The organism is Serratia sp. HMSC15F11, from assembly GCF_001808215.1.
Lineage (GTDB): Bacteria > Pseudomonadota > Gammaproteobacteria > Enterobacterales > Enterobacteriaceae > Serratia > Serratia nevei.
On the sequence record NZ_KV792444.1, the window covers coordinates 82680 to 127957 of the forward strand.

Here is a 45278-nt window from a genome sequence, read left to right on the forward strand (position 1 = left end):
TCAAAGGGAGTGCCATCTTCATCCAGCATGGTGAGCAGCACCTGCGCAATATATTGCGGATCCGCCGCCGACGGCGTCAGCGTGCCCGGCACCGGCACGCACACGTGATCCGGCTCGCCCAGCTCCTGCCCCAGCCCGGCCTCTTCGACGACGTTGCCGAGAATATCCATCGCAAATACCGACGCCGGGAAGTAACAGCCCTTCTCCAGCTTGCTCAGGCCGCCGACCGGGATACGCTTGCCGCGGAAGCTGCCGTTCAGATCGGTCAACAGTACGTCGACATGTTGGGTTAACGGATAACGTTCCAGGTACTTCTTCACTTCACGCTGGAACGCGCTACTTCGTCTCTCTTCACTGTGCTGAACAAAGTTTTCCACTTCTACGATGTTGGTCTGCATGGTTCACCCGCCGTTTGTGTTTTGCTGTCGTCGATGTTTATTGACCGTATTGTTCAATATAATGCCCACAAATGAAACGTAGATGAAACAAATTTGTTTTGCAAGTGTTACTTTTGGTTTGAATATTGCCCAATCGACTGCTAGATTTATAGAATATTGAACGAAATCGGTGGTAGAGAAGCTTATCGTTCATAATTTCGAACGTACCAAGGGGATAACATGGACAATATATTTAACAGACCAGTCATCGGCGTCGTCATGTGCAGGTATAGGTTAAACGGGCACCTCACACAGACCTTGCAAGAAAAGTACCTGAATGCCGTTATCACCGCCGGCGGCTTGCCGATCGCCCTGCCGCACGCGCTGGCAGAGCCGGAAATGCTGGCGGAACTGCTGCCGCGCCTCGACGGCATTTTGCTGCCGGGCAGCCCCAGTAATGTGCAGCCGCACCTTTATGGTGAAAACGGCGATGAGCCTGACGCCGATCCTGGCCGAGACGCGTTGAGCCTGGCGCTGATCCGCCAGGCGTTCGACAGGCGCATTCCCCTTTTCGCCATTTGCCGCGGCATGCAGGAGATGGTGGTCGCCACCCAAGGCACCCTGCATCGCCGCCTGTACGAACTGCCCGAGCTGCAGGAACACCGTGAAGATCACGACCTGCCGCTGGAACAGCAATACGCCCCCGCCCACGAAGTCATCGTTCAGGAAGGAGGGCTGCTTTCGCAACTGATACCGGATTGCAACAGATTCTGGGTGAACTCGCTGCACGGCCAGGGTGCCAAAACCCTGGGCGCGAGCGTTCGCATCGAGGCGCACGCCGCCGACGGGCTGGTGGAGGCGATCAGCGTGCGCGATCAGCCTTTCGCGCTCGGCGTGCAGTGGCACCCGGAGTGGAACAGCGACGAGTACGCCCTGTCGCGCCTGTTGTTTGATGGTTTCATCACCGCCTGTCGGAACTATCAAAAGGAAAAACGCCCATGAGCGACGTCAGCTTGGCACCGGGAAAACGTCTGTCGCAGATCCGTCAACAATTAGGGTTGTCGCAGCGCCGGGTCGCCGAACTGTCTGGGTTAACCCACAGCGCCATCAGCACTATCGAGCAGGACAAGGTCAGCCCGGCCATCAGCACGCTGCAAAAGCTGCTGAGGGTATACGGTCTGTCGCTGTCGGCGTTTTTCGCCGAGCCGGAAAAACCGACGGAGCCGCAGATCGTGATTGGCAGTGACGATCTGATCGAAATCGGCAGCCAGGGCGTTTCGATGAAGCTTATCCACAACGGCGACCCGAACCGCACGCTGGCGATGATGATCGAGACCTACGAACCGGGCACCACCACCGGCGAGCGCATCAAACACCAAGGGGAAGAGATCGGCACGCTGCTGGAGGGCGAAGTGGTGCTGCAGGTCAACGGCCAGAGCTATCACCTGTTGGCCGGGCAAAGCTACGCCATCAATACCGGCATCCCCCACAGTTTCAGCAACACGTCGGCGCGCATTTGCCGGATTATCAGCGCCCATACGCCGACGACATTCTGATCAACGGAGCCAGGCATGAACTTTCACCATTTGCAGTATTGGCAACAACGGGCGCAGGCCCTGAAGATTGAGCACCAGCTGTTTATCGACGGCCGCTACCAGCCGGCCGCCGCGGGGAAAAGTTTCGCCGTGGAAGATCCCGCCGGGCGCCGTGAGCTGGCGCAGATCGCGCGGGGTGAAGCCGCCGACATCGATCGGGCGGTCAGCGCGGCGCGCGCCGCCTTTGAGCGTGGCGACTGGGCGCAGGCCGCCCCGGCGCAGCGCAAGGCCACGCTGCTGCGCTTCGCCGAGCTGATGGAGCAGCATCACGAAGAGCTGGCGCTGCTGGAAACGCTGGACACCGGCAAACCGATTCGCCACAGCCTGCGCGACGACGTGCCGGGCGCCATTCGCTGCATCCGCTGGTACGCCGAAGCGATCGATAAGGTGTACGGCGAAATCGCCCCCACCGGTCGCGATGCACTGGCGCTGATCGAGCGCGAGCCGATCGGCGTGGTCGGCGCCATCGTGCCCTGGAACTTCCCGCTGCTGCTGGCCTGCTGGAAACTCGGTCCGGCGCTGGCCGCCGGCAACAGCGTGGTGCTCAAACCCTCCGAAAAATCGCCGCTGAGCGCCATCCTGCTCGGCAAACTGGCGCAGCAGGCCGGGCTGCCGGACGGCGTGCTGAACGTGGTGCCCGGCTATGGCCACGATGCCGGCAAGGCGCTGGCGCTGCACCGCGACGTCGATGCCCTCACCTTCACCGGATCCACGCTGGTGGCGAAGCAGCTGATGATTTACGCCGGCGAATCGAACATGAAACGCGTCTGGCTGGAGGCCGGCGGCAAGAGCGCCAATATCGTCTTCGCCGATTGCCCGGATCTGGATCAGGCCGCCCGCAGCGCCGCCGCCGGCATCTTCTATAATCAGGGGCAGGTGTGCATCGCCGGCACTCGCCTGCTGGTCGAAGCGAGCATTGAGCAAGCGTTCCTGCAGGCGCTGCGCAAACACGCGGCGGCCTTCGTTCCCGGCGATCCGCTCGATCCCGCCACGGTGATGGGCACGCTGATCGACAGCGGCCACTGCGAAAAAGTGGCCGGCTATATCGATCGGGGGCTGAGCCAGGGCGCCGCGCTGTTCCTTGACGGGCGCGACCATCCGCAGGGCGACCACGCAGGCTACCTGGGGCCGACCATCCTCACCCAGGTGAACAACGCCATGAGCGTGGCGCGCGATGAAATCTTCGGCCCGGTGCTGGCGGTGACCACCTTCGACGACGAGCAACAGGCGCTGCAGCTGGCCAACGACAGCGACTACGGCCTCGGTGCCGCGGTCTGGACCCGCGATCTGGCCCGTGCGCACCGCATGGCGCGCCAACTGAAGGCCGGCACGGTGTTCGTCAACAACTACAACGACGGCGACATGACCGTACCCTTCGGCGGCTACAAGCAGAGCGGCAACGGTCGCGACAAATCGCTGCACGCGCTGGACAAGTTCACCGAATTGAAAACCACCTGGATCTCGCTGGAATAAGGGCTTATCTCATGACTGAACACGTAAAAAGCTACTATGCGGCCACGGCCAACGCACATCAGCCCTATCCGCAACTGAATGAATCTATCGAGTGCGACGTCTGCGTGATCGGCGGCGGCTATACCGGCCTCTCCTCCGCGCTGTTTCTGGTGGAAGCCGGCTATAACGTGGTGGTGCTGGAAGCGGCGCGCATCGGTTTCGGCGCCAGCGGCCGCAACGGCGGCCAGTTGGTCAACTCTTACAGCCGCGACATCGATGTGATTGAAGAGCGCTACGGCGCGGAAAGCGCCCGCCTGCTCGGCAGCATGATGTTTGAAGGCGCGGAGATCATCCGCAGCCGCATCAGCCGCTACGCCATCGACTGCGACTACCGCCCCGGCGGCATCTTCGCCGCGCTGAACAACAAGCAGTTCCATGCGCTGATCGAGCAAAAGCGCAACTGGGAACGCTACGGCAATACCCAGCTCGAGCTGCTCGATGCGGATCGGGTACGCCAGGAAGTTGCCAGCGATCGCTACGTCGGCGCGCTGCTCGATCACAGCGGCGGCCACATCCATCCGCTCAACCTGGCGCTGGGCGAGGCCGAGGCGATTCGCCTGCAGGGCGGGCGCATCTTCGAACAATCGGCGGTGACGAACATCCGCCACGGTGAACCGGCGCTCATCAGCACCGCCAACGGCCAGGTGAAGGCGCGTTTCGTCATCGTCGCCGGCAACGCCTATCTGGGCGACAAGCTGGAGCCGCGGCTGGCCAAGCGCAGCATGCCGTGCGGCACTCAGGTGGTGACCACCGAGCCGCTGGCGCCGGAGATCGCACAGGCGCTGATCCCGCAGAACTACTGCGTGGAAGACTGTAACTACCTGCTGGATTACTACCGCATCACCGCCGATCATCGCCTGCTGTACGGCGGCGGCGTGGTGTACGGCGCGCGCGATCCGGACGACATCGACAACCTGATACGGCCAAAATTGCTGAAGACCTTCCCGCAGCTGAAAGGGGTGCGTATCGATTATCGCTGGACCGGCAACTTCCTGCTGACGCTGTCGCGCATGCCGCAGTTCGGCCGGCTGGAGAATAACGTGTACTACATGCAGGGCTACAGCGGCCACGGCGTGACCTGCACCCATCTGGCAGGCAAGCTGATCGCCGAGTTGATGCGCGGCGACGCCGAACGCTTCGACGCCTTCGCCAAGCTGCCGCACCTGCCGTTCTTCGGCGGGCGCAATCTGCAGATCCCGTTCACCGCCATCGGCGCGGCCTACTACACGCTGCGCGACCGCATCGGCGTCTAAAACAGCAGGCCCGGTCATCCTGACCGGGCCTGTGCGTTAACGCTTAAACGATCTTCGGCTGGCCGTCCGAGGCGGTCGCCCCGCCATCGACCGGGATGTTGGCGCCATTGATAAAGCTGGCGTCGTCGCTGGCCAGGAACGCCATCACCGCCGCCACTTCTTCCGGCTCCGCCGCGCGGCCCAGCGCGATGCGCTCATTGAACTTGTCGCGGATCTCCTGCGGCCAACCATTGGTCATATTGGTTTTCACCAGGCTCGGGCAGACCGAGTTGATGCGCACGCCGTCACCGCCGTGGTCCAGCGCCATGGCGCGCGTCAGGTTGACCACCGCGCCTTTCGCCGCGCAGTAGTAGGCCGCGCCCCAGTCGCCGCCCAGGCCGGACACCGACGCGGTATTGACGATGCAGCCCTTGGTCTTCAGCAGGTGAGGCAAGGCGAATTTGGAGCAGAACACCACGCCGTCGATATCGACCCCGGCGATGCGGCGCCAGTCGTCGACGCTGGTTTCCAGCACGCTGCCGGCCACGTGTACGCCGGCGTTGTTCAGCAGGACGTCGATGCGGCCCAGTTTTTCCGCCACCTCGTTCATCATTTTTTCAACCGCGACGTGATCGGACACGTCGATATGTACCGCCATCGCCCGGCCCTTCGGCAGCGAAGCGGCAACCTTATCTACCGCCTCTTTGGCCCAGTCGGCCAGCACCACGATGGCGCCCTCGGCGGAGAACCGCCGCGCCGCCGCTTCCCCCATGCCGTTGCCCGCACCGGTGATAACCACGACTTTATTGTCAAAACGCATGAGACCTCCTCCATGTGAACGTATTTATATAAGTCATACAAATCTCATTACCCCGAGGATAAGACGCCCCTCCCCTGAGAGCCAGTCAAAACGTGCGGTTTATTAACCAAAAGGAGGTATGTCAGTGATTTCAATGCGCTGGATTAACCTTTATCGGATTTTGGCCAACATATTGATGGATAAAATAAAATTACGGTGAGTCACTATTTGTCTGGCGGATTGTCAGCGTGCGAGACTATTGCGGGTGTGCGGTTATGGCCACTCAGAGATAAAAGATGTGAATGAAAAACGGCAGCCGCCCGCAGGCGGCCGCGACTATTTCTTCTCGATGGGGACGACCAGCAGATCGACATTCAGTTCGTTGATCGCCTGGCGTGCCGAAGAAACCAGCCGGCTCCAGACATCGTGATGGTGGCCGAAGATCACCAGGTCGAACCCTTTCTCCTTCGCCACCCGATTCAGTTCCTCCGTCAACGCGCCGCGGCTGACGATCACCTCTTCGACCGGATAGGACGACTGCCCTTTGATCGCATTGAGCATATTCTTCACCCGCTCCGAAAAGGTGCGATCGGTGTAGTTGTAATCGCCCACGCCCAGATCGACGTAATAACCGGCGCGGTGAATATCGATATAGATCAGGGAAAGTTTGGCCTTGAGCGCGGCGGCCAGTCTGGCGCCTTTGCCCAGCAGGAACTCGGCGTCTTCGCTGAGATCCGTGGCGACAACGATATGCCGATAAGCCATGATGGCGGCCCTCCTCGTCAACTCCGTAAACAGGATGGCGCTCCTTGCCGCATGTTTCTCATGCATCTTAAGTTTAGCCCAGCGCGGGGTCGCTCGCCTGCCACACCGTCGTTCCATCTGTGGAACAATGCATCCCGCCTGCACGGTCTACCGGATTTTTCTCCCCTCCCTACACTGTAGGCAAGTGCTGAGTTTCAGCCTTATCAATCAAAGAAGATACCCACTGACCTTACGACGAGAAAAGGAAAACACCATGAGCACTCCAGCCAACTTCAACGGCCAGCGTCCTGTTATTGATGCCAATGACGCGGTCATGCTCCTGATCGACCACCAGAGCGGCCTGTTCCAAACCGTCGCCGACATGCCGATGACCGAACTGCGCGCCCGCGCCGCCGCCCTGGCCAGCATCGCCACCCTCAGCAAACTGCCGGTGATCACCACCGCCTCGGTGCCGCAGGGCCCAAACGGCCCGCTGATCCCGGAAATTCACCAAAATGCGCCGCACGCGCAATACGTCGCCCGCAAAGGGGAAATCAACGCCTGGGACAACCCGGACTTCGTAGCGGCGGTCAAAGCCACCGGCCGCAAAACCTTGATCATCGCCGGCACCATCACCAGCGTCTGCATGGCCTTCCCGTCCATCAGCGCGGTGGCCGAAGGCTATAAAGTGTTCGCGGTGATCGACGCCTCCGGCACCTACTCGAAAATGGCGCAGGAAATCACCCTGGCGCGCGTGGTACAGGCCGGCGTGGTGCCGATCGACACCGCCGGCGTGGCCTCCGAGCTGCAGGGCAGCTGGAACCGCGCCGACGCTCAGCAGTGGGCCGAGGTCTACACCAAAATCTTCCCGGCCTATCAGCTGCTGATCGAGAGCTACCTCAAGGCGCAGGACGTGGTGAAAAACAACGAACGGCTGGACTCGCAGCGTTAAGATCGCGGGCACAAAAAACCCCGGCCAAGGCCGGGGCTATTAATCGCGGGCCGGTGACTTTCCCGGCTGTCATGTTATGGCGTAAGCGTCCATCCAACACTCCAACATTACGCAGCCTAAGCGCGACTTTTTCACAACAGAAAAATAGACTGAAACGCGGCGTTATTAATTCTGCGACAATCTGTTTTTCTGTTGCCAATAATAATTAATTATTGGAACGTCATCGAGGAATCGAACCCCAGTCCGCCAACGAATAATTTCGCTGCCGCTCTTCCTGCTGAGCTAATGACGTATTGGTAAAAACTCCGGGCGAACCCGGAGTTTATTCAGGCTGAGGACGTTATTTCTTAACTGCTCCGGCTTAAACCCTCATCGCTGTCGTAAGAAATCGTACCTCGGCCGAAAATTATAACGCGACCACGTTGCCGGCAGAAGGGCCCTTCATGCCATTCTCGATGGTGAACTCAACCTGTTGGCCTTCGTCCAGCGTTTTGAAATCGTTGCTCTGGATAGCAGAGAAATGTACGAACACGTCTTTGCTGCCGTCTGCCGGGGTGATAAAGCCGAAGCCTTTACCTGCATCGAACCATTTTACCAAACCTGTCATTTTAGTAGACATAGAGATATTTCCTTTATATTTTTGCGACGCCATATGGCGATAGAGGTCTGTTTTTATTGGAAACTTATGGGGCACTAGAGAAGAAAATTCGCGGGAAAAGAGGTATCTGAGGGATATCGCTAATACTGAGAACTGCTTTACTAAAACTGCTTTCATAAGGTCTGTACTACAAACCGATGACGCTATTTACACACGGCTGAGTTATTTAAGCAAGATATATTTTAAATTATATTCATCTGCCTCATAAATTTATTACCGCAAAGCACCGCCTGCATCTGCCGCTAACGGCCTATGAAAAAATTTTTTCGCACTGCTGGATCATACCGGCGATTCATTATAGAACTAGGTTCCCCCTTCTTACAGGCCGTTAACCGATGATCGATATGCAAGCCGTGCTCGCCGTTTTCACCGTCTATATCGTCGGCGTGGTGATCCCCGGCCCCAATTTTGTCGCCGTCGCCCACAAAGCCGTTTCCGCGCGCCGCAGCGAGGCTTTCGCTCTGGTGGCGGGCATTGTCTTGGTCAACCTGTTCTGGGCGAGCAGCGCCCTGCTCGGCGTCGGTATAATTTTCGCCTTGTTCCCCTGGTTGGCGCTAGCGGTAAAAGTGGCCGGCGCCGGCTATTTACTGTGGTTCGGCTATCGGCTTATCGCCCAAGCGGCGCCTTCTTCCGGCCCCTCCACGGTGACCGGAAAAAGCGGTTTTCGCGTCGCCTTTCTGCAGGGCATCGCCACCAACATCGCCAACCCCAAATCTATCGCCTTTTACGCCGCGGTGTTTTCGTCGGCGGCGCCTGCCCATGTCTCCATGCCCACCTTCGCCGCCATGCTGCTGGAGGTCGCGGTAGTCGCTAGCCTGTGGTATGGCCTGGTGGCGCTGGTGCTATCGCACGCGCCGATCGCCAGCGCCTACCGACGCAGTAAAGCCTGGATCGATCGCGCCTGCGGCGTGCTGATCATCAGCCTGGGCATCAGGCAGCTCTTCAGCCGATGATTGCGATCCCCAACCGCTCCAGCAGTTGAGCGGCCTGGTGACTGTCCATTTTAACGCCCTGCAGATCGGTGGTGCGCAAATCCAACTCGCCCAGTTCCGCGTTGCTCAGATCGCACTGGGTGACATCGGCGGCGCGCCAGTCAAAACCGGAGAATTCGCCGCCGGACAGATCGGAGCCGCTGAAGCTGGCGCCGAGCACCTGCGCACCGTGCCAACGGTTTTCCCACAGCTCGCATTTCTCCAACACCACTTTGGCAAAATTGGCGTAGCTCAGGTTGCTCTTGGTGATATAGGCGCTGCAAAACCAGGTGCGGCTGGTGATCATATTCATAAAGCTGGCGCCGCGAAAATCTGCTCCCTGCGCGCGACATTCGCGGATCTCCACCCCCAATGCGTCAACGTGGCGGAAATCGGCCATCGATAAATCGCAGCTTCTAAAACTCGCGTCTTTCAGGATCGCGCGGCTGAAGTTACCGCCCTGTCGGCTCTCGCGATCGTAAAATTGACAGCCGATGAATTCGGTGCCGGTCAGATCTGCACCCGAAAAATCACACAGCATAAAGCTGCCGTTTTCAATTTTTTCGCCGGTAAAGCGGTTACGGTCAATCTTTTCACCCTTCAACATCAGACTCATCGCAGCGCACCTGTTTATTTATACAGTCAGTGCGGCATTTAATCCTATTCCGGCCGGGTTGGCAACCGTCGCCGATCGGCGGGCCTCCGCTCTAACGCCACCCTGACGATGCTGAACGTCCTGGTTCTCTCGGCCTGAGCGACGTCGGCAAACAAACGGGGGTAACGGGAGTTGACGACCCACACCTGGCCATCGCGCAGCGCGGCGCCGGTCGGCCCATCCAATTCCGGCGGCGTGTCGACCGCCGTGATATGCGCGCTGGCCCAGCCGTCGTTCGAGGAGAGCAGCATTACGTCGCCGGACATGCTCCCCTTTGCCCCCGGAAAAGACTGTACGATCACCAATTCATGGGCATTTTTGAGCCGCAGCCCGTCGGCCCTTTCAGCCGCTGCGGCAGCCTGATTTCACTTATCGCAGGCGCGTTATCCAACGTCACCTTCCACAACAGCCCTCGGGTGTAGTCCGCCGCAATCAGATAGCCATCCGGGTGAGACACGATGCCGTTGAGATAAGGCTGCGTGCCCTGCGCAGCGGCGGGAGCGTCGGCCGGCATCAAACGCGCTGAGCGCATCAGAATCGATACCTGGCGCGTTGCCCGGTCGATCTTGTAAATCTGCGGCTGGAAGCTGTCGGTCACGTAGATATTGCCCTGCGCGTCGAGCGCCAGATCGTTGGCCAGCGTCGGCCCACGGCTTAACGATGAGAGATCGTACGTCTGCTGCAGCTCGCCGGTATCGAGATTGAACTCCAGCACCTGCGCCACGCGATTGCGCGTACCGGGCGCAGAGCTGAGGGAGCCCCCACGTCTTCGTTGCACACCAGCACCCGATTACGCTCGGCGTCCACCAGCATGCCGGAGGTGGTGATAAGCCCCTTACCGGTGGAAAACCGCCGATAGCGGCCATTGGGATAAACCAGGCCAAGCTGCCCGCCGCGCAGGGTCGACACCAAAAACGCGCCGGCGCGCGCATTCCAGGCGACGCCCTCAGGGTAAGCGCCGGCGGCGCTGTAATAAGAAAGAAAAGAGGCTGAAGCGGAACATGAGCATGACCCTGATAAGGACTCGGATCGCTAGAGTAGGATCGCGTCGTTCACGGCACCAGCCGGGAAAAAGGCAATGCGCCACTAAAAAAATCGCAGTAATCGGCGCAAAAGAAAACCGCCCGGTGCGGGCGGTTGAGGTGACGGCGAACCATTACTTCAGGGCTTCCTGAATGGCGTCGGCCATCGGGCCGATGTGCTTCTCCGCCGCCTTCAGCTGGAAATCCACGCCATTGCCATCGTTGGTGTCTGACAGCGTAGCCTTGATAAGCTCCAGCGCCGCCTGCACCGCCACCAGCCGCTTGTGCTGTTCGTCCGTGACCGGTTCGGCGCCCATGTTTGCCGGATAGTAATGCTCTAACATCGCGATCTCCTTTTGATGACGTTAAACCTTAACCTACCAGAAAACCGCGCATTTATTAAGGAAACCGCGCCCGGCGCGGCCGAATGGCGATAAATTGCACTATACTGGGCAAACCCGCCCTCCTGCCACAGGATCACCGCCATGTCATTCCAGGGAAGCTGCCACTGCGGCGCCGTCACCTTCTCCGTGGACGCCGAACTGCCCACCGAGGCCCTCAGCTGCAACTGTTCGATCTGCCGCCGCAAAGGGCTGCTGCTGTCGTTCTTCCCCATCAGCGCCTTCACGCTCAACAGCGGCCAGGACCAGCTCAGCACCTACACCTTCAATCACCACAAGATCCGCCATCAGTTCTGCCGAGTCTGCGGTGCCCAGCCCTTCGCCTACGGCACTGCGCCGGACGGCGCCGCGATGTGCGCCGTCAACCTGCGCTGCGTGCCTGACATTGCGCTGGATGCGTTGCAGATCCACAGTTACGACGGCGCCAGCGTCTGAGATCCCGCGTTTTCAGCGGTAGACGGAGAATTTCTTGGTCAGCGGCTTAAGCTGTTCGGCGTCGCCATAGAGCGCCACCGCCACGAAATCCAGCTGTTCGTAAGGGGTGTTGGCGGTGTCGGCGATCTGCTGCTCGGCGGAGTGCGACAGCATGGTGGTGGTGAAGAAGTTGGACAACACGCCCTCTTCCTTGCACTTCAGAATCAGGTTGCTGAGCTGGCTGCTGTTCTTGGCCTGCAGGATCACAATCGGATAGTGGCTCATATTGGCGCTGACGCCGTCGAGGTTGCTCGGATAGTGGTGAAACTCGCGCTGCTCGATCAGATCGGTGATGCCCGCCGTCAGATGGCAGGAAGCGTTAAACAGCGTGGCCGGTTCGTGGTTGCGGTTAAGGATGATATAAAATTTTTTCTCGTTGTCGCTGTACATACTCTTCTCCTTGAATAGACAACCCTTTTTACCCAAGCCAAGGGCGGTTTTCAAGGCGAGATAAGGGCCGCGTCCGGCCCCGTGATAACGTTTCAGACTCAGATCCCGCCTTCGCCCGGGCCCTGCGGCTGCGCCACCTGATGCAGCACGGTGATGTTCTGCAGGACAGTACCGCCGTCGATCGGTTTCATCTGGCCGTCGCGATCTTTATAGTGCGTCGGTTTGGCGCCGTGGAAGAACAGCCCGGCGTTGACCTGCACGCCCAGATAGCCGGCGCTTGGCGGCAGGCGCTGCACGTCGGTCCAGGGGTTGGAAACCGGCACGAACTGGAATCCCTCGCCCGTCTTCGCATACAGCGGACGCAGCAGCGTGACAAAAGCCATCATCGGCGACAGCGCGTCTTTAAAGATCTGCACCGGCCGATCGATCGTCATCAGGAAACCCTGCGGCTGCTCCTCAACCGTGTCGAGGCTCAGGCTGCTGCTGATATCATCACCCCGGCCGCCGTAGCTCCACTCCATCACCGGCGCTCCGTTTTCATTCATCATCTCTGACATACACTGCTCCTTATAAATAAAATTGATCGGGCACGCTCGCTGCGTGCCGGAACAGTAAACCGCTGAACGGGCACCCGCGTCCAAGCAGGGCGGCACGCTGGCGAACCAAACAACAAAGGCGCGCAATCCATAAAGCTCGAAATGAATAATTTCTCCGCGTGATAGCGCAGCATTTGAACGACCTCAGCCGTTGCAAGAGCTCATAGTGATGGCGTTACCGCCACTGGAGAGTGTTATGACCGCGATTAAACCGGACGCCATCGACCGCGTTCTTCCCGCCGCCACACCCTGGTTAGCCGTCGTCAACGTGCTGTTCGCCGGCATCGCCGCGGCGCTGCACGTGGGCAAGGCCACCATTGCCTTGCCGGCGCTGCAGGCCGAGTTTGGCCGTTCGCTTGAGGCGCTGAGCTGGGTGATTTCGGCCTTTCCCTTCGTCGGGGTGTTCGGCGGCATCGCTGCCGGGCTGCTGGTGCGCCGCTGGGGCGATCGGCGCCTGCTGGCGCTCGGGCTGCTGATCGTCAGCGCCGCCAGCTTTACCGGCGCCACGCTACACGACTTCGGCGGGTTGATCGTCAGCCGCTTTGTCGAAGGCCTCGGCTTCGTGATCGTGGTGGTCTCCTCACCAGCAGTGCTGAACCGCCTCGTCGCCCCGGCGCAGCGCAGCCTGGTGTTCGGCATCTGGAGCACCTTCATGCCGGCGGGCATCGCCGTTTCGCTGTTTTTCGGCCCCCATCTCGCCGACTGGCAACAAAGTTGGCAGGCCGGTGCGGCGTTGACGCTGTTGGCCGCCCTGATGCTGCCGCTGACCACCTCCCGCCGTGCCGCCGAGGCGCACGTTCCGCCGTTACAGCTGCGGCAAGCGCTGGGTGCGATGCTGCGGGCGCGTCGGCCGCTGTTGCTGGCGCTGATGTTCACCACTTACAACCTGCAGTTTTTCTCGGTGATGACCTTCTTGCCGATCTTCCTGATGCAACGCATCGGCCTGTCGCTGGCGGCCGCCGGCGGCATCAGCGCGGCGGCGGTGGCGGCGAACATCATCGGTAACCTCGCCGCCGGGCTCTTGCTGTCGCGCGGTCTGCGGGCCGGTAGCCTGCTCGCGGCCACCAGCCTGATCATAGGCATCTTCGGCATCGGCATTTTCCTGCCGATGACGCCCAACGGCCTGCTGATCCCCTTGTGTTTCCTGTTCTGCGCCATCGCCGGCATGCTGCCCGCCACCATTCTGGCCGCCACGCCGGCGGCGACGCCGGAACCGACGCTGCTGCCGCTGAGCCTGGGGCTGGTGATGCAGGGGAACTATCTCGGCCAGGTGATCGGCCCGGTCGCGCTGAGCGCCATCGTGGCCGCGGCCGGTTGGGCGGCCCCGGCGTGGCTGGTGCTGGCGGCTGCGGTGTCAGGGGCGCTGTTGGCGCTGGCTTTTCTCAGCCGGCGGCATAATGCGGGGTAATAAGCAGAAAGGTCGTTCTGTTTGTTATAAGCGGTGCTGAATTTTCCCTGGTGCAGGTGCCTGCCTATCGCGAAGGGTAAGGCCAGTGATGATCAAGGCCCGATAATGACAAGGCGCCGGTGGCCGCGAAATACACCAGCAGGCCGGCAAAGGCGATCAGTAGCGTTTTCTCGATGACGCCGAGTCGTTTGCGTTCAGTCATTTGCATACTCCTTCGTGATATCGGGCGAACGGCCGCCCTCATCAACACCAGGAAAGCCTGGCGCAGGCGGCAAGCGCGGCTCACAAAATGAAACACAATCGATAAATTTTATTAATTATTTAGCCCTCTTTCTTTTCTCATGCCGCCGCCTGTTCACCGTGTGGCACCCGCCTTGCCCTTAATAACCCTATGGAATACGCCACTAAAAATCCCCTACCGGTTAAGCAAAGGTGATGATAGTGTTGTTTTCATTCAGTTCATCTATGCTGAAAATTCATCTTTTGAGGGACGACTATGATGTCTAAAGGCATTTCCAAAGGATTCTTTATCCTGATCCTGTTTATCGTCACCGCCGCCTTTCTCGACGTGCTGGGGCCTTACTACTCCTCGGTGCTGTGGGCGATTATTCTGGCGGTGATTTTCCATCCGGTGAAAAAGAAGCTGAAGCAGTACGTCGGCGAACGCAACGGCGTGGTGTCGCTGCTGACGTTGGCGCTGATCTGCCTGATCGTGTTCACGCCATTGGCGATCATCGCCTCGTCGCTGGCGATGGAATTCAACGTGATCTACACCAAGCTGCAGACCAACAACAGCCAATTGCCGACCATGCTGGCGGACTTTATGCGCCACCTGCCCGGCTGGGCGCAGCGCTTCCTGGCGGAGCATAACCTCAACAGCGCCGCCGAGATCCAAAAGCAGCTTTCCGAGGTGGCGCTCAAAGGTGGGCAATACCTGGCGGGCAGCGTGTTCCTGATCGGCAAGGGCACCTTCAACTTCGTCGTCGGTTTCGGCGTAATGCTCTACCTGCTGTTCTTCCTGCTGAAAGACGGCCCCTATCTGGTAAACCTGGCGCTCGAAGCGCTGCCGCTCTCCCAGCACGTGAAGCACCACCTGTTCGTGAAGTTCGCCGCCGTCTCCCGCGCCACCGTCAAGGGCACGGTGGTGGTCGCCGTAGTGCAAGGTGCGCTCGGCGGGCTGGCGTTTTACTTTACCGGCATCGACGGCAGCCTGCTGTGGGGCGCGCTGATGGCGTTCCTGTCGATCATTCCGGCCGTGGGCTCCGCCATCATCTGGGTGCCGGCGGTGATCTACTTCTTCGCCACCGGCATGCTGTGGAAAGCCATTTTCCTGGTGGTGTTCTTCGTGGTGGTGATCGGCCTGGTGGACAACATCCTGCGCCCGCTGCTGGTGGGCAAAGACACCAAAATGCCGGACTACCTGATCCTGATCTCCACCCTGGGCGGCATGGAGATCTACGGCATCAACGGCTTCGTCATCGGCCCCTTGATCGCCGCGCTGTTCATCGCCTGCTGGAACATCCTGTCCGGCCGCGACAGCGAGGAAAACATCGAAGAGATCGACGAAGAATTCATCGAAGAAGGCAAAAACCATCCCGACGCGGCGGAGTAACCCTCCCGCAGCGAATCACGCCGGGGCCCAGTTGGGCCCCTTTTTTTGTCTGTGGTATCCTTGCCGCGCTTACAAGGAAGAACGGGTTTCGTTATGCTTATTTTTTACGCCACGCTGGCTATCGCCTTCACTCTGCTGTGCCTGATGGCCTTTTTCTATTGCGCTTATCAGCTGTCGAAGCACGGCGACGTCAAATTTTTGGCCTCGCTTTCCGTGCTGCTCTTCGCGCTGCTGGCCTTCTATGCCGCTTATGGCTACGTCAGCACCTGGCTGCAACAGCAGGCGGTCGATGTCCGGCTTTATTAGCGCGCCGGGATAAAAAATACCTGCTCCGGATCGCCGTCATCGAGATTGTCAATCTGGCCGCTGGCAACAAACCCGGCGTTCAACAGCAGCCGCTGCATCGGCAGGTTGGAGCGATTGGTGGAGGTGAACAGCTTCGGGTGCCGACAGTGGGACTTCAACGCCGTAATCAGCACCAGCCCGACGCCCCGGCGACGATAGCGCTCGCCAACCATCAGCAGCTCGATAAAGCCGCAGCCGAAGAAGTGATAGTGCAGCACGCCGTAACCCATCACCACGCCCCGTTGTTCAGCAAGATAACAGATACCCTGCCCGCACCAGGTGCGGATCTGCGCCGCGCGCCGCGGATCGTATTCGGCGACGCTGTCGAGGGCGATCAGGGCTGCGGCATCGGTTTCAGTGGCAAGACGAACAGGCATGTATACCCCCTTATGTTTATGGGTAGCGGCGATACCGCATCAACGAAACGGCAACCGCGGCGGGATAGTTTTTACATCCCGGTCGAATTTTGTAATCCTATTATAGAGTTACCAAAACACACGCCAAGGAAGGAAAGCATTTCCCGATGAGAATACCGCAAATCTCCGCCGCCCTGCTGTTTACCCTGCTGCTGGCCGGCTGCCAGTTCCACAAAACCGTGTTCCCGCCGCCGTATATCGGCACCCCGCAAGAGATCGGCACCTACGAAGTGAAAGGGCTGACGTTCGTCACCACCGTCACCTTCAGCGGCCTGTTCGCCGAAGATCTGGTGCGCGAATACGCACAGAAACATCACTACCGCTATTACGTGGTAACGATGCGCAGCAACGGTTTTAAAGATCGAGCAGAGCGCGTGAGCGCGATGATGTATCGGTAGGAGCGCCGGCCCTGATTTGCAAACCTGCATCAGGGCTCTACTTCAAAACCCCATCTCGCTCGATGCCGCCGCAGGTAAGCTCTGTTCTTTTCAGACAACCCGCTAATGTTGGCGTCCAACGGGATCCTTAGCTCGCCTAACAAACCGCTCATCGTCCGTGAATACAACAAACGTCCGTCATCGGCAAAACTGATCATGCCGCGATCGAACAGCTTGTCCAGATTGGGGATTAACGGCAGACCATTGTGCGGATCCACTTTTTCTTCTGAGGTCGCAATCGACCAGGCAACGATGTGAGAGGCAATGAGAATGGACGGCTCCGCAATCCCCGTGACGGCGCACCGGTTTCCCCACCGCTTTAACATTTTATCGCGATAGGGGCCATGCCCAATCCGCGCCTGAATCACCGTTGCTTGCTCACCACCGATCTCTTTGGTGATTTCGACGGTATCCGCATGGAAATGGATCGAGAGATTTTCCGAGATAAAACAGGCGATCAACGCGGCTGCCGGTGCGGGGATCTCGCACATATAGTTTTCGGTGCATCCGCCTGTCTTATTAAAAACGCGCGGAAGGCAAGTCGGATTGTGCATGCGTATGAACGCCTGATTAAAAAGGGAAACATCAATGGGTAGTTCAAGGCACGTCAGTTTCAAATCGACTTTGGTACCCGCAATATGCCGCGGTCCCGCAGCCCGATACTCCGGCCGCGGTGCAGAGTAAGCATCGCGTACCGCTGTCGCCACGCCGATTATCCTCCTACCCTTGTGGCAAAAAATCAGGTCACCCTCTTTGACTTTTTTGACCGTTTCCCACCCGGCAGGTTTAAACATGTTCCCCGTTTTATTTATTCCATATTGCGGCGCCCACAGGAATTCACCCTTCAAAACTTCCGCGACGCTGCCACCGATGTTGACCCAGAAAAAACGCATTGCCACTCTTTTATAATCAGGAGTTTTAAGGGTTATCGTCACCATTCATCAATGGCTTTAGTGATTTTCACCCATTAACGCAGGGTGCAGGCAATAAAAAATCCCGGCCTTGACCGGGATAGCGTTGCTTATTCACTGAGGGCGAAATTCCAACGTGATAATTTGGAACGCATTTTGGACCTCTGGCGTTGGCGGCTTAGGCAGACGCGCATCGGCAACCGCCTGCATGGCGGCACGGCAAAGATCCGGATCGCCTCCTTCAGTTCGAACACCGACTGGCATGCCGTCCGGCGCCAGCGTGATACGCAATGTACAGCGTTGGCCTGAGTAAGTGGCGGCGTCTTTTAAATGGCGTTGAATCTCAGCTTGCACCTGAGTCATGTAATGTAATTTTTCTTTTCCCGGCGCAGGCGTCTTTGGGTCACCAAGGTTGGCGAAAAGATCATCGACCTCTTTATTCGCCGGATCGTTTTGGCTGGGGGCAGTGTGCTTGGCACACCCCGTTAACGTCAGCGCGGTCATCGCCGCCAATAGTATGGCGATGCCGGTTTTGTAGCCTGAATGCGTTATTATCATATCCCTGTCCTTATGGATGATTATCAGCCGAATCAACGTTGTATTCGAAAAAATCCCCGGCGCATACTTATACAGAATTAACGCCAAACCACCAGAGACATTGTTAGTATCAAGCATCGGCATGCGGAGTATCTTGGGCCGATGATGACATGAAGCCATAGCACCCTCACCGGGCAGTACGTCTGCGAACCCTGACCTATCGATAACTTTGTTATCCGAACGATCAATCACCCCATCAATAAATTAAGAAATTCTTAATTTTTATCGCATTAAAAGCGTTTCAACGCTAGCAATCTGGAGATTCTGCCTATACTTACTTTCCTGCTATTAAATTCATTTAAGTAACCAGGATGGTAAGTATGAAAAGTAAACGACTCTTTGCCGCGCTTCTTACTGCGACTACGGTGATGTTCATAGCGGGCTGCGCTTCCAATCAGGCGATCAAAACAACGGATGGCAAGACCATTGTCACCGACGGCAAGCCTCAGGTCGATAAAGATACCGGGTTAGTCTCCTATCGAAATGCAGAAACGGGCAAAACGGAACAAATCAATCGAGACCAAATTGCAAACATGAGTGAGTTGGATAACTAAAAGGAGCTACAAATGAAAAAAACGCTTGTTCTTCCCGCGATCGCCCTGGTTGCCATCGCCGCACTGTCAGGCTGCACACGCACCAGCTACGCCATCCATACCCACGACGGTCGAACGCTCATCAGTGACGGCAAGCCGAAAGAAACCGCTGCCGGGTTGATCGGTTATACCGACGCCAATGGCGTTAAACAGCAAATCAACAAGACGGAAGTCAAAGAGGTTTCAGAGATCCCGCATTAAGATTTCGATAACCTTAGCCAGCTAAAACCAAGGGAGCCAATGGCTCCCTTTCTACTCAAAAAACCGGCGCGCTTGCGTGAATTTAACGATAACACCGATAAACACCTGACATTTAGCGCCAACGTTCTCAGGTTTGCCATAGGGATCTCTCCTTTCCCTGCATCAAGCAGCTATAATCCAAAAAGTGGAGTTTTTTGATAACGATAAGGAGGGAGTATGTATAAAACAATCTTGGTTCCCGTGGATATTACCGAGCCGGAATTAACACAGCAGGTCATCCCGCATGTCAACGCGCTCGCCAGGCTCGAAGACTCCCACGTCCATTTCCTGGCGGTGATCCCGTCGCGCGCCACCTACGCGGCCTTCGGCTTTGCCGCCACCGCGGCGGTGGAAACCAAAGATGAAACCATTGCGCTAGCGACCGAGGGGCTGGCAAAAGCGGCAAAACAATTCAGCGTGCCTGAAGATAGAGTGACCACGCACGTTGCCGTCGGCGATCCTAAAGATCAGATCCTGGAACTTGCTGATGCGCTTAACGCGGAGATTATTGTGATGGGTTCCAACCGCCCTTCTGCGATCACTTACCTCCTCGGCTCCAATGCCACCGCCGTTGTCCGCCACGCCAATTGCCCGGTGCTGGTCGTGCGTGAATCGGCTAACGCCGCTCGCTGAGCCTGTCCGATACCTCACTCATATTTGAACAATAAAAAACGGGAGCCCTAAGGCTCCCGCTCTCATTCAAGCGCTGAACACACTTACATGTGCTTAACGATAGCGTCGCCAAACTCTGAACATTTCAGCAGCTTAGCGCCTTCCATCAGGCGTTCGAAGTCATAGGTCACGGTCTTGGCGGCGATGGCGCCTTCCATGCCTTTAACGATCAGATCAGCCGCTTCGAACCAGCCCATGTGGCGCAGCAGTATATTGCTGACAGCAAATTAACAAGTTGATTTTTAATACTAAAAACTGATTTCAGCGGGATAACTTACGTCATTTGACGCAATTTGTAAGCCATTGATTGAATGAAATGTTTGCTGGGTTTTGATAATGCCTTTTCCGGGTGCTGCCCCTGCCGATGTTCAACCTGAGTGAACACTACGAGGCCGGCGACGGGGCAGCAGATTTTAGATGGAGTCTACGTTTACATTTTCAAGAGCGGCGGTTTCCTCGACTGCTTCCGGTGCTTCTTCAACCTCGCTCACCGGCATTTCCAGGCGAAGATCGATCCAGCGTCCTTCCGGGATATCCATCGGTTCACCAGCCACTATCGCGGCTGTGTCGATGTCAAAGCGGCGCTTGCTGACCTTCACATAGATTGTGCCGTCCTTACCTGTACTGGCTGATACAAAGCAAAGGCGGTTGCCGTTCACGTCCTGCGGCACTTCGATGTTCCAGCCCTCTTCCGCAAAACCTAACGCGCCGGAGACTTTGTAAACGCCAACCGAAACTCGCTCACCAGATACCCCTTCTGCCTCAGCATTCACCGCAACGCAGCCAGACAACGTAAAACCGTCCAAGTAGTCATCAGGCATCTTTTCCGGTTCGCCGGAAAGTCTGATAATCGGCGAAGCTTTCTTGATAAAACCGTTTGAGTCTGTTGTCGTATTCTGATTAGTCCAGGCATCGATAAACAGCACGCGGGCATCAGATGCAGTCGCGGGAATATTCGCTGGCAACACCTGCACATTCGAAAATGAGACATCGCTGATATTGGCGTGTCGGCTTGGCAACAGGATTGCGCCGGTATCACTCGAATACTGGTCTACTCTGCAATAAAGCTCAACAGTAAGCCCATCAGCTAACGTGTTCAACTTCGCTTCTTTAACTGTTCGATTATTTGCACCAAAAAGCGTATGAATAACAGCATTACTAAGTCCATCTTTATTCGTGTTACCTGTTTTAATAGTGACAAACTGAACGCCTTGCTGTAGCGGATTTCCGTTAAATAACGAGCCACCTATAATGATAAATCCAATTGTTTTACCATTCGAGGTATCTGCAAATTTAACTGTGATTTTCATCCAGGCTCCATTACTAACATACCCGGAAGTAAATCTATCATAGCAACTGCCAAGTAAAATTCCTTGTGCTGCCTCTTGACTAGTTTTTGCCCCTGTTCCACCCTGCGAGATACTAAGCGCTGTTTTCAGGCCAGACAGTGATGTAATGTCTGAGTTAGCACCACTCTTTGCTGCATTCGCTAAAGTGGCCGCCGCATTATTTTCACTGATTTTTGCGGCCGCGGCTGATGCTGCTGATTTATCTGCTGATAATGCAGCGTCAGCGCGCAAACGATCGACGGTTTGCACAATCTCCGGGGTAATGTCACTTTCACCTGGACGGCGAAGGAAATCATTGAGCGTGCCGGGCAGGGAATCGGTATAGACCTCTATGGTACCTACCCGCTCCGGCTGAGAGCCGTAAACAGACACAATGACTTCGTATGCGCCCGGCTCCACGGATAGTGAGTATTTACCGCCGTCATCCGTCACCGATTGGGACTTTGCCAAATTCAACACCGTAGACGATGTTTTAATCGAGCGCATAGTGATGGTTACGCCAGAGCGGGGATCGCCATAAGGCCCCTTTAATACACCGCTGATTAATGTCATTTATTTTTCTCCTTATCTTTGATTGGCATTTCAAGACGAAAATCAATCCAGCGCCCAGCAGGTATATCCATCGGTTCACCGGCTATAACAGTCGCCGTTCCAAAATCCACTTTCCTTTTGCTCACCCTCACAATTATTTCCCCGTTGTCATTAACCTCAGTCGTCACAAAGCACAATCTATTACCGTTGCTATCTTGAGGTATTTCAAAATCCCACCCCTCTTTTGCAAGTCCAGCAGCACCAGAAATCACGTAAATGCCGGTATCTATTTTTTCTGCGCTAACCCCGGTAGCGTCTTGATTGACAGCGGCGAGTCCTGACAGCACAAAGCCATCAAGATAATTATCTGTCATATTTTCTGGGTTATCAGAAACACGCGCTATGGGCGATGCCTTCTTGATAAATCCGTTTGCGTCAGTGGTCGTGTTGGATGTAGTAATAACCTCGCAAATCTGACCATTATACTGAGGGTTAGTCGTTACCAGTCTCAAATACATTTTGGGTGCGCTGGCGAGAGTTGTTGGGATAATTATTTGATAACCCGTATTGACGTCAAATGGCACCTGCAATAACGAAGAGTTGTTATCAATGCCACCCAAAACAGCTTTGGCACTATAAAGACCGCTAGGTTTGACTCCATCAAGAGCCTCCTGAGTTGGAGTTTTTATCCCAACTCCGAATGCTCCTACCGTCGCCACCCGCCCTGGTGTTGCATCAGTAAGCCCCGATTGCAGTGTCGCACCCGCCGCCGAACCGAGTGATTTTTTATCTGCCTTATCATTGAGCGCCGTTTTATCTGCTTTATCAGACAATTTTTTTGTCACATCAGTAGCAAGATCATCTACAGCCTTCTTTTCTGCTTTTTGGTTCAGCGCCGCAGTGAAACTGTTCCAGGCCGGGCCGGTGTATGTGCTGCCGTCAGGGAGCGTTACCGTAATGTTTCCGGTGCCGCTGAATACCTGCTGCCAGTTGTTTTTATCGAGGTTCAGCCCGCGTAGGGCTTTGGCTGTCTCTGCGGCCAGCTGGGCGGTGATGGTGTTCATCGCGTCACGCGGTACGGCATACCACGCGGCTCCTGCCTGCGTTGGGCCGTCATAGGCTTTAATCAGCGTCGCCTGTGTGGCGCTATCAACGGTTTTCACCGGTAGCGTATAGGTGACGCCGCCGACGACGCTCACGATGAAATCACCGGCTTTCAGCTCGGTGTTGAATGCCGTCCCCGTACCTTTCACTACGACGGAATTGTTCGTTAGGGTTAGAGTGCCTGCGGGCATGATGATCTCCTAAATCGTTGCATAAAAAAACCGGCTCAGTGGCCGGTTGTTAGAAATAATGGTCAGCGTTAATAACCATGAGCGGAATCTGTGACGAGTACCATCGGGTTGATGTATTCCATTTTGTCTGAATTTTTGTTCCTGATTCAGCGCGCCAGAATTGGACAGAGCTACCATTAAACCGATAACCGCAGCTGTAATAGTTATAAACTCCGCCATTCATTTCTGAGTTACCACGCATAAACGCATTAACTGCAAGGGGGATCATCGGTCTAGTTACTCCTGTATCAACTAAATCCTCTGGATTCCTACCGACATTAACAGAGCGCCCATCCCAAACTAACGGTTCTGTATCACTTGTGAATGTATTATCTCCGGCAGCATTCTTAATCACCATCCCATAACCGATTGGCGTCGGCGGGTAATAGCCACTATTCATAATGACCACTTTCACATTAGCTGTGGTTAAAATAGGCTCACCTAAACGATTATCACGCGATACCGTTAATTCGTTATATTGCACAGCGTGATAAATAGAAACGCCGGGGTCATCGCACCGAACAAAGACAACCTTGGTCTTATCGTTTTGAACGACTGGCAATGTCCATTTGCCGTTAATCGTCACTTCCCCTTTCCATGCAACAAAACCCAGTCTGGACGAACTGTTAATGCTCATCCAGTCCACCGAGTTTTGAATCATTATTCCATAAGTTCCAGATGCGCTATCTGGCTGTTGAACCTGGTAAATGCTATATTCAATAAACAAAGATGCTCCATTCTTAAATGTCGCATCAACAATGATTTGATTTCCCTGAGTTCTCCATCCAGTTACCCCACCGTAAGATGGGGGATTCGTTTGACTACCGAATATTATCCCAGTTTGGCCGACCAAAAAAACAGGGTTACCAGCTTTGTAATCCGGTAGCACATAAACCTTTTGCCCATTACCATCAAACCAGGGTTGCTTATCGTTGGCTAATAGTGAAATGCTATTAACCGCCGCCAGCTCTTTGCCATTCATCCACAGGCCATACGCCACGTTACAACCTCCCCATTCTCACCCGAAGATTACCGCCAGCGTCATAAACATTAATCTGGTCGCCGCGTATCTCCATGCGCCCATTACCGTCGCCGCCGTTAATCTGGATTTGCCCGGCCCCTGCACCGCTTTTATCCATCCGCCACCCGCTGGTCGCGCTGAAGTTATCGGACTGAATAAACCCGCTGATTTTGGCGTTGGTGATTGCCGCATCCGCAATTTTCGCCGACGTGATAGAAGCGTTCTGAATAAACGCATCGCTGATAAATACCTGTCCGTTGACTACAGCGAACGGCGAATATTGCGTGTCGCCGCTGCCGCTCATCAACACGAACTGATTGGCGTTGAAACCGATACGGGTGATGACGGGTTTCCCGGTTTCCGCCAGCACGGCGATCGACATGCCCGCGTTGTAGAACACGCCGTTAACCCTCACACCCGCTTTCAGTGTGTGGATGGCCGTTGCGCCATCGGCATCAACTGTTGCCGTCAGCTTGTCCTCCAGTACCGCTGTCACATCGTCAATCTGCGCCTGCACCTGCGTAGACAGTTCGGCCAGGGCGCGATCGACTTCCGCTATCGTGGTTTTCACCACCAGAATATCAGCCCGCACCGTGCCATACTGCGCCCACTGGTGCTCAACCGTCGCGTTGTTAGCCAGCGCATTCTGGATAATGGCCTCAATGTTTGTGTCAATGTCGCCAGTGAGGCGGTCGCCGTCCTTGTCGGTCAGGAAGCCATCTCCGATGCTCTCCAGGTAGTCACCGGCGTTAGCGTTCGACTGCCCCTTAATCCAGCCAGTCCAGTCGCCCTGGTTGCCGGTTCGGTCTTGCAGACGAGCGCGGAACCAGAACTCCTGCCCCGCTTTCAACCCGGTCATGGTGTGCGTGTGCAGCGGGTACGGGATATCGGCCAGCAACATCGCGTTATTCCCGGCTGCGTTGTCCGCATAGTGGATTTCGGTTTTCAGCGTGTCTTCAGCCCCGTCTGGGAATCCCCAATCGAGCTGTATACCCCACAACAAAGGCGAAGCCTTGAAGCCGACCGGCACCGGCGGCTTGCCCTCCTTCCCTTTCAGGTAGGTTTCCATCGACGTCGCCCAGACGGACGATATATCGCTGGCGTTGATGGCCCGCACGCGCACCAGGTAGCGACCGGCATAAATTCCCGGCACTTCAAAGCCGAGCGCCGAGGTGCGCGGCACCGATACCCAGTTGCCGTTATCTTTGCGCCATTCCGCCTCATAGACGATGGCATTTTCAACCGCACCCCAGGCGGCGCGCAGGGTGGTAATCGCGATACCCTGGCTCACCGAGGAGTAGCTGGCGATGGTGATGTTTTTCGGCGGCGCCTGCACGCCGGGCGGAATGATGGAGATCGGCCGATCGTCGATACGCGCGCCGGTATCGATGCGGGCGTACTTGTTCGGGTCATGCTCGGTTGCGTTAATGGTAAATGTGTTGTCGCCATTGTCAGCGATACCCACCACACGGTAGAGCTGCACCGCCAGATCGTCAGCGTCGATAGACCAGGCAGACTCCGACACCGGTATTTCACTATAGGCAGTGGTCACAGTCACCACGCGCTCATTCACCGCCTGCACGGTGCGTGCCTGCGCTTTACCTGAAGGCAGGTTAACGATCAGGCGGTCGCCAGCTTTAGCGCCCGGCTTTCTATCCAGCGTCAGTTTGCGACCGTCCACGCTGCTGATGCGTCCACCGATCACCCGACCGGCGACCATCTGATCGGCCACGCCTACGATATGCCCCGGCATGGGGATCATGCCGTCCAGCCCCACGGAGAAGCTGACCGTGCGGTCTTTGCTGTTAGTCAGCAATGCCCAGCGGCCCCGGCGGTTTGCCTCGCTCTGGCGGGTACAACCGATCGCCGTCAGCTCGGTTTGGTTCACGTCGTACCGGCGCACCAGGTCGCTATCAAATACAGCCTCTATCGCATCGGCATAGTGGTTCGCCGGATCAGACCAACTGACCATTGCGGTGCTGTAGCGGGTGCGCTCGCTGGCAGACGAATAGGTAAACTTGCCGTCGATAACGTTGGCACGGGTATAGGTGAAGTCCATATCACGCGGCATATCTGCCAGGGCGACCATTTGGTTTTGTCCCCAATAGGTCATGCCACGGAAGATACCGGCCAGATCGCTCAGCACCGTCCAGGCATCCTCTCGGGATTGAATGTAAACGTTGCAGGTAAAGCGCGGTTCCATACCATCACCGCCGCGACCATCTGGCACCGGCTGATCGCAATACTGCGCGATGCGATACAGTTCAGACTCGGATACCTGGGTGGAGTCAATGCGATCGCCCAGGCCAAAGCGGTCGGCTAAAATAATGTCGTAGAACACCCAGGCCGGATTATCGCTGTAGGCCCACTTAAAGCCCCCCGTCCAAACGCCGGTATAGCTGCGTGTTTCCGGGTCATAATTGTCAGGCACGCGGATAACCCGTCCGCGTGGCGCACAGCTGATCTTCGGGATGTTCGGAAACTGTTTGGAGTCGAACTCCACATACAGCAGTGCCGTGTTCGGATAGCGCAACTTGGCGTCGATAATTTCCGTCAACGCCTCGATGTTCATACGATCGGCGATCCGTGCGCTGTTGGCGTTAGGCGTCAACCGACGAACGCGCACCTGCCAGCCCGTAGTGGCTTTCGGTAAGTTGATGCGGTGAGAACGCTCATACAGCGAGGTGGTTTTGTCGTCGATTGCTGCCGTTAACATTTCCTGATAGCTGCCGCCATCGGTGGCCACATCAATGGCGTATTCGATGCGGTAGCCGTTAACATCGCCGTTGTCTTCTTGCTTTTGCAACATCGGCCAGCCAAAGCGCAGACGCACAGCGGAAAGTTGCAGGTTCGATACAGACCGAACCCACGGCGTGCCACTTTTCAGCTCTGTGCCGACGGTGATCTCGTTTTCGACAGCAGGAATACCCTGAATATAATCCTGTGCCTGCGTACCAGGACGAAACTCCCAGCGGAATCCGGGGAAATTTTCAGAACCGTCGGCATTAAGTGCGGGGGTACCGTCAGCAAAAATGTTTGTGCCATCCAACCCACCGGCAAACTCGCCCTCACCCAGCGCAAATAACATCTTCGCTCTGGCGATCGATTGAATGCTGTCCGGCGATTCTACTGGCGTGTGGCCACCGCCGCCGCCACCTTTGCGGCCTTTTATCGTTACATTGTCCATATTGCACCAATGAAAAAAGCCGCGATAAGCGGCGTAGTGAATACACTGATCAAATATCAGGGTTTACGGATAAAATTAAGGCACTATCTTGTAATGGCTCAGCCCGTCCATGTAGAGGCATGGGCGTTTGAAATCAGAGGGATGGCTGATTAACTCTGGTAGTCGCTAAAGGAAAAGCATGGATATCCAAACAAATGCCACCAATGAAGGAAGAGTTATTGCCCTACAAGTTGCCTTAGCAGTCTTAGTTGACCTCTGGGGAAGAGACAACCCAGAAAACAAGGCTATACTGCTGAATCTTCTTGAAAGAACTGGCATTGACCCTATTAATTCTAACTCTTCTTCTGCTTTTCACGAGTTAATTGAAATGATTCGAGGGCTGGAAGAAATACGCGGATAGTTCCATTAGGGTTATAGAAATATAACCCTTCATTCGATTTTTTATATGCCATAACTCACTCCCGCCTCTCGGCTTACTGTTGATCTTCAGTGTAAATACCAGCAGAGATAATAGCTCCGCCTATCTCACGCGTACCGTACAGTACACCAACAGGATTACCCTGCGCCGTGGTGTTGACAGGCCCGCCAAAGGCATAGCTCGGCTTGTTGTCCTGGTCTTGGCGCATGCGCAATCCTCCCATTTGCGGGGATAGCATTTGAACAACACCACCAAGGGCCATTGCTGCACCTGCATAAGCCATAGAAGCCCACCCCCCCGTTGCCGAAAAAACACCAAGCCCAGCGGGTGAGAAGGCCATAGCCGCACCAATTAATGCCACCCCTAAAATAGTTTGGAATAGGCCAGCACGCTTGCTCCCAATCACAACGGGAACAAGGTGAATATCTTCCGTCCCTTTGGTGAGTTCAAGTTCATCCTGCCCGACATTGCGCTTACCAACGAAAACTGAAAATGTCAGGCCGCGCTTGTGCGCCTCAAGCATGTAACGCTCGAAACCGGGCAATAAATTTTTCATAGCATCAATCGCCTTTGGCACCGTTGGTGCCCGATATTTAAACTCTCGACCAAACACCTTTACCATAGGGCCATGAAATCTTATAGTTCTTACTTTACTCTCAATAAACATATAAATACACCTATGAAAGAGCCCACCAGTAGGTGGGCTTTGTTTGGTTTAATTTTAAGCTACGCTTTTATCCAATATTTAATTCTTTTTATGAACTGTTCATGAAGCGAGTTAGGAAGTAAATATTTAACGTAGTTAATATCTGGCTGAAACTCACCAAAAATATATGCAGGGTTAGTAGACTTTGCGTTCTTCTTGATACTTTCAGCCATTAGCTTTACTGCGTTATCATTTAGAATGTAGGCATCATTAAACTTTTCGAATAAAGTAGTATGTTCTATATCTTTAATTGAGAACTTTTTATTTTTAATTTTTTCAAGCTCGTCGCCAATATCACTCCCGCAGTGCTTACATTTTAATGCTTCTTGTTTAACCAATTCAGCACAATATGGGCACCTTGCAAAACCATCGGATAAAAGAGAGTCTTCAATAGCTTTCTGATCTTTTTTTATGCACAATGAGTGAATTAGCGCTACTATGAATAATAATGCCCCATACAGCCACCACTCACCAAAAGAACGCCCTTTGCTACTGGCTATAGCCGCTGGAATGCAACCAATTATTGCGAAACTAATTAATATTGCTATCAGATCCACATCACTACCTCCATATGTAATCACTAATAAGATAGTACCAGATAGCAAAGTTAATATCACATCAGCTCTATGTGACGCAGCACCTTCACAGTTCGCTCTTTCCAATAACCGCCGTAAGGCACACGCTGGCTAAGCATGCCGTACATGTGATGTAACAGCATGCCGTCTTCGAGCAGAATACCGGCATGGTTCGCCACCGGAGCGGAAACCTGCATAATCACCATGTCACCCGGCATCGGTGGGCCGTCGAACTCTCGAAAGCCGCAGTCGTGCCAGTTGTCCATGTAGAGATTTTCGCCCCGTTCCCACCACGGATAATCAACGCGGTAATCCTGGAGCACTATGCCGTGCTCCTGCCTGAAATAGCTCATGATCAGCCCCCAGCAGTCGGTATGTCCCAGCACGAACTGGCGACCTACCAGCGGCAATTCCCCGCGCGGCATGATCGTTCGCAAGTCACCCTCCGGCCAGCTGGCAATCGCCCAGGGCAACTCCATCGCGTCACATTGCGCCTTGTCCAGTTCGCTCGGCTGCGTGGTGGCATCCGGGTGACTGTGCACAATCATTGTGATCGTCCCCCACTCGGCAGCGGTCACATAATCCTCTGGCGACAGGTGAAACTGTTCGGTGGGATTATCCGCCAGGTTACGGCAGGGAAAGTAACGCTCAACGCGGGATTTCTGCGCCACGATGCCGCAACACTCGCGCGGATACTCAGCCTCGGCGTGCGCCATAATGGCCGCTATGGTTTTCTCTTTCATAACGCCACCTACTGCTTAATCAGGGCTGCACCAGGGAAGCCGCCGAACGGTAAAGGCTCAGTCTCACCAAAACGTTTTTGGCAATCACTCAGCAGCCCACCGCACCGATCTTTACTTGGGTCATCCACCGGATTTCCCTTGTCGTCAAAGTATCGCGTGCCTGCGTAATCGCAGCCCTTGCCGGTACGATACCATCCACGCGAACACCAGGTGCACAGACTGTGAATTTGGCGGGTCGGGATACGCAATCCCCGCAGGTCTGCCGGGCTGGATAGTTCGAACTCCACCGCCTCATCGATTTCCGTCGCTTTGCGATCGATGTAGAACACCTGTAGCTTTTCCTGCACCGGGTCGGCCGTTGGGTTCCCTTCAGGAAAATTGCGGGCATCGAGGTAATGCACAAGCGTATCGTGGATCAGAACCTTCGCCTGCGCCATATCTTCAAACTGAAGGCAAAGTGCAGTGATCAGGCCGTTGATATTGGCAACCGTCAATTTCGGCTCCGTGCTTTGGCTGTCGGAGGATATTTCCAGCCCTTCAACGGAAAACGGCCACGGCCCATACTCCTTGCCCTGCCACCAGATCGATTTTGCGGGTAGTTTCGTTTCGTCCCCGCCAGCAGCTGCCAGTTCTTCCTGTGTGTAGGGGAGTGTGTCGCTGTGAAAGCGCAGAATATCAGCACCGAACTTTGTCCCGTCCACTTCAACAAGACGAACGCGATTGCCCGGCTCAAACTTCTGCAGGTCTGTATTCAGCATGATTAATCTCGGTTAAACGTGAAAAGCTTCGATGAAGGTAGCGGTGACTGAATACCAATTTTTTTTCATGGTATTAGATTTATAACCTTCACAACGGTAAAGCCCAACAACACCAGATGGTGGGCGCCATTGAAATGATTTAACCCCCTGGTGAACATCAAGAAATCGAGTTACGTTTTCAATAAACTCCCGTGGCCCCGTAAAATTGAGTTCCCATGACCGGATCACAGGGTTAATACCATCGCCGGCCACCTGTGTATAACCATCACCAAATTGAGCTTTTCTGATCCGATATCGAGTATCAGCGGAGGAATTAACTCTCGCCGGAAAACTGAATGTTTCTATCGCCATTATGTCCCCTTGATTGCTTTCCAGATCGGTTGCCCTGGCTTCAGGTTGCGGTTGATGACCTCCTGACTTTTCTGCGCGGCAATACTTCCCATCTGTTTCCCGAACTCTTCCCAGCCAGGATCGGCCTGCGTATTAATATTTCCGCCACCTTCAATAGTGATGTACACATTAGGCGATGAAGGCGCTTGTTGTTGTGCACCATACATGCTGACGCCCAAGCGGCCATCAGGGCCACGTTTCAGAGGCAATATGCCCTCAGCACCGGCCTCACCCATCACGCCGGCCCCTTTGGCGAAAGCGAAGAACGTAGGCTGGTTCACTACCTGTCCGCTATATGCGCTCAATGATGGTGACGAATAAACGCCTCCTTTGGCGTTCGCAAACAATGGAACCTGGCCGGGGTTATTGCCACCACCACCCATGGCGCCGAAAAGACTCTGCAACCCCTGGCTCATTGCCATTCTCAACGCTATTTTTGCAAGGTCAGAGAGGATCGCCCTAGTGAACTCTCTAAACCCAGCCTTCCCTGTCGTTACAAATGACGCCAATGCGTTTTCCATGCCTGAGAATGCAGAAGTGAACAGGGACTTTGTCATGCCGGCGGCGTCCGAAGCCTGATCCTTATAGTTGCTCCAGGCGCTGGAAGCGCCAGCCATCCAATCACTGCGCAATTTGTCCTCAGCGGCATAGTAGTCCTGAGCTGCTTGCAGCTGCCGCTGATAACCCGCATCGTTCAGATCTCCTCCCTGATTTTGCCAGCCCTGCCGAAGCTGAGCGAAAGTGCTCTCCCGCTGCGCAGCTCGATCTCCCAATCCGGCGCTGCGCTGCAGCGCCTGCTGCTTTTCTGCCATTTGGATGACATATTTTGTCGAGGCATCCTGCAATTTGTTCAGCCGTTCCTGATGAGCAATTTGATCACCGAGTTCGGCTTTTTGCTCTGCCAGAGCCAGCACCTTATCCTTGCTGGATAGCAGCGATTTTTCCTGATCAGAGAGTTGACGCTTACCGGCAGCCTCTTCAAGCACTGCGAATTGCGCCTGCGTCTTCCACAGGTCTTTGCGCTGCTGGCTGATCGTATCATTCAGGCCCGTGTGCTGACGTAGCACCTGCAATTGCGCCTGAAGCGCCAGCAGCTCCGACTCTGCGCTATCCGATGCTTTTTCACCTGCCGGCGTGCGGTATTGTGGCCCCTTTGGTTTTTTCGGATCCTTGAATTGCTCGTTAATGCGCTGGATCTGTTTGTCACGCTCAACTTCGGACTTGATCAGCCCTTTTTCAAAAGCTTCGTTCGTCTGCCGGATCAGCTTTGCACGCTTCTCTTCCTTGGTTTGCAGCGTGGTTGCTAACGCATCCTGCTGCTGTGCAAGGCGCAACCGATCCTGCTCTTCCGCTTTTTGTTGCTGCGCAATATTTGCGAGGCCTTGTTGAACACCGCGCTGCAGATTCAGAGCGTCAAGCTGGGAGTTGAGAGAAGCGAGTTCCTCACGCCACGCTTGAAGTTTACCGTTCTTCTGGTTGTAACCTGTCCGTTCCGAATTTTCGATCTGCGCCTGCAGATTGGCAGCACGTGACGCCAATTCAGCTGCAGCATCGCCGGCGGTTTTGTCACGAAAAACCCCCGTGATGGCATCCCACATACCGCCAGCCATGTCTTTCAGCGTGCGCATGTAGGACTCAACCGAAGAAAGCTCGGTTTTCATTTTTTCGGCAGCACTATGCATGGCTTGTGCCGCCAAATCAGATGCCAGCTTCACCGCGTCCATGTGCCGCCCTTGTTCTTCAAGGGATCGAATGTTGGCGTACTGTTCAGCGGTCAGGAAATGCAGGCTTTCATTCAGCGCCAGAATCCCCTGACTGGGATCCTTGGCAATAGCAGTGAATTTCCCGGCCAAGGCGTCCAGTCCTTCACCACTTTCTTTCGAGAATGCAGCGATCGCCTGGCTTACCTGTGAAAAATTAGTTCCAGACGTGGCGCCAGCGGCAATCAACGCCTTGAGCGAGTCAGTCACTGCCGTAAATGATTGGCCGGCTGACGTACCTTGAAAGACTAATTCTTGCAGGCCCTGTTTTGTTAATCCGGATACACCATTGGTCCGCGCAAGTTCGCGATTAAGGTCGGCGATCCTTTTACTGCTGTCGTAAGCGTCGTAAGCCAGCAATCCCATCACAGCAGCAGTACCGCCCAGCAGTAAGCGCGCTGGCGTTAACAGACTGAGTATCGCTTTTAACGCATTCCCTACTCCACCAAAGCTATCTTTGATCTGGCCACCCTGCTGAATGGCAACCAACCAGATTGGCGCGCCAGACGCCAGGGAGGTTGTAATGTCGGTGATCTGCATCGGTAATTGGCGCATTGCCATTCGATATTGACCCACTGAAATGGTGCCGCGCTGCCACGCGTTCTCTTGTTCCCTGATTTTGGCAATCAGCGGTGCAGCCTGCTGAGAAATTCCCAATTGCGCTGCTTTATATTCTTGAACCTGCGAAGTGGTTTTACCCTGTAATTCCACCTGGTCACGCAGAGTAGACAAAAAATTTTCGCGTTGGCTTCGTGCGCGTTCAGCCTCTCTCGTGGCTGCTCGTTCAGCCGCTTCCTGCTCCGCAAGTGCAGCCTTCAAACCACGTGCGGCTATTGCTGCAGCGCGTTTTTGATCAGCTTCACGACGAGTCGCCACTTCTTGTTGACGCAATGATTCAATAAGAGGGGCGGCCTCTTGGCTGATCCCAAGTTGGGAGGCACGATAAGCCGCTGATTCTGATGCCGACGAACGGAAAAGCGCATTCTGATCACGTAATTTTTGTAGAAACGCAATTTTAGTCTGAGTGGCCTCGCGTTCCGCTTGAGCCAATACACGCTCTTTCGTCGCCGTCTCCGTCACCAGTGAGAGGTAATCTCCCTGCGTAATGTTTCCGGAAGCCCTGGCGGTCCGGATCTGTTCCTGAATAACCCGAAGTTCCTGTAGGCTATTTTCCTCGCCCTTGATCGCATCAATCTGGCGGAAAAAAGATGCAGTCAGACGATCCTGAGCGTCACCAGTAACCTGGGTTTGCTGCTGCTCCTCTCTAAGTCTGGCGCTGAGTTCTGCGACACGCTGGTGCGTTTCATCAACGGCGCGTGACGCCTCAGCCCATTTTCCCTTCATGCCATCCACGGCAGTGGATTGGCTGGCCAGCATCTTTGTGGTTGCGCTGGCGCTGTTTTCTGCTATTCCGCCGATCGCAGATGCCTGACGCTCAGCCAGGCGCCGCATGCGTTCAGTAGACACATCAGCTTTTCGGCTAGACTCGAGCAGTTGACGTTCAACACGTCCCATCTGCTCCTGAAACGAAACTGTATTTGCATCCAGATTGACGACGAGATCAGCAATCTGCTCAGTCATAGCGAACCCCTCCGAAAATCCCCTCTCCGATCAACATAAGATCATCGTCCGTCTGCTCTATTTCCGGCTCTGGCGGGGTCAGTAAGCTGTAGTCACTTGGATAAATAGGGTCATCGCCGGTAGTGTTCAGCGCCACCAGCATAGCCTTGAGTGACGAAAATTCGGCATCAAGCAGGCCATCAGAAAAATGATATTCCCGATAAAAAGCGGCCCACTCCCCCAGCTCAGATGCGCTGATCTCTGAAAGCATTCGCCTCCAGTCTGGGCGCTTGAATTCGCGCGCCAACCGCATGGCGAACTGGATTTCGGAGGCTAGGGCTTTTCCGGGGTGATTTCCTGATCGTGCTTAGGTTCATCGCCTACGGTAGCATCCGCTGCAGGTTCAATTTCCGTTGGGATCATATCGCTCAACGTCAAAATTTTGTGGCTGCAGCCGGCGATAGCGGCGCCAGACCAGTCAGCCAAAATATCCTGCTGAATATTTTCAACATCTTGTTTTTTATCGCTATGCCACAAAGACCGTGCAATCAGCCAGGCGTTAATCCGCAGGCGCATGGTGGTAAATGCGATATTCTTGTCGGAATCACTGGTTTCATCAGGCATCGCATCAAACTGGTCGGCCTCTTTCTTGATAAAAGCCAGATAATCAATACGTTGTAAACCTGAAAGCTCGCTGATGTCGATCTTCTGATCGGCATATTCGAAAGTGTCTTTTTTCAGCATAAATCCGCCCATAAAAGCGCCCCTTTCGGGGCGTAGTTGTAAAATTAAGCAACGGTGACTTTGGCCAGCGCCACAAACAGTCCGTCATTCGTCATGCCAACAACATCAACGCTACCGGCTTTTACCCCTTTCACTTTGGCCACTTTGCCATTAAGCGTCACAGTTGCCGTTGCTGGCGCTGAAGAGGAAACTCGTAGCGTTGCATCCGTGGCATTCGCCGGTAAAACGCTGAAGGTCAGGTCAACGGTTGCCCCAACCGCAACATTAGCGGTAGTTGGTGAAACAGTGAGCCCTGTCACAGGAACAATCGGGGAATCACCATCTTCTGCAATAAATGGTCTGCCCGAGTTGGTTACCTTAATGGTGCGCGTGATAACCTCTTTGGCCGTCACCGTCTTGCCAAGGCTACTCACCCACCCCTTGAATACATCCACGGTGCCGTTCGGGTACTTGATTTTGTAACCGCGGACTTCACCGGAATGGAACCATTGAACCAACCCTTTCTGACCGCTTTCTCCGGGCTTCCAGGCCAGCGTGATATTGGCTTCCCCTGCCGATTTCTCACCCTGTGCTGTCGCATTCCAGTCAGCATTTTCATCATCGAGATAATTATCGTCGTATGAATCTGCCGTGATCTCACCAGGTTGTAGTTCTTTAATTTTTGCTAATCGCGTCCACCCTTCATCACTGAGTGGGTTATAGAAGGGATCGTTATTCCCTGTATAAAGCCAAAAAGTAGTCCCAGCACCTTTAACTGGCGCCAACGGATTCGGAGTTGCCATTATCAGGCTCCTTACATGGTATAAGTCAGTTGATAGGAAAGGTCGGCAGCGCCCCAGGTGGCCATTTCATCGTCTCGCTGGTAGTCATAGCCAACGGGGCTCATGGTTTCAATCAAGGGGGATAGTGCAGGGATATCTTTCAGAACGGGGTAGATCTTCTCTTCTACCCACTGATCGAGCGTTGCGTCGGGTTGAGTAGCTTTGAGATACACCACGATGTGCAACATCGCTCGCCAGATGTCCGTATCCAGTTCATTCTCCGTATAACGCGCGTCATCGAGGAAAACGGCGACTGCCGGTAGATCGTTCTCATCGATGAAGGCCGGGCGGCCGTCAAAATACGTCACGTCATCAGTGATCGTTGAGCGACAGCGCTCGAGCACTGCGTTGCGGATCGCTGTGTGCTTAATCATCCAATTTTCCTCACAAGATAAAGACGCAGCTGGTTTTTCAGGGCATAGCCCATTTCCTTACCCATATCGGTTTCCAGCAAGCGCCGCGTCTCTTCCTGGTAGGCTTTGGTTAGTGGTGTCACCAGCGGGATTTTGACGACTTCGATCGGATAACGTGACCGACCGACACGCCGCATGACATGCCAGCGGCCATTAGCCAACTGCTGAATAAATGCATGACGAAAGGTAAAACGCCCGATCTTCAGTACGCTTCCCTGTTTGCCAACAAAACCTACCCGGCGAGAAAGCTGTACCCTTGCCGCCCCCAGTTTGATCGCCGGCAGATTACCGCGGTTGATTGAAAGCGTCGCCCGTGGTGGATTTTGCTCAGCACTCGCTCTTCGCAACCTGGCGCGTTGCCGGATCAGCTTCTGTTGTACCCTCACATCCTCAGCCACCAGCTTGGTACTGCGGCTAATAGCTCGGCCTGCCACGCGGTTTAACGATTGGGCAGTGGCGCGCGGCACCATGGATTTACTGAGGGTGTTCAGATTACGAATGGCCTGCTCGATACCTTTCATCGTCATTCCCCTATTCGATCCAGATATGAGGCTTACCGTTAAACTGCTGATATCGCGTCACGATGTAGGATTTACCATCGAACTCCACCGGATCATTACGCCGGGGGCGGTATCCCGCGGTAAATACCACGAGCGAGATGCCATCTCCGCTGACCGCCTGCAGTTCGGGTAAAAAATGCGCCTCAACGACAATATGAGGCGCCCCACTCAACATGACAGGCTTGCCGAACCGGGATTGCGTGACGCGATCCATCCGAGCGGCCATCCTGTCAAACGGGTTAGCCATTGAGTTTTACCGCAACCACAGTGACGTCTTTCGCCGCCGCCTCCCAGGCAAAGCCAGCAGCCACAGCGTCAGTTGCGGCCAACTGCACGACGCCATCCTTGATGAACACCTTTTTGCCGGCCGGAATGACATCCGCCGCCAATTTAGGCAGTTGGAATACCCCGGAAACGAAGCCATCACCGGTGCGGCCGGTAGCGATGTCCGTAATCACTACGGCGACCAGATCACCCACGACAACAGGATCGCCGCTGGCAATATCCGCGGCGGCCGCGGTAATAGCGATGGTGTTACCGTTCTGCACAAAATTCGTAGCCATTTGAAACTCTCCATACGGCCCCAGGGGGCCGAATTTCAGGTATAAAAAAAGCCCGTCAGGGCCATAATGATTGCGCGGCTGGCTTATTTGCCGGACGAATACGTCAGGCCGCGGTGATCGATCGGGGCCACGCCAGCGTCAATGCGTACCTTGGTCGCGATACCGTCAGTGTTGAAACCCTCTTGCTGATCGATATATGGCACGTCAACGCCATTGAGATACGCAACCTCGATGGTGTCGCTGCCCTTGGCCGATGCCAGATACCATGCGGCCGGATCCGCGTCGTCAAGGCGCGCCTCGCCAATCACAGAGGCAAAGTTTTGGATTGGGTTGATAATGCCGGCGTTAATATCTGCCCCTTTCACACTAGCCGACTTGATAGTCTGGTTGGCAACTGTCTCCTGCGCCGTCGGTACCAGCAGGAACGCAGGACGAATATTCAGCGAACGACCGGTAGTCGGTTCTTTTTGCGTACGCATCAGCTGACGGGCTTTATCCAGGTTTGCCACATCAATGGCGCCGGTTGTCATGTTTTTGTGGTCGGCACTGAACAACTTTTTACCGTCGGACATGACTTTGTTGTCCACCAGCACGGCATAGACCAGATCGCCGATCGTTGCTTTCGCCGCCCGGCCCATCTTCATCGGTACATCGGTCAGCTGATTGAGATCGTCGTTAATGATGGCCTGGCGGGTGATAGGGAAGATCTCACCGTAGGTCGCCAGCGCAATTTTTTCGCCACGATCACCGGTGGTGACGTACTTATATTCGGCACCTTCACGCACCTGGCGCAACGATGGGAAACCGCCCAGTCCCACGCGGGTTGCGGTTTTAAAGTCGGAAAGCTGGCCTTTCTTCGTCCACTGTTCAAACGTTTCGTCGGCCTCTTCCCAGCCCTGCAAAATCGACTTGTTTGCCACATCCAGCAGAATGTTGCCGAAGTCGGACGTGCTGTGGGTCAGCGCCAAACCGACCATTTGAACCGGGTTTAACGCCGAAACGCTGATGCCACGTTCGGTCAGCGACATACGAGCCAATTCACGCAGCGTCATACCGTTATAGGCGTTGCTGTTGTCACGCTCTTCATAGCCGGCACGCGCCATCAACATCTGCCGGACACTATCGCCAACAATGTTACCGTTACCGATATGCGCTTGTGCGCCGTTCGCGGTTTTGTCGGACGGGGTAGTCCCTTTGCCCAGCATTTCCAGCAGCTTGTCTTTTGCCGCAGAGACGGTGCAATCCAGATCAGCGATGCAGCTGGCCTGCAGCTCCTGATGCTTGCCGCCGAACATGGCAAACAGGTTATTGATGTCGGTCACGCGGGCCTTTTGCTCTGCCACCACCTGCGCGCGGATCGTAGCAGCATCCACGGTATTTTCGGGTACCGTCGGGGCTGGTTGTGGATTCGGCTGCGGTGCAGGCGTCGTGCTATTACGCGGCGGGGTGATCAGGTTACGGATATCATTTGGCATTTTTTCAAAATCCTCAATGCGTTTGGAATGAATACAGGTCATGGCCTGCAGAGAGGGGGTGACCTGATCAGCGAAACCTAAAGCGAGGCATTCTTTGCCATCCATCCAGGTTTCATCGTCAAGCATGGCGGCGATTTCATCCGCCGACTTTCCTGTTTTGGCGACATAGGCCGGGATCAACACGTTCTCGACCTTATCCAGCAAGTCTGCGTAATCCCGCATGTCGTTGGCGTCGCCGCCAGCAAAGCCCCATGGCTTATGGATCATCATCATGGTGTTTTCCGGCATGATGACGGGATTGCCAACCATCGCGATCACTGACGCCATGGAAGCCGCCAGACCGTCAATATGTACAGTGATCGCAGCGCCATGATTGCGCAGGGCATTAAAAATGGCGATGCCGTCAAAAACATCGCCACCCGGAGAGTTGATATGCAGGTTGATCTGAGTAATGTCACCCAGCGCCTGCAAATCTTTAACAAACTGCCTTGCCGTGATCCCCCAGTAGCCGATCTCGTCATAGATATAGATATCGGCAGAGCTGTTGGCCTTGGCCTGCATGCGAAACCAAGAGTTATTTCTTCCGGCGTTCGCTTTGGGACGACGACTCGCCCTGTTTCGTTGCTTCGGCACTGGTGCCTCCTTTGTCGTTGGCGGGATCGGTATCAAACACCAGCCCCAGCTTGTTGTTTTCGTCAATTTCAGCTTTGCGCCGGAGCTTCACCTCCGCCGGATTGGCGCCGCGAGAACGGATCCAATCACTTTCAGTGGCAGCGCCGCCTCTCACCTGAACTTTCCAACCATTGGCCTCTTTCAGCGGGTCAATCCACGGCATCACCGGGCCGCTATACACGGCGTTAAACAGCGATTTCTGATCGAGATCAGCCGGGGTTTTTATCACGCCAGAGGTGATCGCCATCTGCAGCCAGTTTCGGTAATTCGGGCGAGAAATCGCTGCCACAAACGAATCTTGCAGGATATTGTACCCCTCGAATGACTCCACCAGCTCTTGCCGTTGGGAGGAGTAGGTACCGTTATAATCCCGCGCGATGCTGGAGTAGCTGCCACGACTACCGGCGGATACTGCCCGTAACTGCCCATTACGGAAGTTTTCAAGGTTGGGATTAGGACGATCCGACTTAATCATGCCGATTTCTTCACCCGGCTGAAGCCCGTCATAGAGAATGCCGGGGACGATATCCATTTCACGATCATCATCAGGTGAGTTATCCCCATCGTAAGACTGCCCATCCCCTTTTTTTACGTACATGCCAAGCGCAGCGGCAATACGGGCTGCGGTCAATTCAGCATCCTCGTAATCCTTCAGCGCACTGAGTCGGATAAGGATCCCGGAAAGCAAGCTGTTACCCCTGACCTGGTGCAAGCGACGCACAAATTTCAGGTGCAGCATGTTCTCTGCTGCGATCTCTTTGACATTTCCCAGGGCAATGCCCGACGTGATCAGAGATTTGTAAACCTGATATTTTTGGGGCCGGCCCCAGTTATTAAGGAAAATCCCCTGACAAAGCCCTGCACCACTGTCATTGCTGTCCAGCGGCACAAAATCAGGCTCCAGGGCTTCCAGCCAAAACGGCACGCCGGCCTGCGGGGTCAACCCGGCCACTTTTCCCTGAACCATCTGGCAGAACACCTCGCCGTCCCGCAGCCAGGTGCGTGCCAACAACCGCTCCATTACCGGGCGGGTATATTGCCCAGTGACTTCCGGCGCCACAGACCACTCCGCCCATGCGGCTCGAATCTCCTTGGCCAGATCATCCGCTACCTCGCCAGTTCGCAGCAGTGGCTGAGGCTCAACGATGATCCCGCGCGCACCGACAATGCGTTCCTCCATCTTGTCCAGTAAGCCGATCACCAGATCGTGGTTGTTATCCAGCCAGCGCGCCTGCTCTCGCAAGGAGCGGCCACCAAACTGCGTCAACTGATTAGCGTTACGGTTTTCTCTGCGTGCCTTATGGGTTCGAGTCGGCATTACCGCCTCATAGGCAGCAATTTTATAGCGGGCCTGCAACCGACCAGCTTTCCATGCCGGCGAGAGAATGCCGATCACATCATCGATAAAACTCATGGGAACCTCGCCACTTTGTACATCGGCCGCCCGCGGCGCGATGCGATCAGATCGCTTAGCCTTCGCTCCCAGTACGCCCGCCCTTTGCGGATTTCTGACAGGCTTTCCATCGTCATTGATTGGCCGTTAAACGTGATCGACTTCCCCTCCAGAACCGCCTTTTCCGCAGCCACGTAGCCCTGGATCATGTTTTCGATATCGGCCTGATTCATAGCCACCCTCCTGAAGAATTAATAGGCGCCCACGCCGACGTTTTATTTTCAGCGCCGGCGGGATCTTTTGGTTCTGTTTCACGTACTGCTTTTGGGCGGAATACTGGTTTTGTTGATGGTAACGGGGAGGTTGAATATTCAAAGGGTTCTGCCCACGGTGGCGGCTTCTCCCATTTGATCTTCTCGTAACCTCGCAAGATCACCAGCGCCTGTGCGTAAACCATCAAGTCGAATGCTTCGTTGGCGCCGCGGCCCGGCTTCTTCCACTTTCCATCTGGACTGCGCTCTTCGTACGTAAGCTCGTCATAAAACCATTCGCCGATCCAGTCGGGAAAATGCACAAAGTTAGCCCCCGGCGTACCGCGCAGCAGCGCGTTATTAATCCGGTCTTTCAACGCGTTGGTTTGCAGAAGATAAAGCGGCACATCCCCGCGTGCTTGCGCGCGCCGGTTTGAACGTTCTGTATTATCGGGGAATGTTTTACTTATCAACTTGCTGCGGGCTTGGCTGTCGCCCTTGAAGAGATAAACGCGTTTCTGCACACCATCCCGGCGGCATTTGCGCCAGAATTCGTACGCATTGCCCGTTACACCGTCCTCACCGCCGGAGTCAACGGCCATGGCCAGTACAGGCATTTTTACGTTGGGGTCTTTATCCAGTGGCCAGCTTTTATCCAGTACATCCGTGCGCAATAAGTCCCAGTCTTCAAGATAGGCGGCCGGATCAACCGGCAGGCTTTCGCCGTTCTTATCAAAACGCATCGACTGCCTGATATTGTAGCGATCCACCAGCCAGCGCTCGCCATGAGCGCCATATCCCATGACCTGCACGACAAAACGACGATTTTTACCGCCCTGAACATCCACTGTTGCCACGAGGAAGCGAACCCCTTCGGGAACCGCGCGCTTCGTGACAGGCTCCGCCCGTGCCATCAATGCATCCGATTTTCGCTGTTCGGTTGCTGACTGCGGCAGATAAGGCAAGCCCCAGTCTGTATTGATGATCGCTTTCAGCGTTTCCTCGCTGCCATTGGCTTCAAAGTCCTGCTCAGCCGTCAGCAGTTTATAAACCAGCTGTGCCCAGGTTTGATACGCCGCCGCCGGCCCTTCCATCCAGAATGAGGCGATGCGCGATCGCCGCGGCTCGCCATAACGTTCACCGTTTGCCCTGATTTTCTCCCCATCTTTCAGCCACACACCGCGGCCGTTCAGTTCACGCTTTTGATTTGCGGTTATCCGCCCGGCACAGTGAGGGCATTCCATATAGGCTGCCTCGCTGGCCACGACCGGATCGGTATGTTCGCGAAACCCCGTCATGTTCGCTTTAACAGGCTGGAAGAACTCACCACAATGTGGGCATGGCCAATACCAGCGGCGGCGATCGCCACGATTAAACAGCGACAAGATACCGGTTGTCGGCGGCGCTTCATGCAACGAACTCGGCCGCCATTTCCCATCTGTGATCTCTCGCCCTGGTGAGCTTTCCACCAGTGTCATGCCCGAGGACATAAACGTGGTAGTTCGCTTCGATGCCAGTGAGAAACCATCCCCTTCCCCATCAATATCATCCGGCCAGCGGTCATAGTCCGTCAGGGCTACAAACCGATAATCCGAGGATGACATGATGTTGACCGATGGCCACCCGATCTTCAGGTAGTTGCCAGCCCGGAATGTTTTATCGTGGACGTTATTGTCGTTGGTTCGGGGACTAAGACGCTGTGCAACTTCCTTGCTGACACGAAACGTCCTGTCGAGGCGCTTTTTGGAGTGCTCGCGAGCTTTCTCTTCGGTCATCTGAATCAGTAGAAAATCAGCCGGGTCGCAGACGATGGTATAAACGATCCAGCCGTCAATAAGCCCTACCGTTTTCCCTGTCCGCGCCGGGCCGACAAAGACCACTGCGTCATACTCGCGCGATGCCAGGCAATTCATCGGCTCAATAATATACGGGGTGAGCGTCGCATCCCATGGAAGCGAACTCCCGGCGCCCATTGGTACCCGCATATACTTGGCAACAGCCTGCGCCACCGGCATGCGCCGTGGCGGTTTTAGTAATGTGGCCACTTCACGACGCAGGGCGCTGGCCGATGCGTAACAGTTAGCTATCATCGTTTTCCCCCTCCACTGTCACGACTTCCGCAGCCAACATTTCCCGCATTTCGTCTATGGCGGCCTGAGCTTCAGCTATCTGATCCGGGCGCCAGCCCCGGTCACGCTCCAGCTTATCTGGCCAGGTATCCAGCACCTGCGAAATTGCCTTAACCAATAAGGCCATTTCCCGGTGTGCCTCTGATGCCGGGAGCAGCTGTTTAAGCGACTCCTCAAGCTTGATTCGTTCATTTTCCGACTGGTACCAGTCCTTGCGGTCTTTCGGCCCCATCTTGTTCGGATTCTGAAGATCTTCAATATCGGCGGGCTCGGGCGCGCCAAACAACACTGGCCCCACGTCTTTAAGGGCATAAACAGGGTTGCCTTTCACCGTGCCGGCGATCGGCGTATTAGCCTCAAGCAGCCGCTTTCGCACCGTGCCGCGGTTCAGCCCAAAAGCTTCAGCAATCTTCGCTACGCTCCAGTTGTAGGCGTCCCCCAGATTGCTGATGTTGGACATTGACACCTCACGTTGTCAGGTGAAGTCACGATTTATTTCGTTAACTCAAAGGGTTGCAAGCTGGTCAGATGACAGTGCCTTTTCGATTTTGTCACCTGATTTACATTTTTATATCTATATATCAAATAGTTATTGCACCTGCTGCTGACAGCATGAAAACTCAAAAACTAGCCGTTTTCCGCGAGGTCGCCGCCCCGTGGCTGGGGTACCCCCTCGGGAGTACCTTTTGCATTCACCTTGCGTGCAGGCATAAAAAAACCCGCCGAAGCGGGTTCAGTCATTTCTTGCTGTTGGCCTCTGCCATTTGCTGGTATCGCGAGTCGTTTGGCCCTGAGAATGTGATGTTTAGCGCTCTACTTATAGCTTAATTTCACTCAAATCCCACTGCTCATCAGGGCGAATCAGCAAATCATTAGCAAGCACAGTATTACCATGAATAACAATCATTCTTTCAGAGATATCTTGAAGAGATTCAACTCCAGAGGTATTAATCACAGAACATTTATCCCCGTTGTTCGTAACACCGGTAAATGATAACCCTGTGTTTATCATGTAAACTTTATCATTGCTTGGATCCTTACCAACAAGGCCCCTTCCTTTGATTAGTTTAACTTTTAGGTACATATGATCCCCTCGATTTTGATGGAGGGAATAGGGTAATAGCATTTATTTTTTTTTAAAGAGTTTTCTATGGTGCTCGATGAGTGCCTTCTGCAGAATTTTGTAAATCCACGGCTTGTCGCCAGACGTTGAGCGTCTCCACTTGACCGGCGCAGATTGATAAAGCTGTTTTCAGTGACAGCGTGTAGCTCACCGCGTCGCCCCAGGTGTCACCCTGCAGGATTGGCTGCTCGCAGGGAGTAAACACGGATTCAGGGGGCAACAGGACGATTTGCTGTGGTGCCGGCGGCGTTCTGCTGCAGGAGCTCAACAACAGCGGCAGGCATAGGACTATTCCCACATTTACTGCCTTTAAGTGCATCTCGCAATTTCCTCTGGTAGGTTTCCTCGCGCTGGCGTAGTAGCTGTTCTCTTTGTTGTTGCTCCGCTGCCAAGGCTCTGTTCTTCCGGTCTTGTGCTTGCAGTGTTGAGATCAGTCCTGACTGCTGCGCCAGCGTCTTTTCCTGCTGCTTAACCTGCTCACCGGCCTGTACTGCGTTGCTGTGGAAGTAAAACGCCAACCTTCCGGCAACAATCAACGCCACTAGCAACAGGCCGATCGCCATAGTGCGGAAGCTGAATGAGGTGTTCATGACAAAAACATCTCGCGTTCTGCTGCACGGCGCGCCACCAGACCATCAAGCCGTTTACCTCCAGCATTCACCCACCGCCCGAATTGGTCTGCTGCGCCTTGCTTATCGCCATCGTTCAGCTTTTCTAGAAGCGTGGATGTGCTCAGCGACCGCAGGCCGAGGTTATACGCAAAGCTCACCAGCGCGTCGAATTGGCCCTGTGTGATGAGCACCTTCACCAGTTGATTAACGCCCTGCTCATACTGCACAACACCGCATTTCAGCAGCCGATCGGCAGTGGCCTGATCTATCTGCATTCCGGGGCCGACTTTCTTACCGTCTACCGGTTGCGTCCATCCGTAACCAATCGTCCAGACGCCAGCTGAATCCTGATAGGCTTTCAATCGCAGGCCTTCGAAGCGCTTGATCAGCTCAATGCCGCTTTTACTGATATTCATTGCTATCACTCGCTTTATTCAGGAATCGACGCTCCAGCGCCTTAATCAGTGACGCACCTGACCAACCGGCCATGCCACACACGCCACCCATCACTTCTGACGGCCAGTCGTAATGTAGGGCGATCATCACCATAGTTAACCCGGCGAAGATAGAAACGAAGAGCTG

Annotated in this window: 54 protein-coding genes and 4 pseudogenes; 15 read left to right on the plus strand and 43 right to left on the minus strand. The window is 55.0% G+C overall.

Annotated features, from left to right (window positions below; translation table 11 throughout):
* A pseudogene (locus HMPREF3138_RS27050) lies at nucleotides 1-398 on the minus strand (glutamine synthetase); the annotation flags it as partial.
* Nucleotides 399-617: 219 nt separating this feature from the next.
* Between HMPREF3138_RS27050 and puuD the strand changes: the two are divergent.
* The 4 genes from puuD to HMPREF3138_RS09755 are packed head-to-tail and all read left to right on the plus strand — an operon-like array spanning nucleotide 618 to nucleotide 4737.
* Complete coding sequence (gene puuD, locus HMPREF3138_RS09740; protein ID WP_038877729.1) at nucleotides 618-1379, plus strand: gamma-glutamyl-gamma-aminobutyrate hydrolase; 762 nt, start codon at nucleotides 618-620, stop codon at nucleotides 1377-1379.
* On the plus strand, nucleotides 1376-1933 hold the full coding sequence (gene puuR, locus HMPREF3138_RS09745; RefSeq protein WP_038877732.1) for an HTH-type transcriptional regulator PuuR: 558 nt from the start codon (nucleotides 1376-1378) through the stop codon (nucleotides 1931-1933). The genes puuD and puuR overlap by 4 nt, the downstream gene beginning before the upstream one ends.
* 15 nt (nucleotides 1934-1948) lie before the next feature.
* On the plus strand, nucleotides 1949-3445 hold the full coding sequence (gene puuC / locus HMPREF3138_RS09750) for an aldehyde dehydrogenase PuuC (RefSeq protein ID WP_038877735.1): 1497 nt from the start codon (nucleotides 1949-1951) through the stop codon (nucleotides 3443-3445).
* An 11-nt stretch (nucleotides 3446-3456) separates the two neighbouring features.
* Nucleotides 3457-4737 (plus strand): NAD(P)/FAD-dependent oxidoreductase, encoded by a 1281-nt coding sequence (locus HMPREF3138_RS09755; RefSeq protein WP_025302550.1) that lies wholly within the window; start codon nucleotides 3457-3459, stop codon nucleotides 4735-4737.
* A gap of 43 nt (nucleotides 4738-4780) precedes the next feature.
* On the opposite strand, the gene HMPREF3138_RS09760 is transcribed toward HMPREF3138_RS09755, so the two are convergent.
* Both HMPREF3138_RS09760 and HMPREF3138_RS09765 read right to left on the minus strand, forming a co-directional pair.
* The gene (locus tag HMPREF3138_RS09760) at nucleotides 4781-5536 is read right to left on the minus strand and encodes a meso-2,3-butanediol dehydrogenase (RefSeq protein ID WP_025302549.1); all 756 of its coding nucleotides are present in this window, start codon (nucleotides 5534-5536) and stop codon (nucleotides 4781-4783) included.
* 315 nt (nucleotides 5537-5851) lie between these two features.
* Complete coding sequence (locus tag HMPREF3138_RS09765; RefSeq protein ID WP_038877738.1) at nucleotides 5852-6280, minus strand: universal stress protein; 429 nt, start codon at nucleotides 6278-6280, stop codon at nucleotides 5852-5854.
* A 253-nt stretch (nucleotides 6281-6533) separates the two neighbouring features.
* Here HMPREF3138_RS09765 and HMPREF3138_RS09770 point away from each other — a divergent pair, with 253 nt between their 5' ends.
* Nucleotides 6534-7211 (plus strand): isochorismatase family protein, encoded by a 678-nt coding sequence (locus HMPREF3138_RS09770; protein WP_038877740.1) that lies wholly within the window; start codon nucleotides 6534-6536, stop codon nucleotides 7209-7211.
* 213 nt (nucleotides 7212-7424) lie between these two features.
* On the opposite strand, the pseudogene HMPREF3138_RS09775 reads toward HMPREF3138_RS09770, so the two are convergent.
* Nucleotides 7425-7503 (minus strand): annotated as a pseudogene (locus HMPREF3138_RS09775).
* A 114-nt stretch (nucleotides 7504-7617) separates the two neighbouring features.
* Nucleotides 7618-7830, minus strand: a complete 213-nt coding sequence (gene cspA / locus HMPREF3138_RS09780; RefSeq protein WP_033638238.1) for a transcription antiterminator/RNA stability regulator CspE — start codon at nucleotides 7828-7830, stop codon at nucleotides 7618-7620.
* A gap of 374 nt (nucleotides 7831-8204) precedes the next feature.
* Here cspA and HMPREF3138_RS09785 point away from each other — a divergent pair, with 374 nt between their 5' ends.
* Nucleotides 8205-8822, plus strand: a complete 618-nt coding sequence (locus HMPREF3138_RS09785) for a LysE family translocator (protein WP_038877742.1) — start codon at nucleotides 8205-8207, stop codon at nucleotides 8820-8822.
* Here HMPREF3138_RS09785 and HMPREF3138_RS09790 read toward each other — a convergent pair.
* The 4 genes from HMPREF3138_RS09790 to HMPREF3138_RS09800 all read right to left on the minus strand — a co-directional run bounded on the left by HMPREF3138_RS09790 (nucleotide 8812) and on the right by HMPREF3138_RS09800 (nucleotide 10861).
* Nucleotides 8812-9456 (minus strand): Qnr family pentapeptide repeat protein, encoded by a 645-nt coding sequence (locus HMPREF3138_RS09790; RefSeq protein ID WP_038877745.1) that lies wholly within the window; start codon nucleotides 9454-9456, stop codon nucleotides 8812-8814. The two genes, HMPREF3138_RS09785 and HMPREF3138_RS09790, sit on opposite strands and share 11 nt — an antisense overlap.
* A gap of 44 nt (nucleotides 9457-9500) precedes the next feature.
* Complete coding sequence (locus tag HMPREF3138_RS27055; protein ID WP_223294951.1) at nucleotides 9501-9761, minus strand: hypothetical protein; 261 nt, start codon at nucleotides 9759-9761, stop codon at nucleotides 9501-9503.
* 32 nt (nucleotides 9762-9793) lie between these two features.
* Complete coding sequence (locus HMPREF3138_RS27060) at nucleotides 9794-10273, minus strand: hypothetical protein (protein WP_223294950.1); 480 nt, start codon at nucleotides 10271-10273, stop codon at nucleotides 9794-9796.
* A gap of 378 nt (nucleotides 10274-10651) precedes the next feature.
* Nucleotides 10652-10861, minus strand: coding sequence for a hypothetical protein (locus HMPREF3138_RS09800; RefSeq protein ID WP_004941260.1), 210 nt, complete (start codon nucleotides 10859-10861; stop codon nucleotides 10652-10654).
* 141 nt (nucleotides 10862-11002) lie between these two features.
* Between HMPREF3138_RS09800 and HMPREF3138_RS09805 the strand changes: the two genes are divergently transcribed.
* Nucleotides 11003-11353, plus strand: coding sequence for a GFA family protein (locus HMPREF3138_RS09805; RefSeq protein WP_038877747.1), 351 nt, complete (start codon nucleotides 11003-11005; stop codon nucleotides 11351-11353).
* 12 nt (nucleotides 11354-11365) lie between these two features.
* On the opposite strand, the gene HMPREF3138_RS09810 is transcribed toward HMPREF3138_RS09805, so the two are convergent.
* Both HMPREF3138_RS09810 and HMPREF3138_RS09815 read right to left on the minus strand, forming a co-directional pair.
* Nucleotides 11366-11782, minus strand: coding sequence for a DUF2000 domain-containing protein (locus HMPREF3138_RS09810; protein WP_038877749.1), 417 nt, complete (start codon nucleotides 11780-11782; stop codon nucleotides 11366-11368).
* A gap of 98 nt (nucleotides 11783-11880) precedes the next feature.
* The gene (locus HMPREF3138_RS09815) at nucleotides 11881-12339 is read right to left on the minus strand and encodes a hypothetical protein (RefSeq protein ID WP_038877751.1); all 459 of its coding nucleotides are present in this window, start codon (nucleotides 12337-12339) and stop codon (nucleotides 11881-11883) included.
* A 235-nt stretch (nucleotides 12340-12574) separates the two neighbouring features.
* On the opposite strand from HMPREF3138_RS09815, the gene HMPREF3138_RS09820 reads away from it, so the two are divergent.
* Entirely contained in the window at nucleotides 12575-13786 is a 1212-nt protein-coding gene (locus tag HMPREF3138_RS09820; RefSeq protein ID WP_038877754.1) for an MFS transporter, read from the plus strand.
* 64 nt (nucleotides 13787-13850) lie between these two features.
* Here HMPREF3138_RS09820 and HMPREF3138_RS26675 read toward each other — a convergent pair whose 3' ends face one another.
* Nucleotides 13851-13988, minus strand: a complete 138-nt coding sequence (locus HMPREF3138_RS26675; RefSeq protein WP_164491941.1) for a hypothetical protein — start codon at nucleotides 13986-13988, stop codon at nucleotides 13851-13853.
* A gap of 294 nt (nucleotides 13989-14282) precedes the next feature.
* Between HMPREF3138_RS26675 and HMPREF3138_RS09825 the strand changes: the two genes are divergently transcribed.
* Complete coding sequence (locus HMPREF3138_RS09825; RefSeq protein WP_038877756.1) at nucleotides 14283-15398, plus strand: AI-2E family transporter; 1116 nt, start codon at nucleotides 14283-14285, stop codon at nucleotides 15396-15398.
* Nucleotides 15399-15491: 93 nt separating this feature from the next.
* Entirely contained in the window at nucleotides 15492-15704 is a 213-nt protein-coding gene (locus HMPREF3138_RS09830) for a hypothetical protein (RefSeq protein ID WP_038877757.1), read from the plus strand.
* Here HMPREF3138_RS09830 and HMPREF3138_RS09835 read toward each other — a convergent pair.
* Nucleotides 15701-16120, minus strand: a complete 420-nt coding sequence (locus HMPREF3138_RS09835; protein ID WP_038877760.1) for a GNAT family N-acetyltransferase — start codon at nucleotides 16118-16120, stop codon at nucleotides 15701-15703. The two genes, HMPREF3138_RS09830 and HMPREF3138_RS09835, sit on opposite strands and share 4 nt — an antisense overlap.
* Before the next feature lie 146 nt (nucleotides 16121-16266).
* Here HMPREF3138_RS09835 and HMPREF3138_RS09840 point away from each other — a divergent pair, with 146 nt between their 5' ends.
* A complete protein-coding gene (locus HMPREF3138_RS09840; RefSeq protein ID WP_038877762.1) occupies nucleotides 16267-16557 on the plus strand; it encodes a hypothetical protein in 291 nt (96 codons plus the stop codon).
* 29 nt (nucleotides 16558-16586) lie between these two features.
* Here the strand turns inward: HMPREF3138_RS09840 and HMPREF3138_RS09845 are convergent, their stop codons facing one another.
* Both HMPREF3138_RS09845 and tolA read right to left on the minus strand, forming a co-directional pair.
* A complete protein-coding gene (locus tag HMPREF3138_RS09845; protein ID WP_038877763.1) occupies nucleotides 16587-17489 on the minus strand; it encodes an HNH endonuclease in 903 nt (300 codons plus the stop codon).
* Between the two features lie 132 nt (nucleotides 17490-17621).
* Nucleotides 17622-18188 (minus strand): cell envelope integrity protein TolA, encoded by a 567-nt coding sequence (gene tolA / locus HMPREF3138_RS09850; RefSeq protein ID WP_223294949.1) that lies wholly within the window; start codon nucleotides 18186-18188, stop codon nucleotides 17622-17624.
* Between the two features lie 236 nt (nucleotides 18189-18424).
* On the opposite strand from tolA, the gene HMPREF3138_RS09855 reads away from it, so the two are divergent.
* From HMPREF3138_RS09855 to uspF, 3 genes are all read left to right on the plus strand, one after another.
* Nucleotides 18425-18658 (plus strand): YgdI/YgdR family lipoprotein, encoded by a 234-nt coding sequence (locus tag HMPREF3138_RS09855; protein WP_038877765.1) that lies wholly within the window; start codon nucleotides 18425-18427, stop codon nucleotides 18656-18658.
* A gap of 12 nt (nucleotides 18659-18670) precedes the next feature.
* Complete coding sequence (locus HMPREF3138_RS09860) at nucleotides 18671-18898, plus strand: YgdI/YgdR family lipoprotein (RefSeq protein WP_038877767.1); 228 nt, start codon at nucleotides 18671-18673, stop codon at nucleotides 18896-18898.
* 216 nt (nucleotides 18899-19114) lie between these two features.
* Nucleotides 19115-19570, plus strand: a complete 456-nt coding sequence (gene uspF, locus HMPREF3138_RS09865) for a universal stress protein UspF (RefSeq protein WP_038877769.1) — start codon at nucleotides 19115-19117, stop codon at nucleotides 19568-19570.
* Between the two features lie 83 nt (nucleotides 19571-19653).
* Here the strand turns inward: uspF and HMPREF3138_RS25350 are convergent.
* From HMPREF3138_RS25350 to HMPREF3138_RS09880, 5 genes and pseudogenes are all read right to left on the minus strand, one after another.
* Nucleotides 19654-19827, minus strand: a pseudogene (locus HMPREF3138_RS25350) (isocitrate/isopropylmalate family dehydrogenase); the annotation flags it as partial.
* A gap of 195 nt (nucleotides 19828-20022) precedes the next feature.
* Complete coding sequence (locus HMPREF3138_RS09870) at nucleotides 20023-21510, minus strand: phage tail fiber protein (protein WP_070558951.1); 1488 nt, start codon at nucleotides 21508-21510, stop codon at nucleotides 20023-20025.
* On the minus strand, nucleotides 21507-22784 hold the full coding sequence (locus HMPREF3138_RS27065; RefSeq protein ID WP_230122572.1) for a phage tail fiber protein: 1278 nt from the start codon (nucleotides 22782-22784) through the stop codon (nucleotides 21507-21509). Before HMPREF3138_RS27065 ends, HMPREF3138_RS09870 begins: the two co-directional genes overlap by 4 nt.
* Before the next feature lie 49 nt (nucleotides 22785-22833).
* Nucleotides 22834-23823, minus strand: coding sequence for a DUF6453 family protein (locus HMPREF3138_RS26260; RefSeq protein ID WP_139145138.1), 990 nt, complete (start codon nucleotides 23821-23823; stop codon nucleotides 22834-22836).
* A 1-nt stretch (nucleotide 23824) separates the two neighbouring features.
* A complete protein-coding gene (locus HMPREF3138_RS09880) occupies nucleotides 23825-27031 on the minus strand; it encodes a TipJ family phage tail tip protein (RefSeq protein WP_070558953.1) in 3207 nt (1068 codons plus the stop codon).
* Nucleotides 27032-27209: 178 nt separating this feature from the next.
* Between HMPREF3138_RS09880 and HMPREF3138_RS26265 the strand changes: the two genes are divergently transcribed.
* The gene (locus tag HMPREF3138_RS26265; protein ID WP_139145139.1) at nucleotides 27210-27431 is read left to right on the plus strand and encodes a hypothetical protein; all 222 of its coding nucleotides are present in this window, start codon (nucleotides 27210-27212) and stop codon (nucleotides 27429-27431) included.
* Nucleotides 27432-27504: 73 nt separating this feature from the next.
* On the opposite strand, the gene HMPREF3138_RS09885 is transcribed toward HMPREF3138_RS26265, so the two are convergent.
* The 23 genes and pseudogenes from HMPREF3138_RS09885 to HMPREF3138_RS27075 form a co-directional block, all read right to left on the minus strand.
* Nucleotides 27505-28116, minus strand: a complete 612-nt coding sequence (locus tag HMPREF3138_RS09885; RefSeq protein ID WP_070558955.1) for a tail assembly protein — start codon at nucleotides 28114-28116, stop codon at nucleotides 27505-27507.
* Between the two features lie 59 nt (nucleotides 28117-28175).
* Nucleotides 28176-28712, minus strand: coding sequence for a zinc ribbon domain-containing protein (locus tag HMPREF3138_RS26820; RefSeq protein WP_210394205.1), 537 nt, complete (start codon nucleotides 28710-28712; stop codon nucleotides 28176-28178).
* Between the two features lie 56 nt (nucleotides 28713-28768).
* Nucleotides 28769-29473, minus strand: coding sequence for a C40 family peptidase (locus HMPREF3138_RS09895; RefSeq protein ID WP_070558957.1), 705 nt, complete (start codon nucleotides 29471-29473; stop codon nucleotides 28769-28771).
* Nucleotides 29474-29481: 8 nt separating this feature from the next.
* Nucleotides 29482-30234 (minus strand): phage minor tail protein L, encoded by a 753-nt coding sequence (locus HMPREF3138_RS09900; RefSeq protein WP_210394207.1) that lies wholly within the window; start codon nucleotides 30232-30234, stop codon nucleotides 29482-29484.
* Nucleotides 30235-30243: 9 nt separating this feature from the next.
* Nucleotides 30244-30582 (minus strand): phage tail protein, encoded by a 339-nt coding sequence (locus tag HMPREF3138_RS25360; protein ID WP_072271165.1) that lies wholly within the window; start codon nucleotides 30580-30582, stop codon nucleotides 30244-30246.
* Nucleotides 30582-33962, minus strand: coding sequence for a phage tail tape measure protein (locus HMPREF3138_RS09905; protein ID WP_070558973.1), 3381 nt, complete (start codon nucleotides 33960-33962; stop codon nucleotides 30582-30584). Before HMPREF3138_RS09905 ends, HMPREF3138_RS25360 begins: the two co-directional genes overlap by 1 nt.
* Nucleotides 33955-34254, minus strand: a complete 300-nt coding sequence (locus HMPREF3138_RS09910; protein ID WP_070558975.1) for a phage tail assembly protein T — start codon at nucleotides 34252-34254, stop codon at nucleotides 33955-33957. The genes HMPREF3138_RS09905 and HMPREF3138_RS09910 overlap by 8 nt, the downstream gene beginning before the upstream one ends.
* 20 nt (nucleotides 34255-34274) lie before the next feature.
* Complete coding sequence (gene gpG, locus HMPREF3138_RS09915) at nucleotides 34275-34697, minus strand: phage tail assembly chaperone G (protein WP_230122571.1); 423 nt, start codon at nucleotides 34695-34697, stop codon at nucleotides 34275-34277.
* A 32-nt stretch (nucleotides 34698-34729) separates the two neighbouring features.
* Entirely contained in the window at nucleotides 34730-35467 is a 738-nt protein-coding gene (locus HMPREF3138_RS09920; protein ID WP_060446892.1) for a phage tail protein, read from the minus strand.
* Between the two features lie 11 nt (nucleotides 35468-35478).
* Nucleotides 35479-35880, minus strand: a complete 402-nt coding sequence (locus tag HMPREF3138_RS09925; RefSeq protein ID WP_070558977.1) for a phage minor tail U family protein — start codon at nucleotides 35878-35880, stop codon at nucleotides 35479-35481.
* A complete protein-coding gene (locus HMPREF3138_RS09930) occupies nucleotides 35877-36446 on the minus strand; it encodes a phage tail protein (RefSeq protein ID WP_170913160.1) in 570 nt (189 codons plus the stop codon). The genes HMPREF3138_RS09925 and HMPREF3138_RS09930 overlap by 4 nt, the downstream gene beginning before the upstream one ends.
* A 4-nt stretch (nucleotides 36447-36450) precedes the next feature.
* Nucleotides 36451-36726 (minus strand): ATP-binding protein, encoded by a 276-nt coding sequence (locus HMPREF3138_RS09935; RefSeq protein WP_043138198.1) that lies wholly within the window; start codon nucleotides 36724-36726, stop codon nucleotides 36451-36453.
* Complete coding sequence (locus tag HMPREF3138_RS09940; protein WP_070558979.1) at nucleotides 36719-37042, minus strand: capsid cement protein; 324 nt, start codon at nucleotides 37040-37042, stop codon at nucleotides 36719-36721. The genes HMPREF3138_RS09935 and HMPREF3138_RS09940 overlap by 8 nt, the downstream gene beginning before the upstream one ends.
* Before the next feature lie 83 nt (nucleotides 37043-37125).
* The gene (locus HMPREF3138_RS09945; RefSeq protein WP_070558981.1) at nucleotides 37126-39150 is read right to left on the minus strand and encodes a ClpP-like prohead protease/major capsid protein fusion protein; all 2025 of its coding nucleotides are present in this window, start codon (nucleotides 39148-39150) and stop codon (nucleotides 37126-37128) included.
* Nucleotides 39092-40603 (minus strand): phage portal protein, encoded by a 1512-nt coding sequence (locus HMPREF3138_RS09950; protein ID WP_070558983.1) that lies wholly within the window; start codon nucleotides 40601-40603, stop codon nucleotides 39092-39094. The genes HMPREF3138_RS09945 and HMPREF3138_RS09950 overlap by 59 nt, the downstream gene beginning before the upstream one ends.
* Complete coding sequence (locus HMPREF3138_RS09955) at nucleotides 40600-40815, minus strand: hypothetical protein (protein WP_033646499.1); 216 nt, start codon at nucleotides 40813-40815, stop codon at nucleotides 40600-40602. Before HMPREF3138_RS09955 ends, HMPREF3138_RS09950 begins: the two co-directional genes overlap by 4 nt.
* The gene (locus HMPREF3138_RS09960; RefSeq protein WP_070558985.1) at nucleotides 40812-42923 is read right to left on the minus strand and encodes a phage terminase large subunit family protein; all 2112 of its coding nucleotides are present in this window, start codon (nucleotides 42921-42923) and stop codon (nucleotides 40812-40814) included. Before HMPREF3138_RS09960 ends, HMPREF3138_RS09955 begins: the two co-directional genes overlap by 4 nt.
* On the minus strand, nucleotides 42913-43422 hold the full coding sequence (locus tag HMPREF3138_RS09965) for a DUF1441 family protein (protein WP_043138219.1): 510 nt from the start codon (nucleotides 43420-43422) through the stop codon (nucleotides 42913-42915). Before HMPREF3138_RS09965 ends, HMPREF3138_RS09960 begins: the two co-directional genes overlap by 11 nt.
* Before the next feature lie 357 nt (nucleotides 43423-43779).
* The gene (locus tag HMPREF3138_RS26270) at nucleotides 43780-44046 is read right to left on the minus strand and encodes a hypothetical protein (protein ID WP_139145140.1); all 267 of its coding nucleotides are present in this window, start codon (nucleotides 44044-44046) and stop codon (nucleotides 43780-43782) included.
* Between the two features lie 64 nt (nucleotides 44047-44110).
* Nucleotides 44111-44404 carry an Rz1-like lysis system protein LysC gene (gene lysC / locus HMPREF3138_RS27070; RefSeq protein ID WP_230122570.1) on the minus strand — a complete coding sequence of 98 codons (294 nt, stop codon included), beginning with the start codon at nucleotides 44402-44404 and terminating at the stop codon, nucleotides 44111-44113.
* Nucleotides 44295-44675, minus strand: coding sequence for a DUF2570 family protein (locus HMPREF3138_RS09970; RefSeq protein WP_070558987.1), 381 nt, complete (start codon nucleotides 44673-44675; stop codon nucleotides 44295-44297). Before HMPREF3138_RS09970 ends, lysC begins: the two co-directional genes overlap by 110 nt.
* The gene (locus tag HMPREF3138_RS09975) at nucleotides 44672-45112 is read right to left on the minus strand and encodes a lysozyme (RefSeq protein WP_070558989.1); all 441 of its coding nucleotides are present in this window, start codon (nucleotides 45110-45112) and stop codon (nucleotides 44672-44674) included. Before HMPREF3138_RS09975 ends, HMPREF3138_RS09970 begins: the two co-directional genes overlap by 4 nt.
* Nucleotides 45099-45278 (minus strand): annotated as a pseudogene (locus HMPREF3138_RS27075) (phage holin family protein); the annotation flags it as partial. The gene HMPREF3138_RS09975 and the pseudogene HMPREF3138_RS27075, both read right to left, overlap by 14 nt.

Excerpts from the sequence above, each read along its gene's own strand:
- puuD (WP_038877729.1), top strand. The coding sequence starts at position 618 with ATGGACAATATATTTAACAGACCAGTCATCGGCGTCGTCATGTGCAGG.
- puuR (WP_038877732.1), top strand. The coding sequence starts at position 1,376 with ATGAGCGACGTCAGCTTGGCACCGGGAAAACGTCTGTCGCAGATCCGT.
- puuC (WP_038877735.1), top strand. The coding sequence starts at position 1,949 with ATGAACTTTCACCATTTGCAGTATTGGCAACAACGGGCGCAGGCCCTG.
- HMPREF3138_RS09755 (WP_025302550.1), top strand. The coding sequence starts at position 3,457 with ATGACTGAACACGTAAAAAGCTACTATGCGGCCACGGCCAACGCACAT.
- HMPREF3138_RS09760 (WP_025302549.1), bottom strand. The coding sequence starts at position 5,536 with ATGCGTTTTGACAATAAAGTCGTGGTTATCACCGGTGCGGGCAACGGC.
- HMPREF3138_RS09765 (WP_038877738.1), bottom strand. The coding sequence starts at position 6,280 with ATGGCTTATCGGCATATCGTTGTCGCCACGGATCTCAGCGAAGACGCC.
- HMPREF3138_RS09770 (WP_038877740.1), top strand. The coding sequence starts at position 6,534 with ATGAGCACTCCAGCCAACTTCAACGGCCAGCGTCCTGTTATTGATGCC.
- cspA (WP_033638238.1), bottom strand. The coding sequence starts at position 7,830 with ATGTCTACTAAAATGACAGGTTTGGTAAAATGGTTCGATGCAGGTAAA.
- HMPREF3138_RS09785 (WP_038877742.1), top strand. The coding sequence starts at position 8,205 with ATGATCGATATGCAAGCCGTGCTCGCCGTTTTCACCGTCTATATCGTC.
- HMPREF3138_RS09790 (WP_038877745.1), bottom strand. The coding sequence starts at position 9,456 with ATGAGTCTGATGTTGAAGGGTGAAAAGATTGACCGTAACCGCTTTACC.
- HMPREF3138_RS27055 (WP_223294951.1), bottom strand. The coding sequence starts at position 9,761 with ATGTCCGGCGACGTAATGCTGCTCTCCTCGAACGACGGCTGGGCCAGC.
- HMPREF3138_RS09800 (WP_004941260.1), bottom strand. The coding sequence starts at position 10,861 with ATGTTAGAGCATTACTATCCGGCAAACATGGGCGCCGAACCGGTCACG.
- HMPREF3138_RS09805 (WP_038877747.1), top strand. The coding sequence starts at position 11,003 with ATGTCATTCCAGGGAAGCTGCCACTGCGGCGCCGTCACCTTCTCCGTG.
- HMPREF3138_RS09810 (WP_038877749.1), bottom strand. The coding sequence starts at position 11,782 with ATGTACAGCGACAACGAGAAAAAATTTTATATCATCCTTAACCGCAAC.
- HMPREF3138_RS09815 (WP_038877751.1), bottom strand. The coding sequence starts at position 12,339 with ATGTCAGAGATGATGAATGAAAACGGAGCGCCGGTGATGGAGTGGAGC.
- HMPREF3138_RS09820 (WP_038877754.1), top strand. The coding sequence starts at position 12,575 with ATGACCGCGATTAAACCGGACGCCATCGACCGCGTTCTTCCCGCCGCC.
- HMPREF3138_RS26675 (WP_164491941.1), bottom strand. The coding sequence starts at position 13,988 with ATGACTGAACGCAAACGACTCGGCGTCATCGAGAAAACGCTACTGATC.
- HMPREF3138_RS09825 (WP_038877756.1), top strand. The coding sequence starts at position 14,283 with ATGATGTCTAAAGGCATTTCCAAAGGATTCTTTATCCTGATCCTGTTT.
- HMPREF3138_RS09830 (WP_038877757.1), top strand. The coding sequence starts at position 15,492 with ATGCTTATTTTTTACGCCACGCTGGCTATCGCCTTCACTCTGCTGTGC.
- HMPREF3138_RS09835 (WP_038877760.1), bottom strand. The coding sequence starts at position 16,120 with ATGCCTGTTCGTCTTGCCACTGAAACCGATGCCGCAGCCCTGATCGCC.
- HMPREF3138_RS09840 (WP_038877762.1), top strand. The coding sequence starts at position 16,267 with ATGAGAATACCGCAAATCTCCGCCGCCCTGCTGTTTACCCTGCTGCTG.
- HMPREF3138_RS09845 (WP_038877763.1), bottom strand. The coding sequence starts at position 17,489 with ATGCGTTTTTTCTGGGTCAACATCGGTGGCAGCGTCGCGGAAGTTTTG.
- tolA (WP_223294949.1), bottom strand. The coding sequence starts at position 18,188 with ATGCCGATGCTTGATACTAACAATGTCTCTGGTGGTTTGGCGTTAATT.
- HMPREF3138_RS09855 (WP_038877765.1), top strand. The coding sequence starts at position 18,425 with ATGAAAAGTAAACGACTCTTTGCCGCGCTTCTTACTGCGACTACGGTG.
- HMPREF3138_RS09860 (WP_038877767.1), top strand. The coding sequence starts at position 18,671 with ATGAAAAAAACGCTTGTTCTTCCCGCGATCGCCCTGGTTGCCATCGCC.
- uspF (WP_038877769.1), top strand. The coding sequence starts at position 19,115 with ATGTATAAAACAATCTTGGTTCCCGTGGATATTACCGAGCCGGAATTA.
- HMPREF3138_RS09870 (WP_070558951.1), bottom strand. The coding sequence starts at position 21,510 with ATGACATTAATCAGCGGTGTATTAAAGGGGCCTTATGGCGATCCCCGC.
- HMPREF3138_RS27065 (WP_230122572.1), bottom strand. The coding sequence starts at position 22,784 with ATGCCCGCAGGCACTCTAACCCTAACGAACAATTCCGTCGTAGTGAAA.
- HMPREF3138_RS09880 (WP_070558953.1), bottom strand. The coding sequence starts at position 27,031 with ATGGACAATGTAACGATAAAAGGCCGCAAAGGTGGCGGCGGCGGTGGC.
- HMPREF3138_RS26265 (WP_139145139.1), top strand. The coding sequence starts at position 27,210 with ATGGATATCCAAACAAATGCCACCAATGAAGGAAGAGTTATTGCCCTA.
- HMPREF3138_RS09885 (WP_070558955.1), bottom strand. The coding sequence starts at position 28,116 with ATGTTTATTGAGAGTAAAGTAAGAACTATAAGATTTCATGGCCCTATG.
- HMPREF3138_RS09895 (WP_070558957.1), bottom strand. The coding sequence starts at position 29,473 with ATGAAAGAGAAAACCATAGCGGCCATTATGGCGCACGCCGAGGCTGAG.
- HMPREF3138_RS25360 (WP_072271165.1), bottom strand. The coding sequence starts at position 30,582 with ATGGCGATAGAAACATTCAGTTTTCCGGCGAGAGTTAATTCCTCCGCT.
- HMPREF3138_RS09905 (WP_070558973.1), bottom strand. The coding sequence starts at position 33,962 with ATGACTGAGCAGATTGCTGATCTCGTCGTCAATCTGGATGCAAATACA.
- HMPREF3138_RS09910 (WP_070558975.1), bottom strand. The coding sequence starts at position 34,254 with ATGCGGTTGGCGCGCGAATTCAAGCGCCCAGACTGGAGGCGAATGCTT.
- gpG (WP_230122571.1), bottom strand. The coding sequence starts at position 34,697 with ATGGGCGGATTTATGCTGAAAAAAGACACTTTCGAATATGCCGATCAG.
- HMPREF3138_RS09920 (WP_060446892.1), bottom strand. The coding sequence starts at position 35,467 with ATGGCAACTCCGAATCCGTTGGCGCCAGTTAAAGGTGCTGGGACTACT.
- HMPREF3138_RS09925 (WP_070558977.1), bottom strand. The coding sequence starts at position 35,880 with ATGATTAAGCACACAGCGATCCGCAACGCAGTGCTCGAGCGCTGTCGC.
- HMPREF3138_RS09930 (WP_170913160.1), bottom strand. The coding sequence starts at position 36,446 with ATGACGATGAAAGGTATCGAGCAGGCCATTCGTAATCTGAACACCCTC.
- HMPREF3138_RS09935 (WP_043138198.1), bottom strand. The coding sequence starts at position 36,726 with ATGGCTAACCCGTTTGACAGGATGGCCGCTCGGATGGATCGCGTCACG.
- HMPREF3138_RS09940 (WP_070558979.1), bottom strand. The coding sequence starts at position 37,042 with ATGGCTACGAATTTTGTGCAGAACGGTAACACCATCGCTATTACCGCG.
- HMPREF3138_RS09950 (WP_070558983.1), bottom strand. The coding sequence starts at position 40,603 with ATGAGTTTTATCGATGATGTGATCGGCATTCTCTCGCCGGCATGGAAA.
- HMPREF3138_RS09955 (WP_033646499.1), bottom strand. The coding sequence starts at position 40,815 with ATGAATCAGGCCGATATCGAAAACATGATCCAGGGCTACGTGGCTGCG.
- HMPREF3138_RS09960 (WP_070558985.1), bottom strand. The coding sequence starts at position 42,923 with ATGATAGCTAACTGTTACGCATCGGCCAGCGCCCTGCGTCGTGAAGTG.
- HMPREF3138_RS09965 (WP_043138219.1), bottom strand. The coding sequence starts at position 43,422 with ATGTCCAACATCAGCAATCTGGGGGACGCCTACAACTGGAGCGTAGCG.
- HMPREF3138_RS26270 (WP_139145140.1), bottom strand. The coding sequence starts at position 44,046 with ATGTACCTAAAAGTTAAACTAATCAAAGGAAGGGGCCTTGTTGGTAAG.
- lysC (WP_230122570.1), bottom strand. The coding sequence starts at position 44,404 with ATGCACTTAAAGGCAGTAAATGTGGGAATAGTCCTATGCCTGCCGCTG.
- HMPREF3138_RS09970 (WP_070558987.1), bottom strand. The coding sequence starts at position 44,675 with ATGAACACCTCATTCAGCTTCCGCACTATGGCGATCGGCCTGTTGCTA.
- HMPREF3138_RS09975 (WP_070558989.1), bottom strand. The coding sequence starts at position 45,112 with ATGAATATCAGTAAAAGCGGCATTGAGCTGATCAAGCGCTTCGAAGGC.